General features: G+C 66.7%; 47 protein-coding genes and 1 pseudogene. 11 read left to right on the top strand and 37 right to left on the bottom strand.

Annotated elements, in window-relative coordinates:
- Positions 1 to 182 (bottom strand): hypothetical protein (locus ACFQ50_RS14045; RefSeq protein WP_377996152.1); only part of this gene is annotated, 182 nt, incomplete at its 3' end.
- 54 nt (positions 183 to 236) lie between these two features.
- On the opposite strand from ACFQ50_RS14045, the gene ACFQ50_RS14040 reads away from it, so the two are divergent.
- Complete coding sequence (locus ACFQ50_RS14040; protein WP_377996151.1) at positions 237 to 1,340, top strand: LacI family DNA-binding transcriptional regulator; 1,104 nt, start codon at positions 237 to 239, stop codon at positions 1,338 to 1,340.
- Between the two features lie 26 nt (positions 1,341 to 1,366).
- Here the strand turns inward: ACFQ50_RS14040 and ACFQ50_RS14035 are convergent, their stop codons facing one another.
- The 7 genes and pseudogenes from ACFQ50_RS14035 to ACFQ50_RS14005 form a co-directional block, all read right to left on the bottom strand.
- Positions 1,367 to 2,836, bottom strand: coding sequence for a glycoside hydrolase family 32 protein (locus tag ACFQ50_RS14035; protein WP_377996150.1), 1,470 nt, complete (start codon positions 2,834 to 2,836; stop codon positions 1,367 to 1,369).
- Entirely contained in the window at positions 2,833 to 3,735 is a 903-nt protein-coding gene (locus ACFQ50_RS14030; RefSeq protein WP_377996149.1) for a carbohydrate ABC transporter permease, read from the bottom strand. The genes ACFQ50_RS14035 and ACFQ50_RS14030 overlap by 4 nt, the downstream gene beginning before the upstream one ends.
- 8 nt (positions 3,736 to 3,743) lie before the next feature.
- Positions 3,744 to 4,700, bottom strand: a complete 957-nt coding sequence (locus tag ACFQ50_RS14025) for a carbohydrate ABC transporter permease (protein WP_377996148.1) — start codon at positions 4,698 to 4,700, stop codon at positions 3,744 to 3,746.
- The gene (locus ACFQ50_RS14020; protein WP_377996147.1) at positions 4,697 to 6,118 is read right to left on the bottom strand and encodes an extracellular solute-binding protein; all 1,422 of its coding nucleotides are present in this window, start codon (positions 6,116 to 6,118) and stop codon (positions 4,697 to 4,699) included. Before ACFQ50_RS14020 ends, ACFQ50_RS14025 begins: the two co-directional genes overlap by 4 nt.
- Before the next feature lie 396 nt (positions 6,119 to 6,514).
- Positions 6,515 to 6,991, bottom strand: a pseudogene (nrdR, locus tag ACFQ50_RS14015) (transcriptional regulator NrdR); the annotation flags it as partial.
- A gap of 122 nt (positions 6,992 to 7,113) precedes the next feature.
- Positions 7,114 to 8,490, bottom strand: a complete 1,377-nt coding sequence (gene hisD, locus ACFQ50_RS14010; protein WP_377996146.1) for a histidinol dehydrogenase — start codon at positions 8,488 to 8,490, stop codon at positions 7,114 to 7,116.
- A gap of 55 nt (positions 8,491 to 8,545) precedes the next feature.
- Complete coding sequence (locus ACFQ50_RS14005) at positions 8,546 to 9,139, bottom strand: hypothetical protein (protein ID WP_377996145.1); 594 nt, start codon at positions 9,137 to 9,139, stop codon at positions 8,546 to 8,548.
- A 192-nt stretch (positions 9,140 to 9,331) separates the two neighbouring features.
- On the opposite strand from ACFQ50_RS14005, the gene ACFQ50_RS14000 reads away from it, so the two are divergent.
- Entirely contained in the window at positions 9,332 to 9,790 is a 459-nt protein-coding gene (locus ACFQ50_RS14000; RefSeq protein WP_306926770.1) for a flavin reductase family protein, read from the top strand.
- An 81-nt stretch (positions 9,791 to 9,871) separates the two neighbouring features.
- Here the strand turns inward: ACFQ50_RS14000 and dnaE are convergent, their stop codons facing one another.
- The 23 genes from dnaE to dinB form a co-directional block, all read right to left on the bottom strand.
- Positions 9,872 to 13,429: a DNA polymerase III subunit alpha gene (dnaE, locus tag ACFQ50_RS13995; RefSeq protein ID WP_377996144.1), complete on the bottom strand. Its 3,558-nt coding sequence runs from the start codon at positions 13,427 to 13,429 to the stop codon at positions 9,872 to 9,874.
- A 52-nt stretch (positions 13,430 to 13,481) separates the two neighbouring features.
- A complete protein-coding gene (locus tag ACFQ50_RS13990; RefSeq protein ID WP_377996143.1) occupies positions 13,482 to 14,408 on the bottom strand; it encodes an RluA family pseudouridine synthase in 927 nt (308 codons plus the stop codon).
- Positions 14,401 to 14,973, bottom strand: a complete 573-nt coding sequence (gene lspA / locus ACFQ50_RS13985) for a signal peptidase II (protein ID WP_377996142.1) — start codon at positions 14,971 to 14,973, stop codon at positions 14,401 to 14,403. The genes ACFQ50_RS13990 and lspA overlap by 8 nt, the downstream gene beginning before the upstream one ends.
- An 81-nt stretch (positions 14,974 to 15,054) precedes the next feature.
- The gene (locus ACFQ50_RS13980; protein WP_377996141.1) at positions 15,055 to 15,747 is read right to left on the bottom strand and encodes a DivIVA domain-containing protein; all 693 of its coding nucleotides are present in this window, start codon (positions 15,745 to 15,747) and stop codon (positions 15,055 to 15,057) included.
- 166 nt (positions 15,748 to 15,913) lie between these two features.
- Positions 15,914 to 16,201, bottom strand: a complete 288-nt coding sequence (locus ACFQ50_RS13975; protein ID WP_377996140.1) for a YggT family protein — start codon at positions 16,199 to 16,201, stop codon at positions 15,914 to 15,916.
- 133 nt (positions 16,202 to 16,334) lie between these two features.
- Positions 16,335 to 16,865, bottom strand: a complete 531-nt coding sequence (locus ACFQ50_RS13970) for a cell division protein SepF (protein ID WP_306922314.1) — start codon at positions 16,863 to 16,865, stop codon at positions 16,335 to 16,337.
- Between the two features lie 89 nt (positions 16,866 to 16,954).
- Positions 16,955 to 17,692 (bottom strand): YggS family pyridoxal phosphate-dependent enzyme, encoded by a 738-nt coding sequence (locus ACFQ50_RS13965; RefSeq protein ID WP_377996139.1) that lies wholly within the window; start codon positions 17,690 to 17,692, stop codon positions 16,955 to 16,957.
- Complete coding sequence (locus ACFQ50_RS13960) at positions 17,685 to 18,449, bottom strand: laccase domain-containing protein (protein WP_377996138.1); 765 nt, start codon at positions 18,447 to 18,449, stop codon at positions 17,685 to 17,687. Before ACFQ50_RS13960 ends, ACFQ50_RS13965 begins: the two co-directional genes overlap by 8 nt.
- Positions 18,450 to 18,517: 68 nt before the next feature.
- Positions 18,518 to 19,750: a cell division protein FtsZ gene (gene ftsZ / locus ACFQ50_RS13955; RefSeq protein WP_377996137.1), complete on the bottom strand. Its 1,233-nt coding sequence runs from the start codon at positions 19,748 to 19,750 to the stop codon at positions 18,518 to 18,520.
- 189 nt (positions 19,751 to 19,939) lie between these two features.
- Positions 19,940 to 21,097 (bottom strand): cell division protein FtsQ/DivIB, encoded by a 1,158-nt coding sequence (locus ACFQ50_RS13950; protein WP_377996136.1) that lies wholly within the window; start codon positions 21,095 to 21,097, stop codon positions 19,940 to 19,942.
- Positions 21,090 to 22,469, bottom strand: a complete 1,380-nt coding sequence (gene murC / locus ACFQ50_RS13945) for a UDP-N-acetylmuramate--L-alanine ligase (protein ID WP_377996135.1) — start codon at positions 22,467 to 22,469, stop codon at positions 21,090 to 21,092. The genes ACFQ50_RS13950 and murC overlap by 8 nt, the downstream gene beginning before the upstream one ends.
- The gene (murG, locus tag ACFQ50_RS13940) at positions 22,466 to 23,566 is read right to left on the bottom strand and encodes an undecaprenyldiphospho-muramoylpentapeptide beta-N-acetylglucosaminyltransferase (protein ID WP_377996134.1); all 1,101 of its coding nucleotides are present in this window, start codon (positions 23,564 to 23,566) and stop codon (positions 22,466 to 22,468) included. Before murG ends, murC begins: the two co-directional genes overlap by 4 nt.
- A 10-nt stretch (positions 23,567 to 23,576) precedes the next feature.
- Complete coding sequence (gene ftsW, locus ACFQ50_RS13935; RefSeq protein ID WP_377996133.1) at positions 23,577 to 24,905, bottom strand: putative lipid II flippase FtsW; 1,329 nt, start codon at positions 24,903 to 24,905, stop codon at positions 23,577 to 23,579.
- A 2-nt stretch (positions 24,906 to 24,907) separates the two neighbouring features.
- Entirely contained in the window at positions 24,908 to 26,527 is a 1,620-nt protein-coding gene (gene murD, locus ACFQ50_RS13930; RefSeq protein WP_377996132.1) for a UDP-N-acetylmuramoyl-L-alanine--D-glutamate ligase, read from the bottom strand.
- Positions 26,509 to 27,618: a phospho-N-acetylmuramoyl-pentapeptide-transferase gene (gene mraY, locus ACFQ50_RS13925; RefSeq protein WP_377996131.1), complete on the bottom strand. Its 1,110-nt coding sequence runs from the start codon at positions 27,616 to 27,618 to the stop codon at positions 26,509 to 26,511. Before mraY ends, murD begins: the two co-directional genes overlap by 19 nt.
- The gene (murF, locus tag ACFQ50_RS13920; protein ID WP_377996130.1) at positions 27,615 to 29,087 is read right to left on the bottom strand and encodes a UDP-N-acetylmuramoyl-tripeptide--D-alanyl-D-alanine ligase; all 1,473 of its coding nucleotides are present in this window, start codon (positions 29,085 to 29,087) and stop codon (positions 27,615 to 27,617) included. The genes mraY and murF overlap by 4 nt, the downstream gene beginning before the upstream one ends.
- A 6-nt stretch (positions 29,088 to 29,093) precedes the next feature.
- Positions 29,094 to 30,770, bottom strand: coding sequence for a UDP-N-acetylmuramoyl-L-alanyl-D-glutamate--2,6-diaminopimelate ligase (locus ACFQ50_RS13915; protein ID WP_377996129.1), 1,677 nt, complete (start codon positions 30,768 to 30,770; stop codon positions 29,094 to 29,096).
- 134 nt (positions 30,771 to 30,904) lie between these two features.
- Positions 30,905 to 32,713 (bottom strand): peptidoglycan D,D-transpeptidase FtsI family protein, encoded by a 1,809-nt coding sequence (locus ACFQ50_RS13910; RefSeq protein WP_377996128.1) that lies wholly within the window; start codon positions 32,711 to 32,713, stop codon positions 30,905 to 30,907.
- 44 nt (positions 32,714 to 32,757) lie between these two features.
- The gene (locus ACFQ50_RS13905) at positions 32,758 to 33,423 is read right to left on the bottom strand and encodes a hypothetical protein (RefSeq protein WP_377996127.1); all 666 of its coding nucleotides are present in this window, start codon (positions 33,421 to 33,423) and stop codon (positions 32,758 to 32,760) included.
- Entirely contained in the window at positions 33,420 to 34,418 is a 999-nt protein-coding gene (gene rsmH, locus ACFQ50_RS13900) for a 16S rRNA (cytosine(1402)-N(4))-methyltransferase RsmH (protein ID WP_377996126.1), read from the bottom strand. The genes ACFQ50_RS13905 and rsmH overlap by 4 nt, the downstream gene beginning before the upstream one ends.
- Before the next feature lie 176 nt (positions 34,419 to 34,594).
- The gene (gene mraZ / locus ACFQ50_RS13895; protein WP_377996125.1) at positions 34,595 to 35,023 is read right to left on the bottom strand and encodes a division/cell wall cluster transcriptional repressor MraZ; all 429 of its coding nucleotides are present in this window, start codon (positions 35,021 to 35,023) and stop codon (positions 34,595 to 34,597) included.
- 378 nt (positions 35,024 to 35,401) lie between these two features.
- The gene (locus ACFQ50_RS13890; RefSeq protein WP_377996124.1) at positions 35,402 to 35,773 is read right to left on the bottom strand and encodes a DUF3040 domain-containing protein; all 372 of its coding nucleotides are present in this window, start codon (positions 35,771 to 35,773) and stop codon (positions 35,402 to 35,404) included.
- 317 nt (positions 35,774 to 36,090) lie between these two features.
- Entirely contained in the window at positions 36,091 to 37,332 is a 1,242-nt protein-coding gene (gene dinB, locus ACFQ50_RS13885) for a DNA polymerase IV (RefSeq protein WP_377996123.1), read from the bottom strand.
- 75 nt (positions 37,333 to 37,407) lie between these two features.
- On the opposite strand from dinB, the gene ACFQ50_RS13880 reads away from it, so the two are divergent.
- The gene (locus ACFQ50_RS13880; protein ID WP_377996122.1) at positions 37,408 to 37,953 is read left to right on the top strand and encodes a hypothetical protein; all 546 of its coding nucleotides are present in this window, start codon (positions 37,408 to 37,410) and stop codon (positions 37,951 to 37,953) included.
- Entirely contained in the window at positions 37,950 to 39,044 is a 1,095-nt protein-coding gene (locus ACFQ50_RS13875) for a polyprenyl synthetase family protein (protein WP_377996121.1), read from the top strand. Before ACFQ50_RS13880 ends, ACFQ50_RS13875 begins: the two co-directional genes overlap by 4 nt.
- A gap of 89 nt (positions 39,045 to 39,133) precedes the next feature.
- Here ACFQ50_RS13875 and ACFQ50_RS13870 read toward each other — a convergent pair whose 3' ends face one another.
- Positions 39,134 to 39,487, bottom strand: a complete 354-nt coding sequence (locus ACFQ50_RS13870; RefSeq protein WP_236807971.1) for an Rv2175c family DNA-binding protein — start codon at positions 39,485 to 39,487, stop codon at positions 39,134 to 39,136.
- A gap of 250 nt (positions 39,488 to 39,737) precedes the next feature.
- Between ACFQ50_RS13870 and ACFQ50_RS13865 the strand changes: the two genes are divergently transcribed.
- Positions 39,738 to 41,057, top strand: coding sequence for a LysM peptidoglycan-binding domain-containing protein (locus ACFQ50_RS13865; RefSeq protein ID WP_377996120.1), 1,320 nt, complete (start codon positions 39,738 to 39,740; stop codon positions 41,055 to 41,057).
- A gap of 112 nt (positions 41,058 to 41,169) precedes the next feature.
- On the top strand, positions 41,170 to 43,404 hold the full coding sequence (locus ACFQ50_RS13860; protein WP_377996119.1) for a PASTA domain-containing protein: 2,235 nt from the start codon (positions 41,170 to 41,172) through the stop codon (positions 43,402 to 43,404).
- A gap of 83 nt (positions 43,405 to 43,487) precedes the next feature.
- On the opposite strand, the gene ACFQ50_RS13855 is transcribed toward ACFQ50_RS13860, so the two are convergent.
- Positions 43,488 to 44,879, bottom strand: coding sequence for a class II 3-deoxy-7-phosphoheptulonate synthase (locus ACFQ50_RS13855; protein WP_377996118.1), 1,392 nt, complete (start codon positions 44,877 to 44,879; stop codon positions 43,488 to 43,490).
- A 92-nt stretch (positions 44,880 to 44,971) separates the two neighbouring features.
- The gene (locus ACFQ50_RS13850) at positions 44,972 to 45,697 is read right to left on the bottom strand and encodes a lysophospholipid acyltransferase family protein (RefSeq protein WP_377996117.1); all 726 of its coding nucleotides are present in this window, start codon (positions 45,695 to 45,697) and stop codon (positions 44,972 to 44,974) included.
- 111 nt (positions 45,698 to 45,808) lie between these two features.
- On the opposite strand from ACFQ50_RS13850, the gene ACFQ50_RS13845 reads away from it, so the two are divergent.
- From ACFQ50_RS13845 to ACFQ50_RS13835, 3 genes are read left to right on the top strand one after another with little or no spacing between them, the layout of a single operon-like run.
- The gene (locus tag ACFQ50_RS13845; RefSeq protein WP_377996116.1) at positions 45,809 to 46,597 is read left to right on the top strand and encodes an alpha/beta hydrolase; all 789 of its coding nucleotides are present in this window, start codon (positions 45,809 to 45,811) and stop codon (positions 46,595 to 46,597) included.
- The gene (locus tag ACFQ50_RS13840) at positions 46,594 to 47,406 is read left to right on the top strand and encodes an alpha/beta hydrolase (RefSeq protein ID WP_377996115.1); all 813 of its coding nucleotides are present in this window, start codon (positions 46,594 to 46,596) and stop codon (positions 47,404 to 47,406) included. Before ACFQ50_RS13845 ends, ACFQ50_RS13840 begins: the two co-directional genes overlap by 4 nt.
- Complete coding sequence (locus ACFQ50_RS13835; RefSeq protein ID WP_377996114.1) at positions 47,399 to 48,127, top strand: hypothetical protein; 729 nt, start codon at positions 47,399 to 47,401, stop codon at positions 48,125 to 48,127. The genes ACFQ50_RS13840 and ACFQ50_RS13835 overlap by 8 nt, the downstream gene beginning before the upstream one ends.
- 25 nt (positions 48,128 to 48,152) lie before the next feature.
- On the opposite strand, the gene ACFQ50_RS13830 is transcribed toward ACFQ50_RS13835, so the two are convergent.
- A complete protein-coding gene (locus ACFQ50_RS13830) occupies positions 48,153 to 49,298 on the bottom strand; it encodes an ROK family glucokinase (protein WP_377996113.1) in 1,146 nt (381 codons plus the stop codon).
- A gap of 194 nt (positions 49,299 to 49,492) precedes the next feature.
- Here ACFQ50_RS13830 and ACFQ50_RS13825 point away from each other — a divergent pair, with 194 nt between their 5' ends.
- Positions 49,493 to 51,313, top strand: a complete 1,821-nt coding sequence (locus ACFQ50_RS13825) for an AMP-dependent synthetase/ligase (protein ID WP_377996112.1) — start codon at positions 49,493 to 49,495, stop codon at positions 51,311 to 51,313.
- A 99-nt stretch (positions 51,314 to 51,412) separates the two neighbouring features.
- On the opposite strand, the gene ACFQ50_RS13820 is transcribed toward ACFQ50_RS13825, so the two are convergent.
- Both ACFQ50_RS13820 and ACFQ50_RS13815 read right to left on the bottom strand, forming a co-directional pair.
- A complete protein-coding gene (locus ACFQ50_RS13820; protein WP_377996111.1) occupies positions 51,413 to 52,816 on the bottom strand; it encodes a hypothetical protein in 1,404 nt (467 codons plus the stop codon).
- Positions 52,817 to 53,010: 194 nt separating this feature from the next.
- The gene (locus ACFQ50_RS13815) at positions 53,011 to 56,406 is read right to left on the bottom strand and encodes a pyruvate carboxylase (protein WP_377996110.1); all 3,396 of its coding nucleotides are present in this window, start codon (positions 56,404 to 56,406) and stop codon (positions 53,011 to 53,013) included.
- Positions 56,407 to 56,796: 390 nt separating this feature from the next.
- Between ACFQ50_RS13815 and ACFQ50_RS13810 the strand changes: the two genes are divergently transcribed.
- Positions 56,797 to 57,618 carry a ParA family protein gene (locus tag ACFQ50_RS13810; protein WP_377996109.1) on the top strand — a complete coding sequence of 274 codons (822 nt, stop codon included), beginning with the start codon at positions 56,797 to 56,799 and terminating at the stop codon, positions 57,616 to 57,618.
- Positions 57,619 to 57,671: the final 53 nt, after the last annotated feature.

Here is a 57,671-nt window from a genome sequence, read left to right as displayed (position 1 = left end):
TGCTTAATAACGTGGCGGGAATCGTGGGCGCTGCCCTCGTGATCGCCGTCAAGAACGAACTGGCCAAGAAACCCGCGCGCGGGCCGGGGCAAACCCGGCCCGCCAAAACCGCCGAAGGGGGGCAGACCCCGTGTCTGCCGCCCTTCGGCGTTTGGACCGGCGCCGGTCACGATGTAGCTCACACGAGTTAGGTAGACTGCAGCAAAGCAGTAAACTGCCCATAAAAGGATCAGCCCATGAACCGCAAGGCCACCGCACTGGACGTCGCCAAGCTGGCGGGTGTCTCGCGCAGCGCTGTGTCGCTCGTGCTCAACGGGCGGGGCGACGGCAACGTGGCCCTCGAGAGCCAGCAGCGCATCCGGGAAGCCGCCGCCACCCTCAACTACTCGCCGAACAAGATTGCGCTGAGCCTGCGCAACCAGCAGTCGCGGGTCATCGGGATCGTGTCGGACCAGGTGGTCACCAGCCCGTTCGACGGCAACATCATCGCCGGTGCGGACGCCGTGGCCCGGTCGCACGGCTTTGTCACCGTGGTGATGGACACGGAGCTGGACGAGTCGCGCGACGAGAGCGCCGTGGAAACCCTGCTGGACCGCCAGGTGGACGGGCTGATGTACGTGACCGTGGGCCTGCGTCCCCTGCACGTGCCGCCGAACATGGCCCGGGTCCCGTCGATCCTGGCTAACTGTTTCGACGACCGCCCCGACGCCGGCCTGCCGGCAGTGATCCCGGACGAGGTCCGCGGCGGACGTGAAGCCGCCGGGCACGTGATGTCCCTCGGCCACCGGGACATCGCCTTCCTCGCCGGCGATTCCCTGACTCCCGCGGCGCCCCGGCGGATCGAGGGCTACCGCGAGGCCTTCAAGGCCGCGGGTCTGCCGGTGAACGAGGACCGGGTCCTCCAGGTGGGCTGGGACATCGACGCCGGTTTCCACGGCGCCATGAAGATGCTCGACGGCGTGGACCCGGCCATCCGCCCCACGGCGATCCTGTGCGCCAACGACCGACTGGCCATCGGCGTCGTGCTGGCCTGCTACCGGCTGGGGCTGAGCGTCCCGCAGGATGTCTCCGTCATGGGCTACGACGATGAATTCCGCGTCGCCAAGGCCATGGTCCCTGCCCTCACCACCATGGCCCTGCCGCTCCGGGAGATGGGCGCCGCCGCCATGACGTCACTGCTCGCCGAGGTGGGGTCCACACCCAACGGAAAGCACGACGACGGCGGCGCGGCTTCCAGCGCGGCTGCTGCCGACGCTGGACCCGTGGCCGCCGTCGAGACGATGGTTCCCTGCCGCCTGGTGGTCCGGGATTCCACCGGCCCCGTCCCCGCCGGGCGATAAATCCCGGCCGGCGGGCGCGTCAGGCGTCAGCCCTGGGCTGCGGGCTGTTCCAATGCCCAGACGTCCGCCGTTGCTCCTTCCGGAAGGCGCAGCTGCCATTCCTCGCCCGCAGCGGGGTACGCCCGCAGCGTCGTGGCCACAGAACCGGCCCGGTAGACCTCAACCAGCGAAGCATCCACGAAGACCCGCAGTTCCTCCCCCGGTTCGATGGTTCCGCTGAACACTGTCTGGCTGGTGCCGTCCCCCACGAGCAGGAGTTCGACGGCGGTGTCCCCGCCGCCGGCGCCACCAGTCACCACGGCTTCAGCAAACGCCGGCAGCACAGCGGTTCCTTCGGCCTGGCTGGCTGTCAGGGCGCCACGGTAGGCGTCGATTTCGGGGGCGGGGCTGACGGCAAGGGCGTTGTCCAGCACCGAGAGTTCACGCGGGAAAGTCAGGACCCCGGCCCAGCCGGCGGCGTCGATTTCGTCCTGGCCGCGGCCGCGGCGTCCGTCGCGGCCGGGGCCCTCATTGGCCCAGCCCCACAGCAGGGCCCGGTCTTCCAGCGCCACGACCTGGGGTGCATAGAAGTCACGGCCCAGGTCGGACTTCCCGCCACTGCGGGGGGTGAAGACCGGCAATCCTGTTTCAGGATCCTCGGTCAGCGAGCCGATCAGGTGGCCCACCCCGTTGGCGTGTTCGTGCGCGTCACCTGAGAGCCAGAGCGAGAACATCATCAGCCAGGTTCCGGCGTCGCGGGAGTCCGCGGCAGATTCGGTGGCATCCGGCACCCGCACCAGCTGCGGGCATTCCCAGATCTCTGCCGGCGTGAAATCGGCGGCCACCGCGTTCTCCGAGGTCAGCCAGATGCCCTGGTATTTCCAGTCCGACATGTCCTCCACCGTGTACAGGAGCAGTGCGGCGTGACCGTTGGCGAGACCGGCGCCCTGCATGGCGTACCGCTTGCCGTTGAACCGGAAGATGAACGGGTCGCGCACCGCCGTGACCTGCCCGTCGGCCGGCATCGAGGCCGCCACGTGGCCCGTCTGCTCCCAGTGGACCAGGTCCTCCGAGCCGCGGGCGATCACCACCTGTGAGTGGCCCCCATCGCCGCGGACGCCCGAGTACGCCGCGGTGGGAACACCGCCGTCGTCCGTCACCACACCCGTCCAGCATCCATACTCATCCGGGCCGCCGGACTGCGGTCGCAGCGCCACCGGGTGTTCCTCCCAGCGCACCAGGTCCGCGGAGCTCACGTGGCCCCAGGCGATTTCATGGTGCCGGGCGGAGTCCGGGTTGTACTGGAAGAAGACGTGGTACCGGCCGTTGAGGTGGCTGATGCCGTTGGGGTCGTTGATCCAGCCCTGCGCGGGACGTGGGTGGAACCGCGGGAAGGCGGCGTCGGGGTGGGCGGCAGCGACGTCGTCGAAGTGGACTGTGCTGGAGTGGACTGTTCTGATGTGGACGGCGGCGAGGTCCGGGGAGGGCATGGCGAAGCCTTTCGGTGAAGAGGTCATTTTCCGGTGCCGGCGGTGAGGCCGTCCTGAAGTGCGCGCTGGCCGAACATGAAGACCACCAGCGCCGGAATCATGGACAGGACCACGCCTGCAAGCACCACGGAGATGCTGCCGGTTCCCAGGTTGCCCTGGAGTGAGACGAGTCCCAGCGGGAGCGTGAAGTTTTGCTCGGAAATGGTCAGGATGAGCGGGCGGAAAAACTCGTTCCAGTGGAAGTTGAACGCGAGGATTCCCACAATCGCCAGGCCGGGCATCGCCAGCGGTGCATACACGGATCGGAAGGTCCGCCACGGCGAGGCGCCGTCGATCGAGGCAGCCTCGGCCAGTTCAGCGGGAAGCCCCATGAAGTACTGGCGCATCAGGAAGGTGCCGAACGCCGTCGGGATGGCCGGGAGGATCAGCGCCAGCAGCGTGTCGGAGAGGCCCATGCCGCGGATCAGCATGAAGACGGGCACAATCGTGACCTGCACCGGCACCATCATGGTGGCCAGCACGATCGAGAAGAGTGCGCCGCGGCCGCGGAACTTCAGATGCGCGAACGCATAGCCGGCCAGTGCCGCGGTGACCATCTGGCCCACCGCGATCAGCCCGGTCACCAGGGCGCTGTTGAGGACGAGCAGGAAAATATTCAGCTGCTGGAAGACCTCGCCATAGGACGTGAAGTCCGGGTTCCACGGAATGAACGACGGCGGCAGCTTGAAGGATTCCGACGGCGACCGCAGCGAGGTGGACAGGGTCCACATCACCGGGCCCAGCGTCAGGGCGGCCGCAAGCAGCAGCAGGGCGATGCGGAGGACGAAGTTCCAGCTGAACCTGCGCCGCCTGGGTGACGTTACAGGGAGGCCTTCGGAGAGCCGGGGGGAATGCCCAGCCAGGCCGTGGTCTGTTGTGGTTGTCATGGCTGGCCTCACTGGTAGAAGACGAATCGTTTGCTGAGCCGGAATTGCGCGGCCGTGATGGCCATGATGATCAGGGTGAGCAGCACGCCGATGGCGGACGCCTGACCGAATTCGAGGCGCTGGAAGGCCGACTCAAAGATGACCATGACGGCCGTGCGGGTGGAGTCGCCGGGCCCGCCGCGGGTCAGCACGTATGGCTGGTCGAACACCTGCAGGGCGCTGATGATGGCCATCACCGAGGCCACCAGCGTGGTGGGGCTCAGCAGGGGCAGCGTGACGTGCAGGTGCTTGCGCCAGCCTGTGGCGCCGTCGATCGATGCCGCTTCGTAGGTCTCCACGGGAATCGACGCCAGGCCGCCGATGAACAGCAGGAAGGAGAACCCGAAATTCTGCCACACGTAGACAAGAATCACGACGGCGGCCGACCCGCCCGGCGTGGTCAGCCACGGCACCGCGGGGATGCCCACGAGGGACAGGAACCAGTTGACCACGCCGAACTGTTCGTTGAAGAGGTACCGCATGAAGATCGACACCGAGGCAGCGGAGAGGATCAGCGGGAAGAAGAAGGCCGAGCGGAAGAACACGCGCAGCCAGGCGGGCATCTTCTCCTGCACCATGGTGGCCAGCGCCAGGGCCAGTCCCAGCTGCAGTGACACCGCCACCACCACGAACAGGATGGTGTTCAGGAACGAAACCCGCACCGTCGGATCCTGGACAACTTCGGAGAAGTTGTCGAAGCCCACGAAACTCGGCGCCGAGATGATGTCCCAGCGGAAGAAGGCAAGAACCACGGAGGCCACGATCGGGATCAGGGTGAACAGCCCCATGCCGAGGACGGTGGGGGCCAGGAAGATCCAGGCCAGCCAGCGCTGGCTGTGCCGGGCGTTGGATGCGGGTGCCTTGGCCCGAGCGGCCGGACCGGCGGCCTGCCTCGGCCGCTCCCGCGGCGGGGTGGTGGTGCTCATGACTGCCTCCTCAGGGCCAGTTCAAGGTCGCGCTGCATGGAGGCGAGTGCCTGCTTGAGCTGGCGTTCGTCGCCGCTGACAGCCAGTGAGACGTTCTTCATCAGTGCCGTTTCGACCGCGGCCTGCTGCGGCGGCGCCGGGATGGGGCCGGTGGTGGGGAACCGGTCCAGGGTGTCGTAGAAGACCTTCCAGTGGGCTGGTCCCTTGCCGGCGTAGAGCCGCTCGTTGACCATGGAGCGCCGTGCCGGTGTGGTGATCGGGTTGGGGAAGATCAGTTCCATCGCCTCGCGGCTGGAGCTGAACTTGATCCATTCCCAGGCGGCGTCCTTGTCCTTGGCGGTCTTCATGATCGCGTAGCCGGCGGTGCCGAACTGGTGGCGCTGGGTCTTCCAGCGCGGGAAGAACTGGACGTCGAAGGCGCTTTCGCCCATGCCGGCCTCATGCAGTCCCTCCACCCAGTACCCGCCCGCCGGTGTGGTTCCGATCCGGTTGGAGGCGAACAGACCAACGAGGGAGCTGCCGCCGCCCTCCTCCGGACGGACACCCAGCCCGTCCTTGACCAGGCCGCGGAGGTAGTCAAAGGACTCGAACACACGGTCGTCATTGGCGTTCGGCTCCAGCCACTGGTATCCGCCGGAACGGAGGCTGCGGGATGCGTCCTTGGCGTAGAAGCCGTCCCAGAGCCACTCCCCGCCGGTTGACCTGGTTTCCTTCAGGAAACTGGTGTCGTTCGCGTAGAGCCACGGCACCACGCCGCCGAAGAGCCGGTTGGTCCAGTAGTACGGGGTGAAGTCCGAAGTGCGGGCCTTGCGCATGGCGGCAAGGCTGTTGCGGAAGTCAATGTGGGTCCAGTCATCCGCGGGGCGGTCCAGCCCGGCCTGCGCGAATGCGGTGGTGTTGTAGTACATGTTGGCCGCGTTCCAGTCCATGGGGAGCTGGTACAGGCTGCCCTTGTACATGAACGCCTCCACTAGGCTGGGGTGGACGTCATCGAAGAACTCGGCCATGTCCGCGGCGTCGCGGCGCACGTATTCGTCGAGCGGGTGGGCGAGTTTTTCGGCGAACAGCTGGGCGCCTTCGGTGGCCACGTAGACCACATCCGGCGGCGTGCCCGCGGCCACCATGGTGAGGATCTTGGTGAAGAAGTCTTTCCAGTCGACGGCCTGGATGGCCTGGACTTTGACCTTGATCTCCGGGTGGAGGCGGGTGAAAGCGTCGATGGCGCGCTGGCGGGCGGCGGCGTCCGCGGCGGTGCCCATGATGGCGATGCTGAGGCTGTTGTCGCCGCGGCCCGGAATGTCGGTCCCGGAGAGACGCGGCCACGATGCAACCGTTGCTCCGATAATTCCCGCGCCGAGGGCACCCAAGGCGGTACGGCGGGTGATTTCCCGCAGGTGCCCGTTTGTGGCTCCGGTCATGTCATTTTCCTTCCTAACACGTGTTAGGAACTGTAGATGACCGACCTAACACGTGTCAAGCGTCACAATGCGTAGTGAGTAATTCGTACGGATGATTGCCAGCCCACATGACAGAAGCACCGGACAGAATTCTGTCCGGTGCTTCTGGTGTGCCTATATTTCGCATGAAAGCCGGCAGGACCTCTGCCTCTTTCGGCGTCTTCGCTGGAGCCGGTGGCGGCTGCGGCTTCCCCTCCGATGCCGCCACCGGAGACTTCATAGCGTGCTTTTCGCGGTGTTCTTTGCGTCCGTGTTCTTTGCGTCCGTGTTCTTTGAGTCCACGTTCTTTGCGTCCGGGCCTTTTGCCTGTGAGGCCTTGTCCTCGGCATTCCTGCCTTCGGCGCCCCTACCGTCGCCCCGGCGGGTTGCCGCGTCCCTGGCCTCGACATCGGACTCGTGCCGGAGCAGCGCAATAGCGGATTCGAAGTCCTCGAGTGATTCAAAGGCCTGGTAGACACTGGCGAACCGGAGGTACGCCACCTTGTCCAGCTTCTGCAGCGGCCCGAGAATGATCAGGCCAACCTCGTGGGCGTCGATTTCCGCCGCGCCGGAGGCCCGGATGTTCTCTTCGACTTCCTGCGCCAGCATGGCGAGGTCGTCCTCGCTCACGGGCCGGCCCTGGCATGCCTTGCGGACACCGTTGATGACCTTGCTGCGGCTGAAGGGCTCGCCCACGCCGGAGCGCTTGATCACGGACAGGCTGGTGGTTTCCACGGTGGTGAAGCGGCGGCCGCACTCGGGGCACTGCCGGCGGCGACGGATGGCGGAACCGTCGTCGGCCATCCGGCTGTCCACCACTCGCGAATCGGGGTTGCGGCAAAACGGACAGTACACGTATTTCCCTGCCCTTCCATACCCCTCGCCAAAGCTTCTTCCGCCACCAGTCTACGGCCACATATAGCCGAATAACAAGCCTGTAATTACTACATGTAGTGGCGGATGACTACATGTAGTGGTCATCGGCCTGCCTGGAACCGGACGGTGACCGCATCACCGTGTGCCGGGAGGTCTTCCGCGCCGGAGAGGCTGACGATGTGGCCGCTGACCTGCCCAAGCGCCGCCTCCGAGTAGTTGATCACCTGGATGGCGCGCAGGAACGTGGTCACGTTCAGCCCGGATGAGAAAGCCGCCGTGCCGCTCGTGGGAAGTACGTGGTTGGAGCCGGCGCAGTAGTCGCCGAGGCTGACCGGGCTGTAGTCGCCGACGAAAATGGCGCCCGCGTTCCGGATCCGCGCCGCCACAGCAGGGGCGTCCGCCGTCATGATCTCCAGGTGCTCCGCGGCGTAGGCGTCGCACGCCGCGATCCCCTGGTCGAGGTCGTCAACGAGCACCACGCCGGACTGCGGGCCGGAGAGCGCCTCGCGGACGCGCTGGCTGTGCTTGGTGGACGCGGCCTGCAACTCCAGTTCCTCCCGGACCTCCGCGGCGAGCTGGAGGGAATCCGTGATCAGGACGGAGGCGGCCTTCGGATCGTGCTCCGCCTGGCTGATCAGGTCGGCGGCTACGAAGGCAGGGCGGGCCGTGGAGTCCGCGAGGATGGCAATTTCCGTGGTGCCGGCCTCGGAGTCGATCCCCACCACGCCCTTGACGAGGCGCTTGGCCGTGGCCACGAAGATATTTCCGGGCCCGGTCACGACGTCGACGGGTTCCAGTGCGGGACTCCCTGATTCGCCGGGTACGCCGTAGGCGAAGGCGGCGATGGCCTGGGCTCCGCCGATGGCGTACACCTCGTCGATCCCCAGCAGCGCCGCAGCGGCCAGGATCGTGGGGTGCGGGAGGCCGCCAAAGTCCTTCTGCGGCGGCGAGGCGAGTGCAATCGACTCCACCCCTGCGGCCAGCGCCGGAACAACGTTCATGATCACCGAGGACGGGTAGACCGCCAGGCCGCCGGGCACGTACAGGCCCACGCGTGCCACGGGCACCCACTTCTGGCTCACCACTGCCCCGTCGCCCAGGGAGATGTCGACGTCGGCCGGGCGCTGCCCGTCCGCGAACCGGCGTGCACGGCTGATGGACTCTTCAAGCGCCGAGCGGACAGCGGGGTCCAGGCCGTCCAGCGCTGACTGCAGCGCCTCGGCCGGAACGCGCGGATGGGACTGCTCCACGCCGTCGAACGTGCGGGCGAAGTCCGCCAGGGCGGCGAAGCCGCGCGTGCGGACTGCCGCGATGATGTCGGTGACCTTCTGCTCGGCGTCTGCGACTGTCTGATGCCGCGCCCGCGGCACCGCCTCGCGGAGTTCGGCCAGACTGAGGCTGCGGCCGCGCAGGTCAACGGTGCGGAAGTCGACGGCGGGGGTGTTCGGGCGTGCGGAGCTGTCCGGAGAAGTGGTCACCAGTACATTTTACGCACCGCGGTCCCGCGGCCCCGACGTCTGTTACCGCCCCCGGTTACGGCCGCTGCTGCCACGTGCGGACGTCGCCGCCGTGGCCGTCGGGCTCCCGGTCCGCCTCCTGGTCCACGGAGGCACGCAGGAGTCCGATGATGCGCAGAACGAAGAAACCTGCGGCGACAGCCGCGGGCCACAGGACGAGGACGGTCAGGGAACGCAGCGTGAAGGCGACGCTCGCGTTCGCCGACGTGTCCTGCGGAGCACCCAGCCAGCGGCCGGCCAGCACGCCGATCTGCCATGCGAGGACGGCCGCCACTGCGCTTGCGGCGACGGACAGCAGCAGCATCCGACGCGTCCCGCCGTCCCGCCGGCCTGCCAACAGCACGGCCACCAGGCAGCCCGCAAACACAAACAGTCCCGCCAGCACCAGATCCCGGGGCAGCCAGCCCTCGCTGTTGGTTCCGGACGACAGGGCGGAGTTTCCCGAAACGAGGTTTTGCCCGCCCGGGGCCAGGAGCCACCAGAGTAGCCCGGCCGGGATGCCGGCGCCGATGATTCCCGCCGCCCAGGCCCAGCCCTTGCCGGGCCGGCGCAGGGCGCCCCGGGCCTCGTCGGAGGGGCGTATTGGAGGGACGGGCGCAGGCTGGGTCATGAAGAAACGTTAACAAATGTGGCCGTCAAATGTTGGCCGGCATTCCGCGCCACGTGCCTGCTGCCAAAGGAATGTCCCATCCGCCCGGAAGCCCCATAGTCTTGTACTAGAGACTCAATCGGAACGGATTCAGTAGGGAGATCGATTCCAGTGACCTCAGATGATGTTGCCTTCGAGGGCACGTTCAAAGAGATGTTCCGCCGGCACGCAGCGGGCGTGGCGATCATCACGGTGAACTATGACGGGGTCCCCTACGGTTTCACGGCAACCTCTGTTGCCTCGCTGTCCGCCAAGCCGCCGCGCTTCACCTTCAACATGGCGCGCAGTTCCAGCTCGTGGCCTGCGGTGGCCAACACCGCGTATATCGGCGTGCACATGCTGGGGCTTGAGAACCAGGAGCTGGCCGACCGGTTCGCCCGCACCAAGGAACGTTTCGCCGGCGACCACTGGGCCCACGGGCCGTATGACGTGCCGGTACTCAAGGACGTGTCCGGCTGGCTGATCGGCAAGATCCAGATGCGCCTGTCTTTCGAGAACAACGCCGTCGTCGTGGTCGAAGTGGTGGAAGGGCAGGTTGGCGAGGACGGCTCGCCGCTGCTGTACCACTCCGGAACCTATGGGCAGCCCGTCCCGCTGGACTACGAAATCTAGGACCTGCGGAATCCCGACGACGGCGAACCAGGCGCCGGCGAAACCAGGCGCCGGCGAAACCGGGCGCCGGCGAAACGACGCCTAGGCGTCCAGGCAGGCCGGGCCCAGCAGCACCTTCAGGTCTCCGAACAGCGACGGGTTCGGATTCACCCGCAGGTGCACCGGAAGCGCCATGACCTCGATGCGGCTGTCGCCCTGCAGGTGCACCCGGACCTCGGAGTTGCCACGGTGGTTGCGCAGCACATCCCCCAGTTCCGTGACCACGGCCTCGGTGGCCTTGTGCGTTGGCATGGTGATCACCAGTGGCCCGTTGGTGCCCTGGCTGAGGTCCGGGACGGAGAGCTCCATGCAGTTCAGGGTCACGGCACCGTCGTCCCGGCGCTGCAGCCGGCCCTTGACCACCACGATCAGGTCCTCGGCGAGTACCGAGGCGATCGGCCCGTAGACCTGGCCGAAGAACATGACCTCCATGGAACCGCCGAGGTCCTCGATCTCTGCCCGGGCATAGGCGTTGCCGCTGGCCTTTGCGATCCGGCGGCTCAGCGAGGTGATCATGCCCGCGATGGTGACGATGGCGCCGTCATGCGGCCCGTCCTCCGCGATGATCGAGGTGATGGACTGGTCGGCGTGCTGGCTCAGGACCCCTTCGAGGCCCTGCAGCGGGTGGTCTGAGACGTACAGGCCCAGCATGTCGCGCTCGAACGCAAGCTTGTCCTTCTTCTCCCATTCCGGCAGGTCGGGGATCTCGATGCTGAGCGATGACTCGGACTCGGCCTCGTCGAAGCCGGCAAAGAGATCGAACTGGCCGATGGCCTCGTTGCGTTTGAGGGTAATGACGGAATCGATGGCTTCTTCGTGGACCATGGCCAGCGCGCGGCGGTGGTGGCCCAGCGAGTCAAAGGCTCCGGCCTTGATCAGGGACTCGATGGTGCGCTTGTTGCACACCACGGCAGGCACCTTCATGAGGTAGTCCTTGAAGGAACCGTAGGCGCCTTCTTTTTCGCGGGCGGCCACCATCGCCTCGACGACGTTGACGCCGACGTTGCGGATGGCGCCCATGCCGAAGCGGATGTCCGCCCCGACCGGGGTGAAGTTCAGGGCCGACTCGTTGACGTCCGGCGGCAGCACCGTGATGCCCATGCGGCGGCATTCGTTGAGGTAGATCGCGGACTTGTCCTTGTCGTCGCCCACCGAGGTCAGCAGCGCGGCCATGTACTCCGGCGCGTAGTGCGCCTTCAGGTACGCCGTCCAGTACGAGATCACGCCGTACGCCGCCGAGTGCGCCTTGTTGAAGGCGTAGTCGGAGAAGGGCAACAGGATGTCCCACAGGGTCTTCACGGCCGCCATGGAGTAGCCGTTGTCCTGCATGCCCTGCGAGAAGCCGGCAAACTGCTTGTCCAGTTCGGACTTCTTCTTCTTACCCATGGCCCGGCGGAGAATGTCTGCCTGGCCCAGGGAGTAGCCGGCGAGCTTCTGCGCCACGGCCATAACCTGTTCCTGGTACACGATCAGTCCGAAGGTGCCGCCCAGAATGTCCTCCAGCGGCTCCGCCAGTTCCGGATGGATCGGGATGACGTCCTGGATCTTGTTCTTGCGCAGCGCGTAGTCGGTGTGCGCGTTGGCGCCCATGGGACCCGGTCGGTACAGCGCCAGCACGGCGGAGATGTCTTCGAAGTTGTCGGGCTTCATGAGCTTGAGCAGTGACCGCATAGGGCCGCCGTCGAGCTGGAAAACGCCCAGCGTGTCACCACGGGCCAGCAGGTCATAGGACGGCGCGTCATCCAGCTCCAGCGTTTCCAGATCAAGGTCGATGCCGCGGTTCATTTTGATGTTTTCCAGGGCATCGGAAATGATCGTCAGGTTTCGGAGCCCGAGGAAGTCCATCTTGATCAGGCCGAGGCCTTCGGACGTCGGGTAGTCGAACTGGGTGATGACCTGGCCGTCCTGGAAACGGCGCATAATCGGAATGACGTCGATGATGGGGTCCGAGGACATGATGACACCGGCCGCATGCACGCCCCATTGGCGTTTCAGGCCCTCAATGCCCAGCGCGGTCTCGAAGACCTTGGCGGCCTCGGGGTCCGTGCTGATCAGCTGCCGGAAATCCCCCGCCTCGCTATAGCGCTTGGCATCCTTGTTCTGAATGTCGGCAAGCGGAATATCCTTGGCCATCACGGCAGGCGGCAGGGCCTTGGTCAGCTGTTCGCCCATGCTGAAGGGGTAGCCCAGCACGCGGGAGGAGTCCTTCAGCGCCTGCTTGGTCTTGATGGTGCCGTAGGTGACGATCATCGCCACGCGTTCGTCGCCGTACTTGCGGGTCACGTAGTCGATGACCTCGGAACGGCGCCGGTCATCGAAGTCGACGTCGAAGTCAGGCATGGAGACACGGTCAGGGTTCAGGAACCGTTCGAAGATCAGGCCGTGCCGCAGCGGGTCAAGGTCGGTGATGCGCATGGCGTAGGCCACCATGGAACCTGCACCGGAGCCACGGCCCGGACCCACGCGGATGCCGTTGTTCTTGGCCCAGTTGATGAAGTCGGCCACCACGAGGAAGTAGCCGGGGAACCCCATCGAGGTGATGACGCCAAGCTCGTAGTCGGCCTGTTTGCGGACCTCGTCCGGGATCCCTGCCGGGTAGCGGTACTGGAGTCCCTTGTCGACTTCCTTGACGAGCCAGGACGTTTCGTCCTCACCCTCGGGGCAGGGGAACCGCGGCATGTAGTTGGCGCCGGTGTTGAAGGACACCTCGCAGCGCTCGGCAATCAGCAGCGTGTTGTCGCACGCCTCCGGGTGGTCGCGGAACAGTTCGCGCATTTCCTGCGGCGACTTCAGGTAGTAGCCGCTGCCGGAGAACGCGAAACGCGAACCGCCGTTGTCGTAGGTGGGTTCAAGGAGCGTCGAGCCGGACTGGATGGCCAGCAGGGCCTCGTGCGCCTTGGCGTCGTGCTCGTGGGTGTAGTGCAGGTCGTTGGTGGCAACGAGCGGGAGGTTCAGCTCCTTGGCCAGCCGCAGGAGGTCCCCGGTGACACGGCGTTCGATGTCCAGCCCGTGGTCCATGAGTTCGCAGAAATAGTTCTCCGCGCCGAAGATGTCCCGGAACTCAGCGGCGGCTTCCACTGCTTCGCGGTACTGGCCGAGCCGCAGCCGGGTCTGGACCTCGCCGGAGGGGCAGCCGGTGGTGGCGATGAGCCCTTCGGAGTACGTGTTCAGCAGCTCGCGGTCCAGCCGGGGCCACTTGCCGAAGACCGAATCCAGGGACGCGATCGAGGAGGCACGGAACAGGTTCCGCATGCCCACGTTGTTGTAGCTCAGCAGGGTCATGTGCGTGTAGGAGCCACCGCCGGAAACGTCGTCCTTGCGCTGGCTCTCTTCGCCCCAGCGGACGCGGCCCTTGTCGCCGCGCGCAGTCCCGGGAGTCACATACGCTTCGACGCCGATGATGGGCTTGATGCCCTTGTCGGTGGCCTTCCGCCAGAAGTCGAAGGCACCGAACAGGTAACCGTGGTCAGTGGTCGCCAGGGCTGGCATCCCCAGCCGCTCGGTTTCGTCGAACAGCTCACCTAGCCTGGCGGCGCCGTCCAGCATCGAGTACTCGGTGTGGGTGTGGAGATGTACGAACGAGTCATTGCTGGAAGTCACCGGACCATTCTAGTGCCGACCCCCTGACAATTAATGCCGGCGTGCCGCAGGCTCAGGCCTTGCCCGTGCCCAGGACCTCCAGGGCGTAGGCGAGGTCCTCGGGGTACTCGCTGGCCACGGTGACGCGTTCGCCGGTACGCGGGTGGTCAAAACCCAGTTCACGGGCGTGCAGCCACTGGCGGGTCAGCCCGAGGGTGGCGGCGAGCCGGGGGTCTGCCCCGTAGGTGAGGTCGCCGGCACACGGATGGCGGAGCGCGGCGAAGTGGACCCGGATCTGGTGGGTCCTGCCGGTCTCCAGGTGCACCTCAACCAGCGTGGCCTTGCCGAATGCCTCAAGGACCTCGTAGTGCGTCACCGATGGCCTGCCATCCTCGATCACGGCGAAGCGCCAGTCGTGGCCGGGATGGCGGCCGATCGGGGCGTCGATGGTGCCCTGCAGGGGATCCGGCAGGCCCTGGACCACTGCATGGTAGACCTTGTCCACGGTGCGTTCCTTGAACGCCCGTTTGAGGGCGGTGTAGGCGGGTTCCGTCTTGGCCACCACCATGACTCCGGAGGTGCCGACGTCGAGGCGGTGGACGATGCCGGCGCGCTCGGCGGAGCCGGACGTGGAAATGCGGTAGCCGGCACCGGCGAGTCCGCCGACGACGGTGGGCCCCACCCAGCCGGGCGAGGGATGAGCCGCGACTCCCACCGGCTTGTCGACCACCACAAAGTCGTCGTCATCCAGCAGGATCTTCAGGCCTTCCACAACTTCCTCCACGACTTCAAGGGGATCCCGGCGCTCGGGGACGGTCACGTGCAGCACGGTGCCGGACGCGAGCTTGGCGGACTTCCCCACCGGTTTTCCGCCGCTGACGACGTTGCCTTCGGCTATCAGGGTTGCGGCGGATGAACGGGACATGCCCATCAGCTTGGCCAGGCCGGCGTCCACACGGGCCCCGTCCAGTTCCTCGGGAACCACCACCCGCTCAGACATTGTCGGTCCCGTTCCGCTTTTCGACGCTGTGGTGCGATCCGTCAAGGGCGATCCCGCGCAGCGTCAGCAGGCAGATGATGACCACGGAGGACACGACGGCGGAGTCGGCGATGTTGAAGATCGCAAAGTTGGGCAGCTGGATGAAGTCCACCACGTGCCCCATGCCGAAGGAAGGGTCCCGGAACAGCCGGTCCGTCAGGTTTCCCAGGGCGCCGCCGAACAGCAGCCCCAGCGCCAGCGCCCACCAAGCGGACCCCAGCTTGCGGAGCTGGAACAGGATAGCGGCGGCGACCACCACCATGATGATGGTGAACACCCAGGTCACGTTCTCGCCGATGGAGAAGGCGGCACCGGAGTTGCGGATGTAGTACCAGTGCAGCAGCGGGGGCAGCACCGGGATCCGTTCGCCCTCCACCATGGTGCTGGTGACCCACAGCTTGGTGAGCTGATCGAAGACGTAGGCGAAAACTGCCAGCCCGGCGAACAGGGACAGCAGGACGGCGCGCCGTGGCCGCGGTGATGATGAAGCTGGGTGCGCTGCGTCAGCGGCAAGGTCGTCAGTCATGGTGCTTTCATTCGGGAACCGTCGTTAATGGCAAAAGCCGGTGGCCGAGGAATCCTCAGCCACCGGCCTTCAGAATACGTGCTAAACGGCGGCGCTGCTGCTTTCGCCAACCTCAGGGGCGGCAACGGAACCACGGGCGTCCAGGTCGCGCAGCTGGCCCTCGATGTAGGCCTTCAGGCGTGAGCGGTAGTCGCGTTCGAAGCCGCGGAGCTGCTCCACCTTGCGCTCGAGGACGGAACGCTGCTGCTCCAGTGCACCGAGGATCTTGCGGGACTTCTCCTGCGCGTCGTTGACCAGGCTGCTGGCTTCGATCTGTGCTTCAGCGATGATCTTGTCGCGCTGCTGCTGGCCCTCGGACACGTGGCGGTCGTGCATCTGCTGGGCCATGGCCAGCAGGCCGGCGGCGGACTCGGAGACGTTGCTGCTGGTGGCGGGTGCCTGGGCTGCAACGGGTGCCGCCTGCTCGGCTTCCTTCTTCTTGGCAGCTTCGGCGGCCTTCGCCTCGGCTTCGGCCTTCGCGCGCGCTTCGTCCTTCTCGGACTTGGACGGCGCGGGGACCTTCTCAACGACAGGGGCGACGGCGGAGGTGGCGGCCGGCGATCCGGAGCCGCCTTCGGCGAGCTTCTTGCGAAGTTCTTCGTTCTCCTGGTTCAGGCGCCGCAGTTCAACGACGATCTCGTCCAGGAAGTCGTCAACTTCGTCCTGGTCATAGCCTTCGCGGAACTTGGTCGGCTGAAAGCGCTTGTTGACAACGTCTTCTGGCGTCAAAGCCATCTGGTCACCTCGTTGGTCTAGTTCGTCAGGAGGCCTTCCGGCCGTCAAAACTACGGTACCTAAATTTGGTCTGGTTCCTCTAATTCAACACCGTGGCGTCAAACAAAAGGTCTTCTGCGCCGGGAATCCCTGCGGATCGGCCCCGGCGCGGCAAGCTGATATGAAGTTATGCAAATGACTTGGTGACCGCCATGGCGATGGTCAGGCCGATGAACAGGACCAGAAACCCGAGGTCCAGTGAGACGCCCCCCAGCCGCAGCGGCGGGATGAGGCGCCGCAGGACCTTCAGCGGCGGATCGGTCACCGAGTAGACCGCATGAGCCGCCACCAATGCTACCCCGCGGGGACGCCATTCCCGCGCGAACATCTGAACCCAGTCATAGACAAGGCGGACAATCAAAGCAACGAAGATGAACAGCAGGACGATATAGACGAGCCCGAATAGTATTCCCATGAGCTAACCCATTGTCTCCATGTTCATCGCGGGCACTTCGGTGCCCTGGGATTCCTGCCAGTTTGTGCTGCTCCCCTATTTCAGCACGGATGCCAGGCAGGTGCGTCCCTGCCTGGCATCCGGAGAGCCGTTTTTAGCTTTGGTTGAAGAAACTGGCGGTGGCTTCGCTGGCTTTCTTGTCATCTCCGATGACTTCAACGTACGACGGCGACAGCAGGAAAACCTTGTTGGTCACGCGCTCGATGCTTCCGCGCAGACCGAAGACCAGGCCGGCGGAAAAGTCGACCAGCCGCTTTGCGTCTGCCTCCCCCATGTCCGTCACGTTCATGATGACGGGGATTCCGTCACGGAAGCTTTCGCCAATGAGCTTGGCGTCGTTGTAGGAGCGCGGGTGGATCGTGGTGATCTGCCGCAGTCCGGTGGTCTCTTCGCGGCTTGATGCCGCACGCTTGATGGGTGTCACGGGTGCGCGGTATTCCTCTTCGGCAGCTGGTGGCACTTCACGGGTGACCTCTCGGAGCGGCGCCGGCGCGCGGCGCTCTTCACGGTCATGCTCCATTGAGTTGTCCTCGTCCTTTTGCTGGGTGGAAAGCTCAGACTCGTAGTGTTCATCGCCGTCGGCGAGCCCAAGATAGATCATTGTCTTGCGCAGAGCGCCAGCCATGGTCGACTCCTAATCGTGTCCGGAAGCGGGCCGCCCAAAGGTCAAGACAGCATTGGAATCCCCGCCATTCACTTCCAATATGACAGACGCTACCGCACGGCCGGGCGCGAACCGAGAATATCTGAGCCAATTCGGAGGTGTGTCGCACCGAATCTGACAGCTGACTCCAAGTCCTGGCTCATGCCGGCGGAAATCCCTGTGGCGCCGGGGAAATCCCGCCGCAGGGAACTCGAAATGCCCAGCAGTTTTTCAAAGGCCCGGTCGGGATCCGCCTCCAGCGGCGCCACCGCCATGACACCCGCCAGGCGAAGGCCGTCCGCGGCTTCGAGCTGTTCCGCCAGTTGCGGCACCTCGTCGGGTGCCGCCCCGCCGCGGTGGGCTCCGGCGTCGTCCTCCAGGCTCACCTGGATGAAACAGTCCAGGGCGGCGCGGCCGTTCAGCTCCCGCTGGGCGGCCATGGCCCGCTCCAGGGCCGTCACGAGCTGGGATCGGTCCACCGAGTGAACGGCAGACGCGTACCGGACCACCGTCTTGGACTTCTTGCTCTGGAGCTGGCCCACGAAGTGCCAGGTCAGGTCCAGGGCCTCGAGTTCCTCGGCCTTCGCGGACGCCTCCTGGTCCCGGTTCTCCCCGAAGTCCCTGACGCCAAGCGCTGCCAGCCGGCGGACGTCGTCGGCGGGGTGGAACTTGCTGACCACGATCAGGCGCGGCGGATCCTCTTCGCGGCCGGCCGCCGCGGCGGCACGGCCTATGCGTTGCCGGACTGCGTCCAGGCGCTCCCGCAGCTGTATTGTCCGGGCATCCCCGGCTGCCGGGCTGTCAGTCATGGGTCCACACCAGCCCGGCGAATCTGCCTGATTGTGAGTCGCGGCGGTAGGAAAACAAGGACTCGTTTTCAAGCGTGCAGGGTCCCCGGTATTCGATGCGAACGCCGAGGGCGTCGAGCTGGCTGGCGGCACCGGCGGGCAGGTCGAGCGCCGGCGTGCCCCATGTTGTGGTTGACCGCGTGGAAGGCAGGACGGCGGCGACCTCGTCGCGGAGTTCTGCGGGCACCTCGTAGCAGTTGCCGCAGACGGACGGACCGAGCCAGGCCCGGATATCCGTGGCGCCGGCGGCGCGCATTTCTTCCACCGCCGCCGGAATGACCCCGGAGAACAGGCCTGGGCGGCCGGCATGAACGGCGGCCAGCACGGCGCCGGCTGCCCCGTCGCCCACCAGGACCAGCGGAATGCAGTCCGCCACCATCACCGCAAGCGGCTTTCCGAGGGACACCAGCGCATCCGCCGTCGGCGCCGACGGGGCAGGATCAGCTGCTGCGCCAGATTCAACGACTCCACGGGAATCAACAATTGCACCGGATTCAACAACTGCACCGGATTCAAGAACGAGGGACACATCGTTGCCGTGGATCTGGTTCATGTATTGGAATCTGCGCGGCGCGACGCCGGCGGCGCGCTCCAACCGGTCCCGGCGGCGCCTTACAGCGGCCGCATCGTCACCCACGTGCAGGGCGAGGTTGCCGGCATTCGTGTCGGTGAACGCCACGGACACCCCAGGCTGCACTTCAGCACGCCACAAAAACAATCGGAACTCCGGCTATCAGGATCAGGAAACGGGACAGCGGCCGGGCGGATTGTCCGCCCGGCTGCCACCTACTTCAGGAAATCGGGGACGTCCAGATCGTCAGACCGGCTGCCGGTGAGGTCAGGCTCAACCACCGACGGAAGGTCGACGTCGAAACCCGAGTCAGCGGGGACGGCGGTCGGGCGCTGCTGCCCCCAGTTGCTGAGGCCTGCGGCGCCGACGCCGGCGTGCACGGGCTGGACATGGACCTGCTGGCTGCCAGCGTGCGGCTGGCTCTGCGGGGCGGCTGCCGGCACGGCGGGGCGCTGCGGTGCAGCCTGAGGCTGCGACTGGTCCATGGAGGGCGAGGTGGCCTTGACGTCGTCGAAGCCGGCCGCGATGACGGTGACGCGGGCTTCGTCGCCCAGGGCGTCGTCGATGACCGCACCGAAGATGATGTTGGCCTCGGGGTGGGCCACTTCCTGCACCAGGCGCGCGGCTTCATTGATCTCGAACAGGCCAAGATCGGAGCCGCCCTGGATGGACAGCAGGACACCGTGGGCGCCGTCGATGCTGGCTTCCAGCAGCGGGGAGGCGATGGCGAGCTCGGCTGCCTTGACCGCGCGGTCCTCGCCGCGGGCGGAGCCGATGCCCATCAGTGCCGAGCCTGCGCCCTGCATGACGGACTTCACGTCGGCAAAGTCGAGGTTGATCAGGCCCGGCGTGGTGATAAGGTCCGTGATGCCCTGGACACCGGACAGCAGGACCTGGTCAGCGGAGCGGAAGGCGTCCAGGACGGAGACGTTGCGGTCGCTGATGGACAGCAGGCGGTCGTTGGGGATCACGATCAGGGTGTCCACCTCGTCGCGGAGGGCGTCGATGCCCGCCTCGGCGGAGCCTGCGCGGCGCCGTCCTTCGAAGGTGAACGGACGCGTGACAACACCGATGGTCAGGGCGCCAAGGGAGCGCGCAATGCGGGCAACGACCGGCGCGCCACCGGTTCCGGTGCCACCGCCTTCACCCGCGGTCACGAAGACCATGTCGGCACCGCGAAGGACTTCCTCGATCTCGTCAGCGTGGTCCTCGGCAGCCTGCTTGCCGACCTCCGGGTTGGCACCGGCACCCAGCCCGCGCGTCAGTTCGCGTCCGACGTCGAGCTTAACGTCGGCATCACTCATCAGCAGCGCCTGGGCATCGGTATTAATAGCTATGAATTCGACACCGCGGAGACCCACCTCGATCATGCGGTTGACTGCGTTCACGCCACCGCCGCCGATGCCGACGACCTTGATGACGGCCAAGTAATTCTGCGGAGCTGCCACGTTACGTGTCCCTTGTTAGTGTCCTATTGCGAAATCTGATGGAGTCGAGCTTGAAGCCCTGAACCTTAACCCTCCAGTTGAAGGTTATAGTTATGTCAAGTAACTCACGTCTGTGACGCTATTTCCTATGCTGGCTACATTCAATAACCGCCACCGCGTGTCGTCCTAATCCCCGTGAAATAGAGCGGCTCACCGCGTCACCGGATGACGCGGCACGCTCACGTCGTAGGTGTTGACCGGGTTCGCCGGATCGGCGGGCACCTTGAGCAGCGCCTCCAGCACCCGCGCCTTGAGTTCCTTCTCCCCCGCGTTGCCCCAGACGACGGTCTGGCCGTCGAGCAGCTTAAGTTCCACCGCGTCCACGGACTTGGCGGAGGCGTTGGAGAGCTTGGCCAGCACATTCGCCGGAAGCGCGCCGAGGACCTCGGCCGTCGCCTGGAACAGGTCCTTGCCGATGGTGCCTGCGCCGCCGTCAATCACCGGCAGCTTCACGGAGGTGGGGTCTGCGGTGGTGCCGAGCCGCACACCGTCGACGTCAACGAGCAAGTACTCGTTGCCGCGTTTCACGAGAGCGACAGGCACGCGTTCCTGGACCCGCACCACGAGGACGGACGGCGGGTGCGCCTGTGTGGTGACCGATTTGATCTGGACGAGCGGTTTGAGCAGCGAGGCGACCTCGGAGTCGCTGACCTGCGGCAACGGCGTGCCCAGAAGCGGTTTAAGTGCCGCCTGCACCTGGGCAGGCTTGAGGAGCTTCGTGCCGGTGACGCTCACGCTGTGCACAGCCAGCACCGGTGAGTAGATGGCCGCGGCGATCAGCCCGGCCACCAGGGCAGCCGTGACACACACCGCCACGATGATGTTGCGCCTGATGCGTCGGCCCCGGGGTTCGGGAAAGGCCAGCACATTGTCCGGACCGGTTTTGTCCGGCGCTGATTTGTCCGTCCCTGCTTTGTCCGGGCCTGCGGCAGCGGTCGCAGGGGCGCCCGGCTTCCTGGCAGTGGCTCCCGGCTTGGCAGCTTCCTGGCGCCTCAGCCGGGGCCAGGGCGCTTTGGCCGGCTTGTCCTGGGCTGCTCCCTTGGGCGTGCTGCCCTGCCGGCTGCTGCCTGGCGCCGTCACCTCCGGGACGCCCTTGGAGGCGGTGATCACGGCCGGTTTGCCGCCGTCGGCCCTTGCGCCGGCATTCCGGGCAGCGCCGGCATTCCGGGCAGCGCCGGCAGCGTCCGTGACCCGGCCCGCGCCAGCGTCCGTGACCCGGCCCGCGCCAGCGTCCGTGTCCCGGCCCGCACCCGCGTCCCGGCCTGCAGGCTTGGCCGGACGGTAGGTGGGGCGGCGGCTGCTAGCCACCGAGGGACTCCACGATGAGCGGCCCGTACGCGGTGACGTCCCCCGCGCCTGCGGTGAGGATGATGTCCCCCGGCTGTGCGGCGGCGGCCAGGGCGGCGACGGCTTCGCCGCCCGATCCGGCCAGGCTGCCGCCGGAACCGAGGTGCTCGGTGATGAGCGCGCTGGTGACGCCAGGGATGGGATCCTCGCGGGCCGGGTAGATCTCGAGCACGAGGGCAGTGTCCGCTGCATTGAGCGCGTCGGCGAACTCTGCGGCAAACTCCCGGGTCCGGGAGAACAGGTGCGGCTGGAAGAGGACGTGCACCTTGTGGTCGCCGGCCACGGACCGGGCCGCCGCCAGTGCGGCCCGCACCTCCGTGGGATGGTGGGCGTAGTCGTCGTAAACCCGCACGCCCCTGCCCTCCCCCTTGTACTCGAACCGCCTGGACGCGCCCGAGAAGCCGGCCAGGGCAGAGGCAGCGGCCTGGGCGTCCACGCCGAGTTCGAGCGCTACCGCCATCGCAGCGGCAGCATTGAGGGCGTTGTGCCGTCCGGGGACCTGCAGTGCCAGCGGGAACCGGCCGCCCGCCGTCGTGATGGCCACCCTGCCGGGTCCGCCGTCGTCGAGACGGAGGTCGGCGGCCTCTGAGGTGCCGTACAGGACAACGCGGGCATTGCCCCGCTCGCGGGTGCGCAGCGCCAGCGCGTGTGCGCCGGCGTCGTCGGCGCAGGCCACCAGCACGCCATCCGCGGGCAGCAGTTCCGTGAACCGGTCGAAGGATTCGTACACGGCTTCGGCAGTGCCGTAGTGGTCGAGGTGGTCCGGTTCCACGTTGGTGACGACGGCGATCTGCGGCCGGTAGTTCAGGAACGAACCATCGGATTCATCCGCCTCGGCGACGAACACCTTGGAACTGCCGTTCGCCGCGTTGACGCCGAGCGCCGGTACGTTGGCGCCGATCGCGAACGACGGGTCCAGGCCAGCGCCCTGCAGCAGCACGGTGATCATGGAGGTGGTGGTGGACTTCCCGTGGGTGCCGGCTACTGTCACCACCAGGTCATCGCCCATGGTGGCGGCGAGGGCTTCGGAGCGGTGCAGCACCGGCAGGCCGGCGGCGCGTGCGGCCTCGATTTCGGGGTTGTCGGCGCGGATCGCCGAGCCGGCCACGACGGTCTGGGCGTCGCCCAGGTTGGCGGCCCCGTAGCCGACGCAGATCCGGGCTCCGGCCGCGGCGAGCTCCGCCATGACCGGAAGGTCCTTCGCATCCGTTCCGCTGACGGGGATTCCGCGCGCCACCATGATCCTGGCGACGGCCGACATGCCCACGCCCCCGATTCCGATGAAGTGCACGCGGCCCAGGGCGTCCTGGCTGGGTGTTGCGTTGGTGGTCATTTGGATACCGCTTCCAGTACGAGGTCGGCCATGAGCTGATCGGCATTTCGGATGCCAAGGTTCTCCGCGTTAGCCGCCATGGCGTCCAGGCGTGAACGGTCGGTCAGCAGCGGGATGAGGCTCGTGCGGACCCATTCGGGGGTGAAGTCCCGGTCGGCCACCAGCAGGGCGCCGCCCGCATCCACGAGTCCGCGGGCGTTCAGCGCCTGCTCACCGTTGCCGATCGGCAGTGGCACGAAGACGGCGGGCACACCGACGGCGGCCACCTCGCTCACGGTGGCCGCGCCGGAACGGGCGAGCAGCAGGTCGGCCGCGGCGTAGACGGTTTCCATGCCGTCCACGTACTCAAGCTGACGGTAGCCGGCGGCGCTCAGCGCGTTGCCGGCTGAGTCCTCGACGGACTTGCCGCGGCCGGTGATGTGGATGGTCTGGACTCCGGCCCGGGACAGCGCCTCGAGTGATGCCGCCACGGTGCGGTTGATGCTCTGCGCCCCGGACGAGCCTCCAGTGACGATGAGCACCGGCTTTTCAGGCTGCAGGTCCAGGCTGCGCAGGGCGCCGTTTCGCGCCGTTGCCCTGACCATGGCCGAGACTTCGCGGCGCATGGGCATGCCCACGTGGCGGGCGTTGCGCAGCGGGGTGCCGGCGAAGGCCACAGCCACGTGCCGGCTCAGCCGCGCCCCGACCCGGTTGGCCAGGCCCGGCCTGGTGTTGGCTTCGTGGATGACGATGGGGATCTTCCGCCGCCAGGCGGCGAGGTACATGGGGGTGCAGACGTAGCCGCCCACGCCCACAAGGACGTCCGCACCGGCGTCGTCGAGGATGCGCCCGGCCTGCCGCACCGCGCCGGCGAGGCGTCCCGGGAGGCGGAGCAGGTCTGCGGACGGCTTCCGCGGGAACGGGACACGGTCGATGGTGGCCAGTTCCAGCCCGGCGGCCGGGACCAGCCTGGTTTCCATGCCGGCGGCCGTTCCCACGGCGAGCAGCCTGGCGTCGGGGCGGGCATCGCGGATGGCGGCGGCGATGGCCAGCAGCGGGTTGATATGGCCTGCTGTTCCGCCGCCGGCGAGGACCACGGACAATGACTCGGTTTTCATCAGGTGCTGGTTACGCTTTCGTACGGGATTTCTTGCGCCCGGGCAGCCGCCACGGGCCGAGCAGTTTACGGGGCCGGATGTTGGGCGCCATCTGTTCGCGGGCCAGTGACAACACTACGCCGATCGCGCAGAGCGACATCAGCAGCGCCGAGCCGCCGTAGGAGATGAACGGCAGCGGAACGCCGATCACCGGCATCAGGCCGGTGACCACGGCCATGTTGACCGTCGCCTGGCCGAGCAGCCACACCATGATGGTGCCGGCAAGGACCCGGTGGAACAGGTCCTCCTGGGCCACCACCACGCGGTAGATGGCGGCACCCAGGATGGCGAAAAGAACCAGTACGACGACGGTCCCCACCAGTCCGAGTTCCTCACCGATGATGGCGAAGATGAAGTCGTTGTGGGCTTCGGGAATCCAGCTGTATTTCTGCCGGCTCTGCCCGAGGCCGACGCCGAACCAGCCGCCCGATGCCAGTCCGTAGAGGCCGTTGGTCGACTGGTAGTTGGCGTCGATGCCGTCGCCGCAGCTCTGGCCGGTCCACCACGAGGTGATGCGGCAGACCCGGTTGGAGCTGGTCATGGCCATGACCGCTATGACGGCTCCGAGGCCCACGGCCGCGAACCCAAACAGGTAAAGGCGCACGCCGGCGAAGAACAGGGCGGCGGCGGTGATGAGCATGATGAGCATGCCGGTGCCGAGGTCGTTTCCGATCAGGACGAGTCCGATGATCCCGCCGGCTATGGGCACCACGGGGACCACGGCGTGTCCCCACTGGTGCAGCAGTGTCGCCTTCTTGGCCAGCACGGTGGCCATCCACAGGGCCAGCGCCAGCTTGGCCGCCTCGGACGGCTGCAGGGTGAAGAACCCGCCGATGTCGATCCAGTTCTTGTTGCCGTTGACGCTGGTGCCAATGACCAGCACGAGCCCCAGCAGGGCATAGGCAATGATAATGCCCGGCCACGCGAGTCTTTTCAGCCACACGACGTTGATCCGGGACAGCATGAACATGCCGAAGATGCCGATTCCGGCGAACAGTCCCTGTTTCAGTGCCGCGGTGTAGGGCGACTCGCCCGCCGCGATGGCCTCCACGCTGGACGCCGAGAGCACCATCATGATGCCGATGGCGGTCAGCGCCAGCGTGGTGCCGAGGATGAGGTAGTAAGTGGAGCCGTTGCGCGACTTGCCGTTTCCCTCGAGGGCGGACCAGAAGCGCCGGTACCACCGGCGCAGCCGGCCGCTCGTGGGAATCCTGGACGCGGGGGTGGTCGGTACAGCCCCACGGGGGGTCGCCCCCGCCCGCTGCCGGGCGGCCGCGGGACGTGTGGGTGTGCTGACCATTCTTACTCCTTGCCGGTCCGGGCTTCCCCTTCCACGAGCTCGCGGACCGCTGCAATGAAGGCGTCGCCACGGTGAGCATAGGAAGAGAACTGATCCATGGATGCAGCAGCCGGGGCCATCAGCACAGTGTCACCAGAGGCGGCCAGCTGTGCCGCCGATGCGACGGCCCGTGCCATCACAGCCTCCCCGGTTTCGGCTGAATCCGGTGCGGCGTCATGTCCGGTTCCGGCTGACTGCACAATTTCAGTGTGGCCTGCCGCCTGCCGGATGACGGGGACATCCGGTGCGTGTCGCTGCAGGGACTCTTCCAGTGATGCTGTGTCCTTGCCGATCAGCACCACGGCCTTCAGGCGGCGCGCATGGTCGCGGACCAGGTCGTCGTAGCTGACGCCCTTGGACAGGCCCCCGGCAATCCACACCACCGGTTCGAAGGCGGCCAGGGAGGCGGAGGCGGCGTGCGGGTTCGTGGCTTTGGAGTCGTTGATCCAGAGGACGCCGTGTTGTTTGGCGACCGGCTGGATCCGGTGGCTTCCGGGGATGTAGGCCTGCAGCCCTTCGCGCACGTGCTCTGGGCTGACGCCGTAGGCCCGCACCAGGCCCGCCGCGGCCAGGGCGTTGGCCACCATGTGGCGGGGGGCCACCGGGCCGAGGTCGGTCATGGACGCCAGTTCGACGGCGCTGTCCTTCCGTTCGGCGATGAAGGCCCGGTCGACGAGCAGGCCCTCCACGACGCCGAGCATGCTGATGGCCGGCGTGAGGGTGGTGAAGGCTACGGCGCGGCAGCCCTCCACCACGTCCGCGTGTTCCACCATGCGTTCGGTTTCGATCTGCTCGTCGTTGTAGATGCAGGCCTTCTGGGTGTTTTCGTAGATCTTGGCTTTGTCGGCGAGATAGGACTCGTAGGAGCCGTGCCAGTCAACGTGGTCCTCGGCAACGTTAAGGCACACGCTGGCCACCGCCGACACGGAGTCGGACCAGTGCAGCTGGAAGCTGGAGAGCTCCACGGCGAAGACGTCGTACTCCACCGGGTCACGCAGGGCATCGAGGATCGGCGTGCCGACGTTGCCCACCGCGATCGCCTTCAGCCCGGCGGCCCGCAGCATGGACTCGGTCAGGCCGACCGTCGTCGTTTTGCCATTCGTGCCGGTGATGGTGAGCCAGTCGGCCGTCTTGCGGCCCTCGCGGACGCGCAGGCGCCAGGCGAGTTCCACGTCGCCCCAGACCGGGATGTGGGCGCGGGCGGCAGCTGCGAGCAGGGCCTGGTCCGGGCGCCAGCCGGGCGAGGTGACCACGAGTTCCGGTTTCAGGCCATCGATCTTTGGCAGCGTGCGGACGGCTTCCTCCCCGAGGAGCACGTCGGCCGCTCCGACGATCCGCAGCGTGTCCGCCTTGGACTGGGCTGTTTCCGTGGTGGCGCCGTCAACCACCACCACGCGGGCACCAAGCTCGATCAGCGTGTCCGCGGCGGCGAAGCCCGAGACGCCGATCCCGGTGACCACGACGCGCAGCCCCGCCCAGTCGGAGTCCCAGCTGACCAGGTCTTTGAGCCGGACCGGACCGGTTGCGGCATGACCGGTTGCCTCGGTGTGGGGTTCGGAACTGTTCACAGCAGGACCACCCATTCTGCGTAGAAGATGCCAAGACCCGCGGCGACGAACAGGCCAGCCAGGATCCAGAACCGGACCACCACGGTCACTTCCGCCCAGCCCTTGAGTTCGAAGTGGTGCTGCAGTGGCGCCATCTTGAAGAAGCGCTTGCCCTTGGTCACCTTGAAGTAGCCCACCTGGATGATGACGGAGAGCGTGATGAGGACGAACAGGCCGCCGATGAAGGCAAGCAGCAGTTCGGTGCGGGAGAGGATGGCCAACCCTGCGATGGCGCCGCCGATCGCCAGGGAGCCGGTGTCGCCCATGAAGATTTTAGCCGGTGAGGTGTTCCACCACAGGAAGCCCACCAGTGCGGCGCTCATGATGGCGGCGAGAAGCGCGAGGTCCAGGGGATCCCGGACGGAATAGCAGCCGCTGCCTGCCTCGCGGGGCGACCCGCAGGCCTGGTTGCTCTGCCAGATGCCCATGAGCGTGTAGGCGCCGAAGACCATGATCGCGGCGCCGGCGGCCAGCCCGTCCAGGCCGTCCGTGAGGTTGACGCCATTAGTGGCGGCCGTCACGATCAGGTTTGACCAGACCACGAAGAGAATCGCACCGAGCACGGTGCCGCCGAACGCGAGGTCCAGCCACGGGATGTCCCGGACCAGCGAGATCTTGGTGGACGCCGGCGTGAGACCGTCAGCGTCCGGGAAGTAGAGCGCCATCACGGCGAAGATGATGCCCACCGCCGCCTGGAGGATCAGCTTGGCCTTGGCGTTCAGGCCAAGGCTGCGCTGCCGTGAAATCTTGATGAAGTCGTCGAGGAAGCCCACCAGGCCCATTCCCACCATGAGGAACAGCAGGAGGAGCGCCGAGGCCGACGGCCCGGGCGAGCGGGGGTTCATGAGCCACATGATGAGGTGGGTCAGGCCGTAGCTCAGCAGGACGGCGCCCACCACCACGGTGCCGCCCATGGTGGGCGTGCCGCGTTTGGTGTGGTGTGAGGTCGGTCCGTCATCGCGGATGAACTGGCCGTAGCTCTTGTGGACCAGCAGGCGGATGAACAGCGGCGTGCCCACCAGTGCCAGCAGCAGGGCCAGGCCAGCGCCGATCAGAAGTGCAATCACAGCAGCTCGCTCCCTTCGTTGGCAGTTGTGGGGGTGGCATGTGGGGGTAATGCTATCCGATCACCCAAATGGCGCAGTCCCACGCTGTTGGAGGACTTGAAGAGCACCAGGTCGCCGGGTTCCAGCTGTTCCTGGAGCAGTTCGTAGGCTTCGTCAACGGTCTCTGCGAACTGGCACTCATCCCCCCAGGAGCCTTCCTGCACGGCTGAAACGTACAGCGAACGCGCTTCCCGGCCCACCACCAGGAGGCGGGAGATGTTCAGCCGCACCACCTGGGTGCCGACGGCGGTGTGCTCGCGGATGGAATCCTCGCCGAGTTCCAGCATGGCGCCGAGTACGGCCCAGGTGCGGCGGCCGCGGCCCAGGTCGGCCAGAGTGCGCAGGGCAGCCCGCATGGATTCCGGGTTGGCGTTGTATGCGTCGTTGATGACAGTGACGCCGTCGGGCCGTTCGGTCCGCTCCATGCGCCAGCGGCTGGCCGCGGACTGGGAGCTCAGCGAGGCGCCGATCCGGTCGCCCGGAATGCCGGCCGCGTGCGCGGCAGCTGCGGCGGCGAGCAGGTTCGCCACGTGGTGTTCGCCAATGAGTTTGCTGGTGACCCTGACGGTGGGCTCCCCCGGCACTTCGAGGTCGAACTCCGGGTTGCCTGAGGCGTTGGTGTCCAGGTTTGCGGCCCGGACGGCAGGAGCGTCCGGGTCGGCATCGCGGGAGGAGAAGCCCAGAACACCCGCCCGGGTCCGCGCGGCCATGGGAGCGACCCGGAAGTCGTCAAGGTTCAGCACGGCAGTGCCCTCCGCGGGCAGCGCCTCGGCGAGTTCGCCCTTGGCGGCAGCGATGTTGTCCACGCCGCCGAATTCCCCTGCGTGGGCTGTTCCCACGCCCAGCACTACGCCGATCTCGGGCCGGACCATGTCGGCCAGGTAGCGGATGTGTCCAATGCCGGTGGCGCCCATCTCGATGACCAGGAACCGGGTGTCAAAGCCCGCCTGGAAGACGGTGAGGGGCACGCCGACCTCGCCGTTGTACGAACCCTGGGGCGCAACGGTCGGCGCTTCCGCCGACAGGATGCCTGCCAGCAGGTCCTTGGTGGTGGTTTTACCGGCAGAACCGGTGATGCCGATGACCGTCAGTTGCTCGCCGGCCGCCTCGCGGTGGCGCCGGATCCGCCGGATGGCCTCCGCCGCCAGTGCGCCCATGGCCAGCACCGCATCATCGACGACAACCGACGGATAGTTCCGGCCGGCGTCGTCCTTGATTTCGCGTTCGGTGAGGGCCAGCACCGCGCCGCGGTCAAAGGCCGCCGCCACAAAGCTGTGCCCGTCTGCGCTCTCGCCCGGTTTGGCGACATAGAGGGAGCCGGCAACGGCCTCCCGCGAGTCGGTCACCACGGATCCCGGGGTGACGTCGGGGTCGGCAAGCAGCCGGCCGTTGGTGATTTCGGCGATTTCCGCCGCAGTTAGTTCAATCATGTCGGTCTAGGACTCTATCCCGTCGTTTTGGAATACGGTGAATCCTCGTGCCGTCAAGGCGTTCCGTAGTTCCACCCTGTCGTCGAGGGCAAGGTTCACGCCCTTGACCTCCTGCCACACTTCATGCCCGCGTCCCGCAATCAGGATGGTGTCCTCCGGAGCCGCCAGGTTGACGGCTTCACGGATGGCAGCATCACGCGGGAAGACTTCCATGATCCTGCAGTCCAGCTGCTCGGCTTCCTTGGCATCCGTGGCACCTACCAGCACCTCGGCGCGGATCGCGGCGGCGTCCTCGTCGTGGGGGTCGTCATCGCTGACAATCACGACATCGGCAAGCCGCGCGGCGGTGGCACCCATGGCAGGGCGCTTGCCCTGGTCGCGCTGGCCGGTGGCACCGAAAACCACGATCACCCTGGACGCGGGCTCCGGGGACCGGACGGCTTCCAGGGCACGTGCCAGCGCATCCGTGTTGTGCGCGAAGTCGACCACGGCAGCCGGCCGGGCGGAGACCAGCTGCATGCGGCCGGGCACCGCCACGGTGAAGGGATCTTTGGCATCGAGTGCTGCCTGCACTTCGGCGGGATCTGCACCACCGGCGAGCACCATGGCCAGGGCCAGCGCCGCATTGGAGACGTTGAAGGCCCCGGGCAAGCCCGTGTGGACCCGGAGTTCCGTACCGTCCCGGCCGCGGAGGGTGAATTCCGTGCCGAGGCCGCGGGGCGACGTATGCGTGACCGTCCAGTCCGCGGCTGCCGGTTCGGTCGCCGGCGATTCGGCCACGGGCCCGCTGCCGGGCGGGAGGGTGGCGAGGGTAGTGACCGGAAGCTCTGTCTGGGCGGCAAGCCGCCGTCCCCATTCGTCGTCGACCGTCACGACGGCGGCACGGGCACGATCGGCGGTGAAGAGCTCCGCCTTGGTCTGGAAGTACTCCTCCATGGTGCCGTGCAGGTCCAGATGGTCCTGGGTGAGGTTGGTGAAACCGACGACGTCGAAGACCACGCCGTCCACGCGGCGGAAGGACACCGCGTGCGAAGAGACTTCCATGGATGCGGCGTCGAGACCGCGTTCCCGCATGAGGGCCAGCAGGGCGTGGACATCGGTGGATTCGGGCGTGGTCAGGAGGCTGGGGATCGGGTCCCCGCCGGCCAGGATCTCGATGGTGCCGATGAGTCCGGTCTTCTTGCCCATCGCCTGCAGCAGGGCGTTGATGAAGTACGTGGTGGTGGTTTTGCCGTTGGTTCCCGTCACGCCGAACATCGAGGGGCCGGGGAGGTCAGCGTCCTGGCTCCGGTAGATCAGCCGGGACAGGCGCCCCACCACACCGCGGGGCTCCGCCACCACCAGCACAGGCACGGCGATGTCGGATCCGAGGGCAAGGAGTTTCCCGCCGGCGTCGTCCGTCAGCACCGCCACCGCACCGGACTCGATTGCCGTCCTCGTGAAGTCCGCACCGTGCCGGGCCGCCCCGGGCAGGGCAACGTACAGGTCCCCGGGTTCCACGGCCCGGGAGTCGAGCGAGATGCCGGTGACCTGAACGGATTCGGAGGCCCCGGGCACCGCAACGCCCACTGACTGGCCGATGACACCCAGTTCGACGGCGGCGACGGCGGTGGGCCGGAAGCCGCTCTTGGATGCCGGCCCCTCCGGGGCGTCGGCAGTGCCGGGGTCATGGTGCTGTGACAACTGAATCTCCGTTGGTGCTAGTGGACCAACGGACACGACAGAACTGTTTGTTCAGGTGTACCGCGGCCTTTCTTGGCGGGCGTTACTTGGCGTACTGGGCTCTTTGGCGTACTGGGGCTATTTGGCGTACTGGGCTATTTGGCGTACTGCGGCAGCCTGACGGGCGTGCCCTTGGACGGCGGAACGTTGTACGTCCGCAGTGCCTGGCCCATGACCGAGCGGAACACGGGCCCGTTGGTGATGCCATAAATGGACCCCTTGGGACGCTGCAGAACCACCTCCACAATAAACCGCGGATCGTCCATCGGCGCCATCCCCAGGATCGAGGCGGTGTAGCCGCAGAAGCCGGCCGTACCGTCATCGCACGGCGATTCGGAGGTTCCGGTCTTGGCCCCCACACGGTAACCGTCGATCGCGGCTTCCTTGATTTCACCCTCGGTGACGGCGCTTTCGAGCATGTCCCTGACCTGCTTCGAGGTGTCCTTGGAGATGACCTGCCGGGACGGTTTGGCCGGCACCTTCTCCTCGGTGCCGTCAGGACTGATGTAGCTGTCGATCAGGCGGGGCTGCAGCATGACTCCGCCATTGGCGATTGTCTGGTAGGCGCGCACTGTCTGCAGCGTCGACTGGGAAACGCCCTGGCCAAAGAGGACTGTATATTGCTGCCGGTCATCCCACTGGGCTGCCGGAGTCAGAATGCCCTTGGCTTCCGCCGGAAGTCCGATGTCCGGAGCTTCGCCGATGCCGAACTTCTGCAGCCAGTCATGCCTCTGGTCCTTGGTCAGGCGGCTGCCCGCCATCACGGTCCCGGTGTTCATGGAGTACCCGATGATGCCCGCCAGTGTCCGTTGCTCCGTTCCATGCGAAAACGAGTCATCGAACTGCTGGCCGTCGATCACCAGGGACGGCGGAATGGTGAACCTGTCCAGCGGGCTGGACTTGCCCTCCTGGATCAGCGCGGCGGCCGTCAGGGGCTTCTCAACAGATCCGGGCTCGTACGCTGCGGTGACGGAGCGGACGCCGCGGTCCTTCGCCGCAACCTTGCCGGGATCGTTGGGGTCGGGTGTGTCGGTGTCGGCCATGGCGATGATGTTCCCGGTCTTCACGTCCGAAACGATGATGACCCCCCACTCGGCGCTGAGTTTGTCTGCCTGGGTCTGGATGGCCTGCTGGGCGAAATACTGGAGGTCGGAGTTCAGGGTGAGCTTGACGTCCTTGCCGTCCTGCGCGGGCGTCAGTTCGTCGATGCCCACGGGAATGCGGAGGCCGTCGGCGCCGATTTCAAACACGCGCTTGCCAGGGGTGCCGCGCAGTATCTCGTCCTGGGTCTGTTCGAGGCCGGCCTGGCCGGTGGTCCCGTTCTCCAGGAAGCCCACGATGCCGCCGGCCACCGAGCCGTTCGGGTAGACACGCTTGCTGGTGCCCTCCGAGAAGATGCCGGGTATCTGCAGGTCCGAAACGCGGTTTTCGACGTCAGGCCGGAGGTCCTTGGCCACAATGTAGTAGGTCCTGGTTCCGGTGACGGATTTGCGCACGTCCTCGACGTCCATGCCCAGTACGGCGGCCAGCTCGGCGATCCCCTGGTCGCGGGACACGGTGACCAGCTCGTCCTTGCCGTCCACCTTTTCAAGCCGCTTGAACGATTCGGTCTTGGTGTTTACAGACTGGTCAACGGTGATGTTGTAGCGGATAACGCTGTTGGCCAGCACGGTTCCGTTGGCGTCCAGGATGCTGCCGCGTTCGGCCGGCAGCACGGTGGGGCGCAGCCGGTTGTCCAGGGCAGCTTCGGCCATGCCGCCGACGTCCAGTCCCTGCACCAGGAAGAGCTTCCCGCCAACGACCACCAGCAGTGCGAGCATGATGCTGAGTCCGAGGCGGAGCCTCTTGGTGGCGTTAGCAGCCTTTTTCTTGCTTGCTTTGCTCTTGCCTTGCGCCACGCTCATCCCCTACTGCTTGCCATGCGGGCCATCAGCCGCCTGTTTCTGCCCTACTGCCCCGGCGTCTTTTGCTGCGGCGCCGGAACGGTGCCCCCGTTAAGGGCGGCCGGCTTGGCAGCCGCTGCGGGCTCGGCCGGCTTGGCAGCCGCCGGGGTCTCCGGCTGGGCAGCAGCTATTTCACCGGCAGCGGGCGCCCGGCTTGCCAGCGGTTCGCCCGAGCTGGCGGGCGGGACCACATTCAGCTGACCCGGGACGGCAGGGGCAGCGATCACCGCTCCTGCCGAGTCGCCCTTAACCGCCGGCTTGGCATCCCCGCTGACGGTCAGCGTGGAAAGGTCGATCTGTCCCTTGCCGGTGGAAGCAACCATTCCCAATTCTGCGGCCTTGGCAGCCAGATTCTGGGGAGCCTCGAAGTTTTGCACCTGCTGTGTCAGATCCTGGTTCTGCTTGGTGAGGGCAGTCTGCTCGGCACGGAGCTTGACCAGCTGGTACTGGGCCGTGGAAACGGAGATGTTGAGCACCAGCACGGCGATCAGCGCGGCCGCCAGCATGCCGAAGCAGAGAACAACAAAGGGCGCACGCCGCTTCCTCGGTGCGGACTGGACCAGGGACAGCGGGGTGCGCGCCTTGCGGGCCGAACCCGGAAGTCCGGCCTCTATGTCCTGGACGCTCGGGCCGGACGGAAGGGCGAGGGTCTTGGCAGCTGCTGCGCTCATGTTGCTCTCCTGGCTCTGATGCGTTCCACTGCGCGCAGCCGGGCTGATGCTGCACGCGAATTCTCTGCGATCTCGACGGCGGTGGGCACCTCGGTGCCTTTGGTCAGGGTTTTGAGTTCGGCCTTGTGTTCTTCAAGCTCCACCGGGAATCCCAGCGGAGCTGACGATTTGGAGCGGGTCTGGAAGACGCCCTTGACGATCTTGTCTTCCAGGGAGTGGTAGGACATCACCACGATCCGGCCGCCGAGCGCGATGGCGTCCACCGCCGCCGGAACCGCACGCTCGAGGACTTCGAGTTCCTCGTTGACCTCGATGCGCAGCGCCTGAAAGGTTCGCTTGGCCGGGTGACCGCCGGACTTGGCAGCGGCGGCGGGAACCACCGCGCGGATCTGTTCGACGAGTTCCCCCGTGGTGGTGAATGGCTTTGTTGCCCGGGCGTTGACGATCCTGTTGGCGATGCGCCCGGCGAACTTTTCCTCGCCCCACTTCCGGATGATCCTGACCAGGTCCTCTTCGCTGTAGGTGTTAACCACGTCCGCCGCCGTCTGGCCGCGGCTGGTGTCCATCCGCATGTCCAGGGGGGCGTCAAAGGAGTAGGCGAAACCGCGTTCGCGCTCGTCGAGCTGCAGGGACGAGACCCCAAGATCCATCAGGATGCCGTGGACCTCGTGAATGCCCAGGTCCTCAAGCACCTCGGCGATTTCGTCGTAAACAGCGTGGACGAGGTCGGTGCGGTCAGCGAAGTACTGGAGCCGTTCACCTGCCAGTGCCAGTGCTTCCTCGTCACGGTCGATGCCCACGAGGTGCAGGTCAGGAAAGCGCTGAAGCATGGCTTCGGAGTGCCCGCCCATGCCGAGCGTGGCATCGATGGCTACCGGGGTCTCGCCGCGCTGGCGTGCCGCCTCGAATCCGGGCGCCAAAAGATTGATGCACCGGTCCTTCAGGACCGGCACATGGCGTTCAGACGTAGGCTTCGGCTGGTCGGGTTCTGTCACGCCTTCGTCCTTCCTTCAGCGCCTCGGGTGGTTTCTTGAACCGGGTGGTTTCTTGGGCCAGATCCCCATCCGCGCCTATCCCCTGGACTGCCTGGCTCCGGGGAAGTGAGCCAGGTAGTCGTCAAGGATGGGCGGCTGGAGATCTCGACCAAGAAACGCAATGGATTCGGGCCGGCCTAAAGGATGCCGGCGATGGGGTTGTCGGTTTCAGAGAAGGAGGTTTCCTTCTCCGCCAGGTACGCGTCCCAGGCCTGGGCGTCCCAGATCTCCGCGCGGGTGCCGGCCCCGATAACGGCCAACTCCCTGCCGAGCCCTGCATACTCCCGGAGCGCGGGAGGTATGGTCACGCGCCCCTGCTTGTCAGGTACCTCGTCCGAGGCTCCAGAGAGAAAAACCCGGATGTAGTCACGAGCCTGCTTGTTAGAGATCGGAGCCTCCCGGATCTGCTCGTGTACCCTCGCGAATTCCTGCTCGCTGAAGACGTAGATGCAGCGCTCCTGGCCTCGCGTGAGAACAAGTCCGCCGGCAAGCTCCTCACGGAACTTGGCGGGAAGAATGATCCTGCCCTTTTCGTCAAGACGCGGCGAGTGTGTCCCAAGGAACACGTCCCACCGCCCGTCTGCCGTCAGAAACCGAACAACCCCCGCGCTGCCACTACCCTCTTACGCGCTCCACTTTACTCCACTTCTCCCCACAGTCAACGCGGCGCGGGCATTTCTCTGCAGTTTGGACAAACATTCTTCCGCGGAATGGCGGGGATTTTGGCCGGGGGTGGAAAGTGGAGGGGAATTGCGCCGGACCGCCGGCGGCGGTCGTGCGAGACGGGACCACGGAGCACCGGTCCGGGCACCTGGTCTGCGGCTTAAAGCGGAATGACCCGCCGCAGCGGGTCATTCCTGGGTATTGGCGCCCACCGGGGATGGCCCGGTGGTGCGATGTGGAGGGTGGTACGAAGCGGAGGTGGCGGGAAGTGGAGCGCGGGCTCAGGACTCCCCGCGGCGCCTTTCGTCCCATCGCTCTTCGAGGCTGTTCATAAAGGAGCTCTTGCTCTTGGACTTGCGGCCATGCCCGCCGGTCTTTGCTTTGCCGGCCGCAACGCTGCGCATCGTGGCAAAGTAAACTCCGGCACCCATGACGACGAACCCGAGGACCCCTACGAAAATGTTCTGGAGGGAGACCCCCACCAGGAGGAGCAGCACCCCGGCCAATGTGGCCAGTACGCCAATCACGATGTGCCGGGTGGACCAGCTGCGGCCGGGATCCGAGCCCATGGAATTGGCGAACTTGGGATCGTCCTCATGCAGTTGCCTCTCGAGTTGCTCGAGCAGCTTCTGTTCGTGCTCCGAGAGCGGCATCACGACCTCCTTAAGTAGGCCAACGTCCAGACAGGCCGGAACCGGTTGTTCCTGCCTCGTCAACGACCGGCATGCTATCCAGGTTCCCGGCCTGCCAACCTCGGCAGATCCAGGAATTCAAGCATACTGACGCGGCGGGTCAGGTGATCCACACATGTCCAGACGTTCGAAATCTTTGTATCTATAAGGATAGTTTGTTGGGCGCTGTTCTGAAAGACGCTGTTCACGGGCGGCAACAGTGCCTGGTGCCTTGAACTGACACGGATCTGCGGCCATGAACACGTTTTCCCGCCCAGGCCGATGTCGCCGGAATCACGTCAGGCGGAATCACGCCGGGAGTTGCCGCTCCCCGGCTCGAGCAGCCGGGCCGGAAGCACGGACTTGCTGCCGAATTTCTCCGCCACTTTGTCCAGTGCCTGTTCAGCGGCACGCCAGTTATCGTCGCGCCTGTCCAGGCTCAGCTGGAGTGACGTTTGGGCGGCCGCTTCAAGCTGCTCCGCACGGACACCCACCAGCCGGACCGTCAAAGGCCGGCTGCCGAGCGACTCCAGCAACTGGATGGCCACGGCATAGATAAGCTGTGCGCTGTCCAGTGGCGTGTGGACAGTGCGGCTTCGGGTCACGGTGGAGAAATCGGCGTACCGCAGCTTGAGCGCCACCGTCCGGGCCACCAGCCCGGAAGCGCGGAGCCGCTCGGCTGTGCGGTGGGACAGGCGCAGCAGCTCCCTGTGCAGCAGGGCATCGTCCGCCGTGTCCGCGGCGAACGTCTCCTCTGCTCCGATGCTTTTCTCAACCCGCACGGGGGTGACCGCCCGGCCATCGATACCCCAGGAGAGCCGGTGGACGTGCTCGCCGGTGGCGCCCAGCACCTTCTTGAGCGAGGAAACCGGCGTCGCGGCGACGTCCGCCACGGTGCGGATACCCATTCGGGCCAGCACCTCCGCCGTCTTTCCCCCGACACCCCACAGGGCATTGACCGGAAGGCTGTGCAGGTATGGCACGGTCTGTTCCGGCCTGATGAGCAGCAGGCCGTCCGGCTTGCACCGGGTGGAGGCGATCTTGGCAACGAACTTGCTGGCGGCAATCCCCACCGACGCAGTGATGCCGAGCTCGCTGGCGACCCGTCGCCGGATCAGCTGCCCGATCTCCAGCGGCGGACCGAGCCTGCGGATCGCGCCGCCGACGTCAAGGAATGCCTCGTCAACACTGAGCGGCTCAACGAGCTCGGTGATGGACCCGAATATGGCCATTAGCTGCCCGGACACTTCGTAGTACAGCTTGTGCCTGGGCTCGATGATGGTGGCCTGCGGACACAGCCGGCGGGCCACGGCCATGGGCATTGCGGATTTCACGCCGAACTTGCGGGCCTCATACGAAGCGGAAAGCACAACGGAACGCTCCGCCGGGAAGCCCACTATGACCGGCCGGCCGCGCAGATCCGGGCGGCCGCGAAGTTCCACCGAGACAAAAAACGCGTCCATGTCGACGTGCATGATGCTCGCCCGCCGGAGCTCCCGCAGCCGCGCTTCCGCCTGCTCTTTGTCTTCGTCCGGCCCCACACCTGCAATCCTATGCCCTGCACCTGACTAAACTGGAGGCTGAATCCGGCACCAACATCCAGGAGGACCGCACCTGTGAAGGTCATTGGAACGCTCTTGCCTGCCCGCCTCGGGCTGCTCGCCGCTGGAGCGGCCATAGTGGCGGCGGCGTCAGCTTGCACGGCACAGGCACCCGGCTCCGCAGCGCCCGCAGCAACGGCACCCACCCCCTCGTCCGCAATGGCGACTGCCACGGCGTCCGCGGCCACAACCGCCAGCCCGAGCGCAGCGCCGGGCACGTCAGCCACCGTGGGAGCGCTCGTCGCCGGCTTCCCGTCAAAGCTGCTACCCGTGATGCCAGGGGCAAAAGTGGTGGCCAGCAGCTTCGACAAGTCAACATCCCCGGCCACCGCCGCCCTGGTGGGCTCGACCGCCGCCAAGCCGGCCGCCGTCGTCGCCTATTACACCAAGGCCCTGGAAGCACAGGGCTTCAAGGCCGTGCCCGGCAACACGGTGGGCAGCGTGGCGTCCAAGGACTTCGTGCGGGGTGGAAGCGAGACAGTCAACATCGCTGTCCCCGCAACCGGCGGAGTTTCCACCTTCACCATCGGCGCCAACGTGACGCCGGACTCCGTCAAGTGATGGTGGCCGAGCAGCTTCGCGTGGAGCAGGCGGACTTCGTGGCCGCCGTCGCGGGAAAGCTCACGGACTTTCTGACTACCCGGCAGTCGATCATGACGGCGATCTCGCCCGACATCGATCCCATCATGGGATCCATCTCCAACCTGGTCACCGGCGGAAAGCGGCTGCGCGCCCTCATGTGCTACTGGGGATGGCGCGGAGCAGGTGGCCCGTCCTCGGCAGAGGACATCATCACAGCGGGCGCCGCGCTGGAGCTTTTCCAGGCCGCGGCCCTGATCCACGACGACATCATCGACCGGTCGGACACGCGCCGCGGCGGACCCAGCGTGCACCGCCGGTTCAGCCAGCTCCACGAGTCCCAGGGCTGGGCCCTCGACAGTGAACGCTTCGGGCACGCCGCAGCCATCCTGGCCGGCGATCTCTGCCTGTCCTTCAGCGAGGAAGCCTTCACCGACATCGGCGAAACGGCGGCCTCAGGAAGCCGGGCAAGGCTGATCTTCAACCTCATGCGATCGGAGGTCATGGCCGGCCAGTACCTGGACATCCTCGAAGAGGTGGCCGGTCCGGTCCGGGACCGCGCCGGCGCCGTCAGCCGGGCCCAGTCGATCATCCGCTTCAAGTCGGCCAAGTACTCGACGGAGCATCCGCTCGCCCTGGGCGGGGCGCTTGGCGGGGCATCGGACGAACTGCTCCGGGGCTACTCCGCCTTCGCGCTCCCCCTGGGCGAGGCCTTCCAGCTTCGCGACGACGTCCTGGGCGTCTTCGGCGACCCGGTCACAACCGGCAAGCCCGCAGGAGACGATCTTCGGGAAGGCAAGCGGACCGTCCTCGTGGCCTTCGCCCTGGATCTGGCCACCCCCGAGGAGTCCGCGTTCATCGACTCAAAGCTTGGCAGCCCCGAGCTGAGCGAGGAAGACGTGGCCGAAATCCGCCGGATCATCGCGGACTGCGGGGCGCTGCAGGCCACGGAAGTGCTGATCGAGGAATTCGGAGCGGCGGCCTACGCAGCCCTCGAGGTGCTGCCCCTGGACGACCTCCCCAAGACCGCGCTGCGGCGGTTGGCCGAGGCGACAGTGAGCCGGGCCGCCTAATAGGCGCGCCCGGCCCGTTTGTCAGGCTGGGTTCCCGTTACAGGCCTGGTCAGCTGCCAGGCCAGATTTTTCTTACCAGGCCAGGTTAGCTACCAGGCCAGGGACTGGGCCCGACGGCGGATTTCGGTCTTGCGCCCCTCACGGAGGGCATCAATTGGCCGCCCGCGCAGTGACTCGTCAGGGGTAAAAAGCCAGCCGATGAGCTCCTCATCCGAGAAGCCTGCGTCTGCCAGCACCACAATCGTGCCCTTGAGACTGTCCACGACGTGGCCGTCCTGGAGGAAAGCCGCGGGCACCGACCGGATCCGGCGTTCGCCGATCCGCAGGGCCGCCAGCGCGCGCTCGTCAAGGAGCCCGTGGACTTTGGTAATGGACACATCCAGCAACTGGGCAACGTCGGGCAGTGGCAGCCAGTCGCCTACAAGGGTTTCTACAGTACTCACGGGTCAAGGTTGCCACGGCGGGCGCCCGCAAGCCTAGTCGGAACAGCGCACGTCTGCGCCCGCGCCATTTTCGAGCGCGACACTCCCAGCCGGGCAGATTTTCCGGCTCAAATCCAATTCTTGTGCTAACCGGCAAATCGTGAGAGATTCACATAGATAACATTCGCAACACAATTAACTTTAGTAACATTGGTATCACGAGCAACTGGCATGACCGACAGCATTCGCCGCTGAGAAGAGGATCTTTCCCATGACGACGACCCGCTCCACCAAGCAGTCACCCCGGCCGGGCCTGCCCCTGATCGCGGCCACGACGGCCACGCTCCCTGCCGTCATGCTTTCCTCCCTTGCGGTCGCCCAGCCCGCCGTGGCCGATACCCGGCCCAAAACCGTACCCGCGACACTCGCCGCCGCCATCGAGGCCCAGGCAGCAGCAGTCAAAGCAGGCATCATCCCTGCGGCATCGGTCCCGGCCGCGATCCCGTCGGGCCTTCAGCCCACCCGCATCGCACCGACGGCCCACACTGTGGTCCGCGGGGACACTGTCAGCGGCATCGCCGGCCGGTACGGGCTGAGCACCTCTGCCGTGCTGAAGCTCAACCACCTGAAGTCGAACTCCGTGATCTACCCCGGGCAGCGGATCAAGCTGAAGGTGGCCGCGGCTCCGGCCGCCAGGACGGCTGCGGCACCCGCCAGCACCGCTGCGCGGACCTACACGGTCAAGTCCGGCGATACGCTGGGCGGCATCGCCGGGCGGCACGGCGTCAGGCTCTCCCAGGTGCTCAGCTGGAACGGGCTCAAGGTGACATCGATCATCTACCCGGGCCAGAAGATCCGGCTTGGTGCCGGCACGGCTGTTGCGGCCACGCCGGCCAAGGCTGCGGCACCGGCCGCCACCCGGTCAGCCTCCTACGTCATCAAGTCCGGAGACACGCTGTCCGGCATCGCAGCCAGGCACGGCGTCAAGCTCGCGGACATCCTGTCGGCGAACCGGCTGAAGGTCTCCAGCATCATCTACCCCGGCCAGAAGCTCGCCATCCCCGGGAAGGCCGGCTCCGTCCAGCCGGCATCCAGCGTCACGCCGCTCGTGCCCAGTTCCTTCCTCGGCTACACCTACCCGGCAGCCGTGGTGAGTTCGGCCAACAAGAACAAGGCCCTGCTCAACGCCTCGCCGGTTCCGTCGTTGGCCCAGATGCAGTCCATCGTGGCGGACACGGCACGGCGGATGGGCGTGGATCCGGCGCTGGCGCAGGCATTCGCGTACCAGGAATCCGGGTTCAACCAGCGTGCAGTGTCACCGGCCAACGCCATCGGCACCATGCAGGTCATCCCCTCCTCCGGCGAATGGGCATCGGACCTCGTGGGCCGGAAGCTGAACCTGCTTGACCCGTACGACAATGCGACCGCCGGCATCGCAATCATCCGCCAGCTGATCCGCACCAGCAAGAACCTGGACTACGCCATCGCCGGCTACTACCAGGGCCAGTACTCGGTCAACAAGCACGGCATGTACACGGACACCAAGCACTACGTCGCAGCCATCAAGGCACACCGCAAGACCTTCAGCTGAGGTCCTCAACTGACCCCAGGGCCGGCATTTCCGAGCCCAGGGAGCATAACGATACGGGTCCGGATCGCATGTTGATTCGGACCCGTTTCCGTGCAGCACTTAGTATCGAAGAGTGCAGGAAAACGCTTTAGGCAGTCTCGTCGGGTCACTGGTGGACAACCGATACCAGGTGAAGTCCAGGTTGGCTCGCGGCGGGATGTCCACCGTTTATGTGGCCACGGACCAGCGGCTGGACCGTGATGTTGCCCTGAAGGTCCTGCATCCCCACCTGGTCAACGACGGCAATTTCCTCGACCGCCTTGCCCGCGAAGCACGGGCAGCCGCGAAGCTTTCACACCCGCATGTGGTGGGCGTCCTCGACCAGGGACACGACGGAGACACCGCCTACCTCGTGATGGAGTACATCAAGGGGCACACCCTCCGCGACGTCATCAACAGCAAGGGTGCCCTGTCCCCCCGGCTGGCCTTGGCACTCATTGATCCGGTGGTGGAGGGCCTGGGGGCCGCCCATGCCGCCGGCCTGATCCACCGCGACGTCAAGCCGGAGAACGTCCTGATCGCCGACGATGGCAGGATCAAGATCGGCGACTTCGGCCTCGCGCGTGCCGTGACGACGTCAACCAGCACAGGTGCCCTGATCGGCACCGTCGCGTACCTCTCGCCCGAACTGGTCCTCGGCAAGCCGGCCGACGCACGAAGTGACATTTACTCCACTGGCATCATGCTGTTCGAGATGCTCACGGGACGCCAGCCCTTCGACGGCGAGGTCCCCATCCAGGTGGCCTACCAGCACGTGAATTCCGCCGTGGACGCCCCCTCCGCCCTGGCTCCAGGCCTCGCGGGGGAAGTGGACGAACTCGTGCAGTGGTGCACCGCCAGCGACCCTGAGCAACGGCCGGTGGACGGCAACGCCCTGCTGGCGGAACTCCGTCATATCCGGACCAACCTCACCGATTCCGAACTGGATCTGCAGCCCCCAGCAGCGGTTCAGGCGGCCGCGGTGGCAAGTGCGGCACACGACGCCGGCCCGCGCATCCTGGGCGCGCCCCCCGCACCCGCCCGGATGCCGTCCCGCGTGCCACAAAGCCCGCCTGGCCATGGCGTCCAGGGAGGCCCGGAAGCACAGGCTTCACGGGGTAACCAGGCAAACCACACCGAGTTGCTGGCGCCGATTCACGGCGATGATGGCTTCCCGGCCCGCCCGACCGAGGTCATTTCACGCACCAGCAACCCGACCACCGTGCTCTCTTCAACACCGGCCTCTTCAACGCCCGGCTCTTCAACACCGGCCTCTTCAACGCGACGGCCGGTCCTGCCACCGTACGGATTCGACGACGACGACAGGGAGGCGGCCCCGCTGCCCCTGAACAAGCGGGAGCAGCGGAAGCTGGACCGCCACGAACAAAAAGAGCGGTCGCGCGCCGCGGCCACTCCCGTCCGCACGCTCCGGGAGGGCAATTCCCGGCGCAGGGGCGCGCTCTGGATTGTGGTCCTGGTGATCCTGGCCCTTCTGGCCACGGGGGCGGGGTGGTTCTTCGGCATGGGACCGGGCTCCCCCGGCACCGTGCCGGCCGTGGCGAACAGGACCGTGGCTGAGGCGCAGCAACTGCTCCGGGACGCAGGTTTCCAGTCCAGCACCCAGGACGTGTTCGACGACGACGTCAAGGCCGGACTCGTGGTGGGTTCGGAACCGGACGCCGGCACGGAAATCCGCAAATTCCAGCAGGTTTCGCTGTTCGTGTCCAAGGGGCCGCAGCTGTTTCCGCTGCCCCAACTGGCCGGCAAGACGCTCGCGGCGTCCAAGGAAGCACTCAGCGGTGCCGAGATGGCGCTCGGCAAGATCACGGAAAAGTTCGACGAGGAGGTCCCTGCCGGCACGGTGCTGGGCCAGGCTCCGGCCCCGGGAACCGCCGTGCGGCATGGGACGCCGGTGAGCCTCACTGTTTCGAAGGGCCCGCAGCCCATACCGGTGCCGGACGTGCGCGGACAGGACCAGGACGCCGCCTTCCGTGCCATCGAAGCGGCCGGACTGAAAGCGGTCTTCGCCGACGAAACGGTGCACGACAAGGCCGTTCCGAAGGGCGCAGTGGTCAGCCAGGACCCTGCTTCAGGGACCCTGACCAGAGGCCAAACGGTGACCCTGACGATTTCCGAGGGACCCAAGCTCGTGAAGGTGCCCAACTATATCGGCAAGCAGGTCCGGGTGGCCCGCGAAGCCCTGGAGAAGCGCGGGTTCGAAGTCCGCGTCAACGAAATCCTCGGCGGATTTTTCGGCACGGTGCGGGACCAGGATCCTGTGGACACCGAGGTGCCCGAAGGCTCTGTCATCACCCTCACCGTGGTGTAGCCGGGACGACGAACGAAAAGACCGGCACCGGTAATTCCCGGGGCCGGTCTTTCTTGGTGCAGTCAGGTGTGCCGCAGTGCCTCTTAGCGACGGGTCAGGGCGCCCGCCACGAGGAACGCCATCTCCAGCGACTGCATGTGGTTCAGCCTGGGGTCGCAGACCGACTCGTAGCGGTCGAGGAACGCTTCCTGGTCGACGGGGTCGGCTCCGCCGAGGCACTCGGCGACGTCATCCCCCGTCATCTCGACGTGCAGGCCGCCCGGAACCGTCCCCAGTGCATGGTGCACTTCGAAGAACCCGCGCACCTCGTCAATGACGTCGTCGAAATTCCTGGTCTTGTAGCCGTTGGGTGAGGTGACGGTGTTGCCGTGCATCGGGTCCGTAACCCACAGGACCTGGGCGCCGGAGGCGGTGACCTTCTCCACGAGCGCGGGGAGCTTTTCGCGGATGTTGCCGGCACCCATGCGGGTGATGAAGGTGAGCCTGCCGGGTTCGCGGTTGGGGTCCAGCTTGTCGATGAGGCGCAGCGCGTCGTCACCGGACGTGGACGGGCCCAGCTTGACGCCGATCGGGTTGCGGACCCGGGACAGGTAGTCCACGTGGGCGTGGTCCAGTTCGCGGGTACGCTCGCCGATCCACAGGAAGTGGCCGGAGGTGCCGTAGGGCAGGCCGGTACGGGAGTCGATGCGGGTCAGGGCACGTTCGTAGTCGAGCAGGAGTGCCTCATGGCTGGCAAAGAATTCAACCCGCTTGAGGGCTTCAAAGTCGGCGCCACAGGATGCCATGAACTTGATGGCACGGTCTATGTCGCGTGCGAGCGACTCGTAGCGCGCGTGGGCAGGGTTCTCGGTGAAGCCCTTGTTCCAGGTGTGGACCAGGCGGAGATCCGCAAAGCCGCCCTGGGTGAAGGCCCGGATGAGGTTCAGCGTGGAAGCGGAGGTGTGGTAGGCGCGCAGCATGCGGCTGGCGTCGTGGGCCCGCGACTCGGGGGTGAAGTCGTAGCCGTTCACGATGTCGCCGCGGTAGGCCGGCAGCGTCACGCCGTCGCGGGTCTCGTCGTTGGACGAACGCGGCTTGGCAAACTGGCCGGCCATGCGCCCCATCTTGATGACGGGCATCGCCGCACCGTAAGTGAGGACCACCGCCATCTGCAGGATCGTTTTCACGCGGGCGCTGATCTTGTCCGCCGTGGCACCCTCAAAGGTCTCCGCGCAGTCACCGCCCTGGAGCAGGAAGGCCTTGCCCTGGGCTGCGGCGGCAAGACGCTCGCGCAGGATGTCCACCTCACCGGCGAAAACGAGCGGCGGGAGCGCCGACAGTTCCTTGACGGATGCGCTGAAGACCTCGGAGTCCTGCCAGCTCGGCTGCTGCGAAATGGGAAGGTCCCGCCAGTTGTCGAGTCCCGGATAGTTGGCAGCACCGCTCTGTGAAGTGCTGGTCAGGGAAGAGGCAGGTTTTGCAGATAGCTCAGTCACACTACTAAGAGTAGATGGCCGGACGGGCTTCGGGACACCCGGACTGTCATGCGCCCGGCCGCGCCGTCACAGATGCGGTCCGGCACCGCCACCTAGGCGGACCGGGACGAACCGGCGTCCCCCGGCTCTTCGCCTGGCTTCCCCGCCAGCCTGAGCTTGACCACCGAGGCGTACTCGTCCACGTATTCCTGTCCGGAGAGCCGCATGAGTTCGTACATGATCTCGTCCGTGACGGACCGCTGGATCAGCCGGTCCTCCGCCAGGGCTTCATACCTGCTGAAGTCCAGCGGCTTCCCGAAGATCATGCCGATCCGGCGGATGTTCGGCAGCCGTTTGCCGATGGGCTGGACCTTGTCCGTTCCGATCATCGCCACCGGGATGACGGGGACGCCGGCCTTGAGCGCCAGCCGCGCCACCCCCACCTTCCCGCGGTAGAGCCGTGAGTCGGGGCTGCGTGTGCCCTCGGGGTAGATGCCCAGCAGCCCCCCGTGAGTCAGTACGTCCATGCCCGCCTCGAGTGAGGCCGCCGAGGCCGCCCCGCCGGAACGGTCCATGGGGAGCTGGTTGGTCAGCCGGAAGAACATGGCGGTCAGCCGGCCTTTGAGCCCGGTGCCCGTGAAGTACTCGGATTTGGCCAGGAAAATGACGGGCCGCGGCACCATCAGCGGCATGAAGATCGAGTCCGAAAATGAGAGGTGGTTGGAGGCAATAATGGCCGCACCCTCGGACGGGATGTTGTCCAGCCCCTTGACCCACGGCCGGAAAAGAGTGCGGACCACCGGCCCCAGGAAGATCCGCTTCATGACCCAATAGAACACGTGTCGTACCTCTCCGGAAGGCTACCGCCGGGGCGTTCAGAGGGCCCGGCGGCACTGCAATGCAACCCTAACTCTAGTGAGAATTGTCCGGAACAGTGACACGATGGTTCCATGACAGAAAGCAGCGACCGTACAAGGCCCGCGGCTTTCAGCTACGCGGGACACGGACCCAATGCGCGGATCGGAATCGCGATTTCCCACGGCTTCACCGGTAGCCCCCTCAGCATCCTGCCGTGGGCCGAACACTTGGCGGCGCGCGGCTTCGCCGTCACTGTTCCGCTCCTCCCCGGGCACGGGACCAGCTGGCAGGATCTTGCCAGGACAGGATGGCGCGAGTGGCACGGCGCGTTCGAATCGGCATATCTGGACCTGGCCGCCAGGACAGACGAATGCTATGTGGCCGGCCTCTCGATGGGCGGTGCGATCGCCCTGCTCACCGCGTCCCGCCAGAGCGTAGCGGGCGTCGCCGTCGTCAATCCCGGCCTGAGCTTCTACGACCGGCGGGTCCGGATCATCGGCCTGCTGAAGTACATTCAAAGGACCACGGTGCCCATACCGGAGGAAAATCCGACGGCGCCCCACACCGACGACGGCGACTACTCAGTGACGCCGCTGGCGGCGGTTCACCAGTTGAAGCGGCTGTTCGCTGCCGCCATCCGTGGTCTGCCTCGGATCACGGCCCCGGTGCTGGTCTTCAAGTCGGTCAATGACGCGGTAGTACCCCCGAGCTCGCTCAGCCTGATCCGGAAACGCCTCACCTCGGCGGCCCTCGACGTGGTGCCGCTTCGGAACAGCGGCCACGTGGCTACGCTGGACACGGACGCCCAGGAAATCTTCGAGTCCTCGGCCCGGTTTTTCCAGCTGCATTCCCGAAGCCACATACCGTCGGAGAAGTCATGACCACAGTTCCCGATCACAGCCCGTTCAGCAGCGCCTTTTCCGGCGAGGGGCCGTCCGTCGGCATCGCCCTGTCCCACGGGTTCACCGGCAGTCCGCACAGCCTGCGTTCGTGGGCCCAGTCCTTTGCCGATGCCGGCTTTGCCGTCAGGATGCCGCTGCTGCCGGGCCACGGCACCACCTGGCAGGAGCTTTCCCGCAGCCGCTGGCAGCAGTGGCATGGGGCGATGGACGCCGCCTACCTGGAGCTCGAGTCCGAGTGCGACCTCGTCTTCGCCGCCGGCCTGTCCATGGGCGGAGCCCTGGCGTTGCGCCTCGCCGCCACCAGGCCTGTGGCCGGAGCCATCGTGGTCAACCCCGGGCTGGTCATCGATGACCGCCGCGCGCCGCTGGCCGGCATCCTCAAGCTGGTCCTCAAGAGCACGCCGGCCATTGCAAACGACATCCGGAAACAGGGCGTCGACGAGGGCGCATATTCGCGTACCCCCGTGGCAGCGGCCCACGAACTGAATAAGATGTTCAAGGACACGGTCCGGCTGCTGCCCCGCATCACAGCGCCGGTGCGCGTGTTCCGCTCCACCGTGGACCACGTTGTTTCCGATTCCAGCATCACGGCCCTGCGGCGCGGGCTCACCCACGCCCCTCTGCAGCTCACCCGGCTCGACAACAGTTATCACGTGGCCACGCTGGACCACGATGCCGACCAGATCTTCAGCGGCTCAGTGGACTTTATCCGCTCCGTAGTGGCGGACATCCGCCAGGGATCCGCCGACTCCGCGACAGCCAGCAAGAAGGGCGCCACCGATGAATAGGCCCGATTCGAATTCATCCGATCCTAGTGCCAACCAGGACGACGCCGTCTGGCTCGACCTGGTGGCCAGGCTCACGGGCGATACCCCCGCCCCGGATGCCGCCGGATTCCCCGGCGCCGCGGAATCCACCGCCCCGGGACCCCCGCACCATCACGGCGGTCCCCGGCACAGCACGGCTGCCAGCGGAGACGCAGCCGACGGTGCCGGCCCTGCACCGGCAGCAGGCCCTGCGCCCGCAGAAGGCTCTGCACCGGCAGAACAGGCGGACGCCGGTTCCGGCGCGGAAAGTGCGGCGAAACGCTTCACCGACTTCGACCCGTTGGGCCTGGCGCCGCGGGCGCCCCGCGAACTGTCAGCCGCCGAGCGGCAGCGGGCTGCCGAGCAGGCCAAGGCCGCCGAACGTGGGAAGACCGCCCGGTCCGGGCAGGCTGACGTTCCGGCCGGCGCCGGGGATCCGCGCGACTACAGCGTGGAGGAGGACGACGGCGAGTTCGTCCCGGAGGAGCCCCCCAAGCTCTCGGCGACTGACCCGCTGACGATGCTCGCCTGGCTGGGTGCCGTGGGCGCCCCGGTGGCGCTGGTCCTGTCGTCCATGTTCTGGCGCTCCGCGCCGCTGCTGGCAATCCTCGGCATGGTGGCCGTCTTCATCGGTGCTGTGGTGTATCTGATCATGAGGCTGCCGCAGGAGAAAGACGAGAACGACGACGGCGCCCGGGTCTGATGCCGCGGTCAGCGGTGCGTGCGGGTCAGCGGTGCGTGCGGCTGCTTGCCCGGGACAGGTCGGCAGCGCCGATCAGGCCGGCGTTGGGCCCCAGGGCGGCCAGGTCGATTTCTGCGGCCGGACGGAATCCCCGGCCGGTGAGGTTGCGGGCGAAGGCCTTGCGCGCGGGGGCCACCAGCAGTTCGCCGGCGGCGCACAGACCGCCGCCGATCACGAACTTCCCGGGATCGAGGGCGGCGGCAAGGTTGGCCAGCCCCAGCCCGAGCCAGTTCCCAACATCCTCGAGGAGTTCACGGGAGGCGGCGTCGCCGGCGATGGCCAGTTCGGTTACCGTCGCTCCGGTGATGCGCTCTGGGCTACCGTCGACGGCCTTGAGCAGTTCCTGGGCCACCGGCGAGTTCGCCAGGGCGAGTTCCCGGGCCTCCCGGCCAAGGGCGTTGCCCGAGGCGTACTGTTCCCAGCAGCCGCGGTTGCCGCATTCGCACCGGTGTCCGCCCGGCATGATGATCTGGTGGCCGAACTCCCCCGCCACACCGAACCTGCCCCGCTCAACGTGCCCGTCCATCACCATGGCTCCGCCGATGCCGGTGCCGAGGGTGATGCAGACCAGCCGGTCCTGTCCCTGTCCGGCACCAAAGCGCCACTCGGCCCAGGCCGCGGCGTCGGCGTCGTTGACCAGCATGACGGGGCGGCGGAGCAGGTGCTGCAGGTTTTCGCGGAGCGGTTCGTTCCGCCAGGCGAGGTGCGGGCTGAACAGCACCGTACCGCCGTCGAGATCCATCCAGCCGGCGGCGCCGATGCCCACCGATCTGATACGGGCACCGGCGCTCAGTTCCTCAACCAGTTCCACGATGACGCGCTCCACGGCACGCGGATCGCTTCCCGGCGTGGAGCGCCGGGCCTCGCGCAGGATATGGCCCTCGGCGTCCACCACGCCGGCGGCAACCTTGGTGCCGCCAATGTCGATGCCGATGGCAAGTCCCCGGCGGCCCAGCCGCAGCTGCTGCCGCAACAGGCGGCGGCCCGCCAGCTGGCCGCCGTATCCCGGCACAGGGCGCCGCGACCTTGAGCGCCCCGACGCCGCGCCCCGGGACGCCCATCCCTCCGCCAGTCCGCTCCGGCCGGAATCGAGGGGCGGGGCTGGCTGCTCGTTGGGCGGGGAGGGCTGCATAGTCCCTCATTCTAGGTGTCGCCACAGGGCGTCTTCGCAGGTGCGACACACCAGCGACACGTGCGGCACACTGGCGGCCTGCAGCCCGCCCCCGTAAAGTTACTGACGGGTAACCTGGATCTGCCGGCCCTCGTCCGGTGACGTACTAAGGTTAGGACTACCCGCTGCGGCCAACGGATATCAAAGGAGCTAACGTGCGCGAATTCAGCGTTCCGCCCTTGGCGAACGTACCTCTGGACAGCAACATCACGGACCTTGTACTGCGTCAGGCGGCAAAGTCGTCCAACCCTGCCCTGTTCTCGCGCCTCGATTCCGCCGGCCAATGGCAGGACATCCGGGCCAGGGAGTTCCTGGCCGACGTGTCCGCCCTCGCCAAGGGGCTCATCGCCAGCGGCATCGGTGCGGGCGACCGGGTGGGCATCATGTCCCGGACCCGCTACGAGTGGGCACTCATCGACTTCGCCATCTGGTTCGCAGGTGGCGTTTCCGTTCCCATCTACGAAACGTCCTCCCCCTCCCAGGTTGCCTGGAACCTGGGCGACTCCGGTGCCGTCGCCGCATTTGGCGAATCGGACCACCACGAACACATCATCCGGCAGGCAGCCGCCACAGAAGGCCTCGCGGCGCTGGCCCACGTGTGGCAACTGGAGGGGGACGGGCTCGACACCGTGCGTGCGGCCGGCGCCGCCGTCAGCGATGAGGAGCTCGACGCCCGCCGCCGCTCGGCCGGACTCCGCGACCTCGCCACCATCATCTACACCTCGGGCACCACCGGCCGGCCCAAGGGCTGCGAACTCACCCATGGAAACTTCGTGGAGCTGTCCGAGAACGCCCTCGCCACCTCGCTCAGCGGTGTTGTCAACGAGCAGTCCCGGACCATCATGTTCCTGCCGCTGGCGCACGTCTTCGCGCGCTTCATCTCGGTCCTGGCCGTGGCCGCCGGCGTCACCGTGGCACACACCCCTGACATCAAGAACCTGCTGCCTGACCTGCAGAGCTACAAGCCGACGTTCATCCTTGCCGTTCCGCGCGTGTTCGAAAAGGTATACAACTCGGCCCTCACCAAGGCCGAGGACGGCGGCAAGGGCGCCATTTTCCACAAGGCCGCCGAGACCGCGATCGCGTACTCGCGGGCACGGCAGGCCGGCGGCGCCGGCCTGGGCCTGAAGCTCCGGCACGCCATTTTCGACAAGCTCGTCTACGGCAAGCTCCGCGCCGCGATGGGCGGCGAGGTGGCCCATGCGGTGTCCGGCGGAGGCCCGCTGGGCGAGCGTCTGGGCCACTTCTTCCAGGGCATCGGCCTGCAGATCCTGGAGGGCTACGGCCTCACCGAAACCACGGCACCCGTCAGTGTCAACACGCCGGAGCGGATCAAGATCGGCACGGTCGGTGCCCCGATTCCCGGCAACAGCGTCCGGATAGCAGACGACGGCGAGATCCTCGTCAAGGGAGCCTGCGTCATGCGCGGGTACTACCAGCGCCCGGACCTGACCGAGGAGTCGTTCGCTGATGGCTGGTTCCGCACCGGCGACATCGGCCAGCTCGACGAGGACGGTTACCTGCTGATTACCGGCCGGAAGAAGGAAATCATCGTCACCGCCGGCGGCAAGAACGTGGTTCCCGCACTGCTCGAAGACCAGATCCGGGCTGATGCGCTCGTGTCGCAGGTACTGGTCGTGGGCGACAACCGCCCGTTCATCGGCGCCCTCGTGACTCTCGATGAGGAAGCCCTCCCGGGCTGGCTGCAGCGCCACGGACTGCCGGCGGAAACATCCCTGGCCGACGCCGCCGGGCACGCCGAGGTTAAGGCCGCCGTGCAGGAGCTCATCAACCAGGCCAACCAGTCGGTCTCACAGGCGGAGGCCATCAAGTCCTTCCGGATCGTGCCGAGCGACTTCACCGAAGCCTCCGGCCACCTGACCCCGTCCATGAAGGTCAAGCGCGCCCAGGTCATGAAGGACTTCGAAGGCGTCATCGACGACATGTACAAGTCGCCGAAGCCCACCCGCGCCTAGCCGGGACTCGATCCCCACCCGAGTTTTTGTCCACCTGTCGCGACTTCCGGGGCCTCCGGAGGCCGATAAGTGGACAAAAACTCCCCCGACGGCGGGGGCTTAGGCCTGCTGCAGCTCGTCCACCACCAGCGCGGCCAACTCCACGGCGGCGGCGCGGGTTGCCGGCTTCAGCTGGCCGAGGCGGATCCGCGAGCCTTCCGCCAGGTGCCGGTCATGCGGAATCCGCACCACATTCTGGACCCTGGACAGGAAGTGCTGCTCGATTTCGTCAATGTTGACCAGGGTGCGGTCGCCGGCGGCCATGTTGATGACCACTGTTGCTTTGGCGACGAGATCCTGGCGGCCGTGGGCTTCAAGCCAGGACAGCGTCTCGGACGCGAGCCGCGCCTCATCGACGCTGCCGCCCGAGACGAGCACCACGGCGTCGGCCTTTTCCAGCGTGCCCTTCATGACCGAATGCACCATGCCGGTGCCTGAGTCGGTCAGCACGATCGAGTAGTAGCGGCCCAGGATGTCGGTGACGGCGCGGTAATCGGCGTCGTCGAAGGCGTGCGCCACCATGGGATCCGTGTCAGAGGCGAGCACATCGAGGCGTGAACCGTCCCGCGCCGTGTAGTTGGACAACTGTGCGAACGAGTTAACCGTGAACCTGTCCTTCACCAGCTGGCGGGCCGTGAAATCGGCCCTGCCCGGCGAACGGTCCGAGAGGGTGCCGCGGTCCGGATTCGCATCCATCGCGATGACCCGGTCCTCACGCAGCTCCGCCAGCACCATACCGAGCAGCGTGGTGACGGTGGTCTTGCCTACTCCGCCCTTGCGCGAGAGCACCGGCACGTACCGGGTCCGCTCCCCCAGCCGCATGGCGATGCGGTGCTCCATGGCCCGCTGGATGCGGACCTGGTCCGAGTCGCCGAGGTTCACGTAGCCCAGGCTTGCCTGGTAGAGCCACCGGCGCCAGCCCGAAACCGGTGCGGCCGCGGACCTCGTGAGGAGACGGTCGGCGGTCAGGGCGGCAGCGGGCTCGGGTCCCTCGGGACGTTCACGGCGCCCGGGGAGCTCCTTGGCTTCGTCAGCCGGCGCCGGTACAGCGGCGGCAGCTGAGTCGGCGGCAGCTGATTCGCCGGCAATCGGGTCGGCTACGCCTGCCGACCCGGTGCCGGCTGCCTCGGTATCCGCGGCGGCTGCGCCTGCTTCGTGATTATCGCCTGCACTGACCTCGCCTGTGTTGACGCCGCCCGCGCTGAAGCCGCCGGGTCCCGCCGTCACGACGGGCATGGCCGATGACGCCGTTCCCTGCTGCACCACGCCAGTCACTGCCGAGAGCGAACCGGCGGAAGAGCGGTCCTGGGCGTCGGAAACAGTCACCACACTGATGTCCCCCGTCGGCGCCACGCCGGCCGGACTGGTCCCTGCCTCGCCCGCAACCTCGGCCTCGCTGTCTTTGGCGATAGAGGGGATCCGGTCGGGGCGCGGGCCGGGTCTGGGCGTATTGGTCTGCGTCATGGCTTCCGCTCTGTTTTCTACTGGCTTCCGGTCGGGTTCCGGCTGCCCGTGGGGTTCGGAAATGGCTGTGGGGGCGGCTTGGCGCCGTCCCCACAACCTTTTTCTGTTTTCCACCCTACCTGCAGGGCGGCCGCTGGCCACCCTGCAGGCTATCCAGCGGTCATCCAGTCGCCGGTCAGCTGGTCACCAGTCGCCTATTCGACGACGATCAGCAGGTCACCGCCCTGGACCTGTTCCACAGCGGAAATGGCCAGCCGGCTCACCTTGCCGCCCACCGGCGTCGTGATGGATGCTTCCATCTTCATCGCCTCGATGGTGGCAACGGTGTCGCCGGCGTTGACGGCGTCGCCCGCCTTGACGGTGACCGTCACAGCGCCTGCGAAGGGAGCTGCGACGTGCCCCGGGACGGACGCGTCCGCTTTCTCGGCCGTCTTCACGTTGCTGACCACGGACTTGTCGCGCACCGAGACGGGGCGGGACTGGCCGTTCAGCGTGCACATGACCGTGCGCATGCCCTTCTCGTCCGGCTCGGACACAGCTTCCAGGGACGCGATGAGGCGGACACCCTTTTCGAGCTGGATCACGTGCTCCTCGCCGCGCTGCAGGCCGTAGAGGTAGTCACGGGTGTCCAGAACCGAAACGTTGCCGTACGTCTCCCTGCTCTTGAGGTAGTCCTTGGTCGGACCGGCGAAGAGCAGCCGGTTCAGCGTCTGCTGGCGGGTCTTCGAGTCACCGCGGAGAGCCTCGCTGTCCTCGGCGCTCAGTTCGGCGTCGCGCACCTTGATGCTGCGGCCCTGGAGGGCCTTGGTGCGGAACGGTTCCGGCCAGCCTCCGGGAGGATCGCCCAGCTCGCCGGACAGGAACCCGATGACGGAGTCCGGGATGTCGTAGTTCTGCGGGTTCTCGTTGAAGTCGGCCGGGTCCGCGTTGAGGCCCACGAGGTGCAGGGCAAGATCGCCCACAACCTTCGACGACGGGGTCACCTTGACCAGGTGGCCCAGGATCCGGTCGGCAGCCGTGTACATGTCCTCGATCGCTTCGAAGCGCTCGCCCAGGCCAAGCGCGATGGCCTGCTGGCGGAGGTTGGAGAGCTGCCCGCCCGGGATTTCGTGCTGGTACACGCGGCCGGTCGGGCCCGGCAGGCCCGACTCGAACGGAGCGTAGACCCTGCGCACGGCCTCCCAGTACGGCTCGAGGGAGCTGACGGCGGCCAGGCTGAGCCCGGTGTCGCGTTCCGTATGGGCCAGGGCGGCAACCAGGGCCGACGCCGACGGCTGGCTCGTGGTGCCGGCCAGGGACGCCGAGGCGACGTCCACGGCATCCACGCCTGCATCGACTGCCGCGAGCAGCGTGGCGAGCTGGCCGCCTGCGGTGTCGTGGGTGTGCAGGTGCACCGGCAGGTCAAAGCGTTCCCGCAATGCCGAGACGAGCTTCGCGGCGGCCGCCGGACGCAGCAGGCCAGCCATGTCCTTGATGGCAAGGATGTGGGCGCCCGCTTCGACGATCTTGTCCGCCAGGCCCAGGTAGTAGTCCAGCGTGTAGAGCGTCTCGTTCGGGTCCAGCATGTCGCCCGTGTAGCACAGTGCCACTTCGGCGACGGCGGTGCCCGTGGCCCGGACGGCGCGGATGGCGGGCGCCATCTGGCTAACGTCGTTCAGGGCGTCAAAGATGCGGAAGATGTCGATGCCGGTGGCCGCTGCCTCGTTGACGAAGGCCTCGGTCACTTCCTCGGGGTACGGGGTGTAGCCCACCGTGTTCCGGCCGCGGAGCAGCATCTGCAGGCAGACGTTCGGCAGGGCCTTGCGCAGCGCGGCGAGCCGGTCCCAGGGATCCTCGCCGAGGAACCGCAGGGCGACGTCGTAGGTGGCGCCTCCCCAGGCCTCAACGGACAGCAGTTCCGGCAGAAGGGTGGAGACGGCGGGTGCCGCAGCCAGCAGGTCCCTGGTGCGGACGCGGGTGGCCAGCAGGGACTGGTGGGCATCGCGGAACGTGGTGTCGGTGACGGCCACGGCCGTCTGCCCGCGCAGCGACTGGGCGAAGCCTTCCGGTCCGAGTTCCTGCAGCCGCTGGCGGGAGCCGGGGCGCGCCTCCACGCCGGCGACGGCCGGGAGCTTGTCCGCGGGATCGGTGCGGACCGGAAGTTCACCGTTGGGCTTGTTCACGGTGACCTCGGCCAGCCACGTCAGCAGCTTGGTGCCGCGGTCGGCCGAGACGCGTGCCTTCAGCAGTTCGGGCCGTTCGTCGATGAAGGATGTGGCCACGTTGCCGGCGACGAAGTCGGCGTCGTCAAGGACGGCCTGCAGGAAGGAGATGTTGGTGGAGACACCGCGGATACGGAACTCCGCCAGCGCCCGGCGCGCCCTGGCAACTGCGGCGGGGTAGTCCCGGCCACGGCAGGTGAGCTTTACCAGCATGGAATCGAAGTGCGGGCTGATCTCGGCACCCGAGTAAACGGTGCCGCCGTCGAGCCTTACACCGGCACCGCCGGCTGAGCGGTAGCCGGTGATCTTTCCGACGTCGGGCCGGAAGCCGTTGGCCGGGTCCTCAGTGGTGATGCGGCTCTGCAGCGCGGCACCCTTGAGGAAAACGGTCTCCTGGGACAGGCCCAGGTCGGCGAGGGTCTCGCCGGCGGCGATGCGCATCTGCGCCTGGACGAGGTCGACGTCGGTGACCTCTTCCGTGACGGTGTGCTCCACCTGGATGCGGGGGTTCATTTCGATGAAGACGTGCTGGCCCGCGCGTTCGCCCACGGTGTCCACGAGGAACTCAACCGTTCCTGCGTTGACGTAGTTCAGGGCCTTGGCGAACTTCACGGCGTCCCGGTACAGGGCCTGGCGGATTCCTTCGTCCAGGTTGGGGGCCGGCGCGATCTCGATGACCTTCTGGTGGCGGCGCTGGATGGAACAGTCACGCTCGAAGAGGTGCATGACGTTGCCCTCGGCGTCGGCCAGGATCTGGACCTCGATGTGGCGCGGGCGGAGCACGGCCTGCTCGAGGAACATGGTGGGGTCACCAAAGGCCGCGTCGGCTTCGCGCATGGCGGACTGCAGTGCCTCCGGCAGGGCCTCGCGGGTGTCGACGCGGCGCATGCCGCGCCCGCCACCGCCCGCCACGGCCTTGGCGAAAATGGGGAAACCGATCTCATCCGCAGCAGCAATAAGCTCGTCAAGGTCCTTCGACGGCGCGCTGGACTTCAGCACGGGGACGCCGGCCTTGCGGGCGGCCTCCAGTGCTGCCACCTTATTGCCGGCGAGTTCCAGGACCTCCGCGGGCGGACCCACGAAGGTGATGCCTGCAGCCTTGGCGGCACGCGCCAGGTCGGGGTTCTCGGAGAGGAAGCCGTAACCGGGGTAGATGGCGTCCGCACCGGACTCCTTGGCAACCCGCACCACCTCATCGACGTCCAGGTAGGCGCGCACGGGGTGTCCCTCTTCGCCAATCAGATACGCCTCGTCGGCCTTCTGGCGGTGGATCGAGTTACGGTCCTCATTGGGGAACACGGCGACCGTTTTGGCGCCCAGTTCGTAGCCAGCGCGGAAAGCACGGATTGCGATTTCTCCGCGGTTGGCCACCAGAATCTTGGAAAACATACTTCTCCTGCATCATTGCGGGTGGATCGGTGAGTGGTCACAGTGTGTAAGACGGGCCGGACGAAACACAAATCATTGTGTCTACCATCACAGAATTATCCGTCATGTCCGGGCCATATTCACGGCCGGGCCCGTATTTAACTCCTTAACGCCGCCCTACCCCACCGTTTGCTTCCGCAGCACTGCAGCTATTGCCGGCGGTGAACAACGACACCGGACCAACCGGCCGGGAAGGCATGCCCGGATCCCGATAAGAAGGGATTCCGGCCGAGGTCAACATATGATGAATGGGGCGGCGGAAGCCTGCCCCTGTTCCTGGAGCACCTTCCGGCAGCACCGGAACGGAACGTACCCCAACACGGCAACCGGCGTTAGGTATTGGTTTATCAAGTGCAAGTAGTCAGCATCAGCAGCCTCAAGGGCGGTGTCGGCAAGACATCCGTTACAACCGGACTGGCGTCTGCGGCACTGGCCGCGGGCATCCCAACCCTCGTAGTTGACCTCGATCCCCATGCCGACGCCAGCACAGCCCTCGGGGTGCAGCCCAGCGACAAGCTGGACATCGGCAGGATGCTGAAGAATCCGCGCAAGGCCAGGATCGCCGAGAACGTCGTGCCCAGCGGCTGGATTAGCCGGGTAGCCGTCAACGGCTCCGGTCCAGCAGTGCTCGATGTCGCCGTCGGGTCCGCGTACACCGGCATCTACGACCGGCCCGACCTTGGCAAGCGCGATTTGCGCAGGCTCGCCGCGGTGCTCGCCGGCGCGAATACTTACGAACTCATCCTGGTGGACTGCCCGCCGTCCCTGAACGGCCTCACCCGCATGGCCTGGTCCGCCAGCAACAAGGTGGCGCTGGTGGCCGAGCCCGGGCTCTTCTCCGTTGCCGGCACCGAACGCACCATGCGGGCCATCCAGCTGTTCCGGCAGGAGTTCGCGCCGAACCTGTCCCCCGCCGGCATCGTGGCCAACCGCGTGCGCTCCGGGTCCTCCGAGCACGCGTTCCGGCTCGCCGAGATGCAGTCCATGTTCGGCGACCTCCTGCTGTCTCCGCACATCCCGGAGCAGGCCAACTGGCAGCAGATCCAGGGCGCTGCGCATTCCGTACACCACTGGCCCGGCGACTCTGCCAAGGCCGCGGCCGGGCTCTACGACACGCTGCTGGGAAATCTCATGGCAACCAGCAAGACCAGCCGCAGCCGGAGCGCCCGCTAACAGCGCCCGGCTGAGCCACACTCCGGATCGCACCGAAGCGTACTGAGACAGCG

The sequence above is a fragment of the Arthrobacter sp. NPDC056493 genome, assembly GCF_042795115.1.
In the GTDB taxonomy this organism is placed as follows: Bacteria; Actinomycetota; Actinomycetes; order Actinomycetales; family Micrococcaceae; genus Arthrobacter.
The sequence above is the reverse complement of the archived record's forward strand: the minus strand, read 5'-3'. Positions and strand labels throughout refer to the sequence as shown.

Bases quoted from the DNA above. Each gene is read 5' to 3' on its own strand.
- ACFQ50_RS13905 (WP_377996127.1), bottom strand. From the start codon at position 33,423: ATGAGCGCAGCAGCTGCCAAGACCCTCGCCCTTCCGTCCGGCCCGAGC.
- ACFQ50_RS13965 (WP_377996139.1), bottom strand. From the start codon at position 17,692: ATGACTGACAGCCCGGCAGCCGGGGATGCCCGGACAATACAGCTGCGG.
- ACFQ50_RS14005 (WP_377996145.1), bottom strand. From the start codon at position 9,139: ATGACCCAGCCTGCGCCCGTCCCTCCAATACGCCCCTCCGACGAGGCC.
- ACFQ50_RS14020 (WP_377996147.1), bottom strand. From the start codon at position 6,118: ATGACCGGAGCCACAAACGGGCACCTGCGGGAAATCACCCGCCGTACC.
- ACFQ50_RS13970 (WP_306922314.1), bottom strand. From the start codon at position 16,865: ATGGCTGGCGCTCTGCGCAAGACAATGATCTATCTTGGGCTCGCCGAC.
- murG (WP_377996134.1), bottom strand. From the start codon at position 23,566: ATGAAAACCGAGTCATTGTCCGTGGTCCTCGCCGGCGGCGGAACAGCA.
- murF (WP_377996130.1), bottom strand. From the start codon at position 29,087: ATGATTGAACTAACTGCGGCGGAAATCGCCGAAATCACCAACGGCCGG.
- ftsW (WP_377996133.1), bottom strand. From the start codon at position 24,905: ATGGTCAGCACACCCACACGTCCCGCGGCCGCCCGGCAGCGGGCGGGG.
- ACFQ50_RS13865 (WP_377996120.1), top strand. From the start codon at position 39,738: ATGACGACGACCCGCTCCACCAAGCAGTCACCCCGGCCGGGCCTGCCC.
- lspA (WP_377996142.1), bottom strand. From the start codon at position 14,973: ATGACTGACGACCTTGCCGCTGACGCAGCGCACCCAGCTTCATCATCA.
- ACFQ50_RS14040 (WP_377996151.1), top strand. From the start codon at position 237: ATGAACCGCAAGGCCACCGCACTGGACGTCGCCAAGCTGGCGGGTGTC.
- ACFQ50_RS13835 (WP_377996114.1), top strand. From the start codon at position 47,399: ATGAATAGGCCCGATTCGAATTCATCCGATCCTAGTGCCAACCAGGAC.
- ACFQ50_RS14025 (WP_377996148.1), bottom strand. From the start codon at position 4,700: ATGAGCACCACCACCCCGCCGCGGGAGCGGCCGAGGCAGGCCGCCGGT.
- ACFQ50_RS13845 (WP_377996116.1), top strand. From the start codon at position 45,809: ATGACAGAAAGCAGCGACCGTACAAGGCCCGCGGCTTTCAGCTACGCG.
- ACFQ50_RS13910 (WP_377996128.1), bottom strand. From the start codon at position 32,713: ATGAGCGTGGCGCAAGGCAAGAGCAAAGCAAGCAAGAAAAAGGCTGCT.
- ACFQ50_RS13890 (WP_377996124.1), bottom strand. From the start codon at position 35,773: ATGCCGCTCTCGGAGCACGAACAGAAGCTGCTCGAGCAACTCGAGAGG.
- ACFQ50_RS13815 (WP_377996110.1), bottom strand. From the start codon at position 56,406: ATGTTTTCCAAGATTCTGGTGGCCAACCGCGGAGAAATCGCAATCCGT.
- ACFQ50_RS13820 (WP_377996111.1), bottom strand. From the start codon at position 52,816: ATGACGCAGACCAATACGCCCAGACCCGGCCCGCGCCCCGACCGGATC.
- ACFQ50_RS14030 (WP_377996149.1), bottom strand. From the start codon at position 3,735: ATGACAACCACAACAGACCACGGCCTGGCTGGGCATTCCCCCCGGCTC.
- murC (WP_377996135.1), bottom strand. From the start codon at position 22,469: ATGACCACCAACGCAACACCCAGCCAGGACGCCCTGGGCCGCGTGCAC.
- ACFQ50_RS13975 (WP_377996140.1), bottom strand. From the start codon at position 16,201: ATGGGAATACTATTCGGGCTCGTCTATATCGTCCTGCTGTTCATCTTC.
- ACFQ50_RS13980 (WP_377996141.1), bottom strand. From the start codon at position 15,747: ATGGCTTTGACGCCAGAAGACGTTGTCAACAAGCGCTTTCAGCCGACC.
- ACFQ50_RS14035 (WP_377996150.1), bottom strand. From the start codon at position 2,836: ATGACCTCTTCACCGAAAGGCTTCGCCATGCCCTCCCCGGACCTCGCC.
- ACFQ50_RS13990 (WP_377996143.1), bottom strand. From the start codon at position 14,408: ATGTCTGAGCGGGTGGTGGTTCCCGAGGAACTGGACGGGGCCCGTGTG.
- ACFQ50_RS13840 (WP_377996115.1), top strand. From the start codon at position 46,594: ATGACCACAGTTCCCGATCACAGCCCGTTCAGCAGCGCCTTTTCCGGC.
- murD (WP_377996132.1), bottom strand. From the start codon at position 26,527: ATGGGTGGTCCTGCTGTGAACAGTTCCGAACCCCACACCGAGGCAACC.
- ACFQ50_RS13830 (WP_377996113.1), bottom strand. From the start codon at position 49,298: ATGCAGCCCTCCCCGCCCAACGAGCAGCCAGCCCCGCCCCTCGATTCC.
- ACFQ50_RS14000 (WP_306926770.1), top strand. From the start codon at position 9,332: ATGTTCCGCCGGCACGCAGCGGGCGTGGCGATCATCACGGTGAACTAT.